Source organism: Streptomyces olivochromogenes (assembly GCF_021538895.1).
In the GTDB taxonomy this organism is placed as follows: Bacteria; Actinomycetota; Actinomycetes; order Streptomycetales; family Streptomycetaceae; genus Streptomyces; species Streptomyces olivochromogenes_A.
Map to the genome: position 1 here is coordinate 1 of NZ_JADDRL010000041.1, position 56,335 is coordinate 56,335.

Consider the following 56,335-nt stretch of genomic DNA (forward strand, 5'->3'; position numbering starts at 1 on the left):
GCGGAGCGCCCTTTACTCGGGGCGCGGAAGCACGACACTGGCCAAGAAGCGGGCGGCCCCCACGGCAACCACTCACCCACCTGTTGTCCAACCCCGGCCCCCAGCCCCTTGATACGCGGGGCCATGAAGGTGGAGCGCCGCAGCCGCTAGACCAGTTCATCCGTCGCGATGAACCCCGGCGGCGCGGTAGATGCCGCTGGCGGTGGTCAGATGCTCGTGGTGCGACCACGGCACAGGCGGCGCCCAGGGCGCCGGGGGTGCGGACCGTCGCCCGGTGTTTCAGGCACGAGCCCGACTCCAGTCGCCGCGCACCCGACCGTGGCGCGAGAAGCGTCAGGGCGCGTTCGTCGGGGCCGGGGCCTTTCCGCGGCCCACCTGGGTGCGTACCGCTCCCATGCTGGCCCCGATGACCAGGGCGATCGCGGCGGCCTGGGTGGCGGTCAGGGACTGGTCCAGGATGAGGAAGCCCGCCGTCGCGGCGATGGCCGGTTCCAGGCTCATGAGGATCGCGAACGTGGACGCGGGCAGGCGGCGCAGGGCGAGGAGTTCGAGGGTGTAGGGGAGCACCGAGGAGAGGACGGCCACCGCCGAACCCAGGGCCAGCGTGGTCGGGTTCAGCAGCTTGGTGCCCGATTCGACGATCCCCAGGGGGAGGAACAGCAGCGCCGCCACTGCCATGGCCAGCGCCAGACCGTCGGCCTGCGGGAAGCGTCGGCCCGTACGGGCGCTGAAGACGATGTACGCCGCCCACATCGCGCCCGCCCCGAGCGCGAAGGCGACGCCCACCGTGTCGAGGTCGCTGAAGCCTCCGCCGCCCAGCAGGAAGACGCCGCCGAGCGCCAGGCCCGCCCAGACGGCGTTGACGGCGCGGCGCGACGCGAGGACCGAGAGGGCCAGGGGGCCCAGGACTTCGAGGGTGACCGCGGGGCCCAGGGGGATGCGGGCGACCGCCTCGTAGAACAGGCCGTTCATCGCGGCCATCGTGATGCCGAAGACGACCACCGTGCTCCAGTCGGTGCGCGAGTGGCCGCGCAGGCGGGGGCGGCAGACCACGAGCAGGACCACCGCGGCGGCCAGCAGCCGCAGGGTCACCACGCCGAGCGCGCCGGCCGTGGGCATCAGCGTCACCGCGAGCGCCCCGCCGAACTGGACCGAGATCCCGCCGGCCAGCACCAGCCCCACCGGGCCGAGCGAGCCGAAACGACGCGGGGCACCCGCGGGGGTGGAGGCGGGGGCCACCGGGGTCGGTGTGGCGGTGCTGGAGGAGGTCACGGGCGGTCCAGGTGCTTGATCAAGAGTGTCCATCACGATGTACTACCGAGTCCAGGGTAATAGACCTCGACAGGTGTGTGAACCCTTTATGTAACTGTCCTGGATGGTGGGATCAGGAGCCGGGCCAGGGCGCCTCGTACATCCCGTAGGCCCCGTGCGTCTCGTGCATCTCGTACGTTCCGTGCGCTCCGTGCGTCTCGTACGCCGGGCGGGTCCAGACTTCCGCCGCGGCCGCGTAGCCCTCGTACCCCGCCAGCGGCATCCGCAGCTCCCCCGTGTCCATCACCGCGTTGTTCTGTGAGCGGTGCAGGCGGGAGTACGCACCTCCCCTCGCCAGCAGTTCCTCGTGGCGGCCCGTCTCCACGATGCGGCCGCGGTCGACGACCAGGATGCGGTCGGCGTCGGGGGCGAGGTTGAGATCGTGGGTGATCATGATGGTCGCGCGGCCCGCCGTCAGCCGGCGCAGTGGCTTGACCACCCGGCGCGCGGCCATCGCGTCCAGCCCGGTCGTCGGCTCGTCCAGGACCAGCACCGGGGCGTCGCGCAGGATCGCGCGGGCGATGGCCAGGCGCTGGAGCTGGCCGCCGGACAGGCGGGCCGAGTTGGGGTCGATCCTGGTGTCGTAGCCGTCGGGGAGCCGTTCGATGAAGTCGTGCGCGTCGGCCGCCCTCGCCGCCTCGACGATCGCCCGCTCGCTGGCGCCGGGGCGGCCGCAGGCGATGTTGGCGCGGACCGTGTCGTGCAGGACGAGGGTCTCCTGCGGGAGGAGCGTGACGTATTCGCGCAGGCGGGCGAGCGGGAAGTCCCGTAGCGGTATGCCGTCCAGGAGCAGCTCGCCGGAGTCCGGGTCGTAGAAGCGGAGCAGGAGCTTGGACACGGTGGACTTGCCCGCGCCGCTCGGGCCCGTGATGATCACGAGTTCGCCGAGGCTGACCGTGAAGGACAGGTCCTCCAGGGTGGTGGTGTCGGCGCCGGGGTAGCGGAAGGAGACGTCGCGCACCTCGACCGTGCCGTCCGGGCGGCCGGCCCGCGTGGGCCGGTGCGGGTCGGTGACCGAGGGCCGTACGTCGAGGATCTCGATGAGCCGCTCCGCGCCCGCGGTGGCCGCCGTGACCGTGAGGCCGAGCTGGGCGAGACCGCGGACGGGCGGGTAGAGGTAGCCGAGGAAGGCGGCGAAGGCGAGGAGCTGGCCGAGGGTCATCCGGCCGGTGGAGATTTCCCAGGCGCCGATGCCGATCACGGCGAGCACGCACACCGTCTCGATGACCTGGACGAGCTGTTCGTACGCCTCGTTGAGGCGGGTGGCGCGGACGGAGGCACGGAACCAGGCCTTCGCCTCCTCGCCGAGTCGCCGCTTCTCGGCGTCCCGGCGGTCGTAGGCCTGGGTGAGCACGATGTTGCCGAGGGACTCCTCGACGACGGAGGTGATCGCGCCGTCGGCGACCCGGCCCGCGCGGGAGACATCCTTGATGGCGCCGGAGAAGCGGCGGGCCGCGAGCCAGAAGAGGGGCGCGAGGACGAAGGTGGCGGCGGCCAGGTCCCAGCGCAGCCAGAACGCGGCGGCCGCGTAGAAGACCGCGCTGAAGGCGGCGGACGCGGCGCCCACGAGTCCCGACACGACCATCGTCTCGATCGCCTCGACGTCGCTGGTCAGGCGGGAGAGCAGGTCGCCCTGGCGGTGGCGCTGGAAGAAGTGCGGGGGCAGCCGCTGCACATGGTCGAAGACGTGCTCGCGCAGCCGCATCACGAAGCGCTCGGTCGCCCAGGCGGCGAGCGAGTTGCCGGCGTACGCGACGAGCGCGCCGGCCACGGCGATGCCCAGCCACCGCACGGCCGGGCTCCAGAACGCGCTCAGCGAGCCCTTCCGCAGGGCGTGGTCGGTGAGGTCGCCGAAGAGCAGGATGGCCTCGGTCTCGGCGAGCGCGGCCAGCACCGTGCACACCCAGACGATCAGCAGCCAGCGGCGCAGTCCTACGGTCAGCGGCCAGAAACGGAAGAACGCGGTGCGGGCGGGAATGGTGGGGGTGTCGTCGTCTTCGGGTTCCTCGTATTCGGGTTCATCGCATTCGGGTTCCCCGTATTCGAGTTTCCCGTATTCGAGTTCCCCGCGCCCGAGCCCCTTGCCCTCGGCTCTTTCCATTTCGCGTCGTCTCCGCTTTCCGTCACTCGGTCCTTTTGAAGTCGGGAATGGGCAAGGGGGGTCGACGGTGCACCATCGACCCCCTTTTGCTCAGCGTCGGGTCACTGGTCCCGGCCGGGCAGCGGCTTGGGCAGCGGCTTGTGCGCGTGCTTCTTCGGACGCGGGTTCGGCGGCGGCGGGAGCTGCTTCGACTTGGGCTTGGGGGGCAGCGGGGCAAGCTTCTTGAAGCTCATTTCCGACTCCTAGTGTTTCGCGGTTCAGTGGATCGGTAATTCCGCGTCCGGATCCCGATGTCGAAGAATTTACACGGCTCCCCCGCCGCGGAACGGCAAAAATGGCAAAGGGGCGCTGTGAAACCTTATGGAAAACCTGGGAGTTGGATGGAAAAGCTGAGAGCCGCCTCAGCGGCGGGCCAGATAGACGTCGAGCGCCTTGTGCAGCAGCCGGTTGAGCGGGAAGTCCCACTCGCCCACGTACTCGACGGCCTCGCCGCCCGCGCCCGCCTTGAAGCGCAGCAGGCCGAGCAGGTGGTTGGACTCCTCCAGGGTGTCGGTGATGCCCCGGAAGTCGTAGACGGCGGCGCCCAGTTCGTGCGCGTCGGCCATCATGCGCCACTGCATCGCGTTGTTGGGCTGGACCTCGCGCTTGCGGCTGGTGGAGGCGCCGTAGGAGTACCAGACGTGGCCGCCGACGACGATCATGGTGGCCGCAGCGAGCAGGTCGCCCTCGTGGTGGGCGAGGTAGAGGCGCATGCGGTCGGGGTGTTCGGCGGTGAGCGCGGTCCACATGCGCCGGAAGTAGGGCAGCGGGCGGGGGATGAAGCGGTCGCGCTCGGCGGTCTCGGCGTACAGCTCGTGGAAGGCGGGCAGGTCGTCGTATCCGCCCTGGACGACCTTGACCCCGGCCTTGTCCGCCTTCTTGATGTTGCGCCGCCACTGCTGGTTGAGCCCGCGCTGGATGTCGTCCAGGGAGCGGCCGGCGAACGGCACCTGGAAGACGTACCGGGGCTGTCCGGCGGCGAAGCCCTCCTCGTCGCCGGGCTCGGTCTGCCGCCAGCCCATGCGGCGCAGGCGGTCGGCCAGCTCGTCGGCGCCCGGTTCGTACGAGGTCGGCTCCACGTCCCCCAGGCGGTGGGCCCCCGGGTCGGCGATCGCCGCCTTCACCGTGTCGGCGCTCCAGCGCCGCGCCACGACGGGCGGCCCCATCTTCACCGAGAAGGCGCCCCGCCGCTTCAGGTACGCGAGCATCGGCCGCAGCCATCGCTCCAGCTCGGGTCCGTGCCAGTCGATGGCCGGCCCCTCCGGGAGATACGCCAGATACCGCTTCACCTTGGGCAGCGGGCGCAGCAGCACCAGCCCCGCGCCGACGATCCGCCCCTGTTCGTCGAACCAGCCCAGGCTCTCCGCCTCCCAGTCGGGCTTCACGTCCCCCCACGACGGAAGCTGCATATGGCTCACAAAGGCGCGGCTCGCCACGAAGGCGAGATGCTCCGCGCGGCTGATCGGCCGGAGGGTCGGATTCATGGGCGGCGCTCCTTGGTGAGAGGGCTGAGCCCGACAACCCTATGAAGCGGCCGCCCCGAACCCTGGCGCCACACGCCTGACCACCCGCCCCGACGGCCCACCGCCGGTTCCCGTCAACTCCCCTCCCGTTCCAGCGCCTCGGCCAGCACCTCCGCCAGATGGCGGCCCCGCACCCCGGCCAGCTGCTCCAGCTGCGTGCGGCACGAGAAGCCGTCCGCCAGGACCACCGTCCCCTCGGCCGCCTCCCGCACCGCGGGCAGCAGCTGTTCCTCCGCGCAGGCGGACGACACCTCGAAGTGGCCCTTCGTGAAGCCGAAGTCGCCGGCCAGGCCGCAGCAGCCGCCGCTCAGTTCGCCGGTGAGGCCGGCCGCCTCGCGCAGCCGGCGGTCGGGCGCGTCGCCCAGGACCGCGTGCTGGTGGCAGTGGGTCTGGCCGGCCACCGGGCGGGCCACCGACGGCGGCGTCCATGTGGGTGCGTACCGCTCCAGCGCCTCCGCGAAGGTGACGACCCGCTCCGCCAGCCGCGCCGCGCGCGGATCCTCGTGCAGCAGCTCGGGCAGGTCGGTGCGCAGGGCGGCGGCGCAGCTGGGCTCCAGGACGACGACGGGGGCCGCGGTGCGCAGGACCGGTTCCATCAGGTCGAGGGTGCGGCGCATCACCTCGCGGGCCCGGTCGAGCTGGCCCGTGGAGACGTACGTCAGCCCGCAGCAGACTCCGCCCCGCCCCCGGAGGTCGGGCAGCCGCGGGGTCGGGGGCAGCGCCACTCTGAGCCCGGCGGCCTCCAGTACCCCCACGGCCGCCCGCCCCACCGACGGCGAGAAGTGCTCGGTGAAGGTGTCCGGCCATACGACGACCAGGTCACCGCCGCCGGCTGGGCCGCGTCTGCGCCACCACCGGCTGAACGTCTGCGGCGCCACCCGGGGGATCTCCCGCTCCGGGGCGATCCCGGCGAGTCGCTTCGCCGCCCGCGCCAACGGCCGTACCGAGGCGAGCGTGTTGAGCGGCCGGGCCGTGCGGGTGCGGGCCACCCAGCGCAGCCAGAGCGGCAGCAGGCCCATCGCGTAGTGCGCGGCCGGCCGCCGCCGGCCCTGGTAGTGGTGGTGCAGGAACTCCGCCTTGTACGTGGCCATGTCGACCTCGACCGGGCAGTCGGAGCGGCAGCCCTTGCAGGACAGGCACAGGTCCAGCGCGTCCCGGACCTCGGTCGAGCGCCAGCCGTCGGTCACCAGGTCGCCCGCCAGCATCTCGTGCAGCAGCCGGGCCCGCCCGCGCGTGGAGTGCTCCTCCTCGCCGGTCGCCCGGAAGGACGGGCACATGACGGAGGAGCCGGCCCCCGTCGTCGTACGGCACTTGGCGACGCCGACGCAGCGGCGCACCGCGGCCGAGAAGTCGCCGCCGTCGGCCGGGTAGCCGAAGGCCACGTCGACCGGGCGGCGCGGCAGCACGGAGAAGCGCAGGTTGGCGTCCAGCGGGGCCGGGCGGACCAGCATGCCGGGGTTGAGCAGGTCGTCCGGGTCCCACACGCCCTTGGCCCGCTCGAAGAGGGCGACCGTCCGCGCGCCGTACATCCTCGGCAGCAGTTCGGCGCGGGCCTGCCCGTCCCCGTGCTCCCCGGACAGCGAACCCCCGTGCGCCACCACCAGGTCGGCCAGTTCCTCGGAGAAGCGCCGGAAACGGCCGACGCCGGCCTCGGTGAGGAGGTCGAAGTCGATCCGGACGTGGATGCAGCCGTCCCCGAAATGCCCGTACGGCGTGCCGCGCAGTCCGTGCGTGGTGAGCAGTTCCCGGAACTCCCGCAGATACGGGCCGAGCCGGGCGGGCGGCACCGCGCAGTCCTCCCAGCCGGGCCAGGCCTCCGTGCCGTCCGGCATGCGCGTCGCCGTGCCGCTCGCGTCCTCCCGGATGCGCCACAGGGAGCGCTGCTCGGCCGGATCGGTGACGACCGACGCGTCGACGACGTCGGCCGCGCGGACGATCGCCTCCGCACGCGCGCGTGCCTCCCCCGCCGACGCCCCGCCCGTCTCCACGAACAGCCAGGCCCCGCCCCGGGGCAGCCCGGCCGCCGACCGCACCAGGTCGGCGGCCATGCCCTCCACCGTCAGCGGCCCCAGCGGCAGCAGGCCCGCCGCCGCCTCCGCGGCCGCGCTCTCGTCCGCGTACGCCAGCACCGCCAGGGCACGCGCGCGGGGTGCCTCGACGAGCCGCACCACCGCTTCCGTCAGTACGCCCAGGGTGCCCTCGGAGCCGCAGAAGGAACGGGCGACGTCGGCGCCCTTCTCGGGCAGCAGCGCGTCCAGCGCGTACCCGGAGATGCGGCGGGGCAGGTCGGGGAAGCCGGTGCGCAGCCGGGCCAGTTCGCCCTCCACCAGCGCCCGCAGGCCCTCCGGCGCGCCGGCCCAGCCCGGCCCGAGCCGCAGCCGCTGTCCGCGCGCGGTGACCACGGACAGCTCCCGCACGCTGTCCGCCGTCGTCCCCCAGGCCACCGAGTGCGAGCCGCAGGCGTTGTTGCCGATCATCCCGCCGAGCGTGCACCGGCTGTGCGTCGAGGGGTCCGGGCCGAAGCGCAGCCCGTGCGGGGCGGCGGCCTCCTGGAGCCGGTCGAGGACCAGACCAGGCTGGACGACGGCCGTGCGCGCCTGCGGGTCCAGCGCGAGCAGCCGGTTCATGTGCCGGGTGAAGTCCAGGACCACGCCCGTGCCCGTCGCCTGGCCCGCGATCGAGGTGCCCCCACCGCGCGCCACCACCGGCACCCCGTGCGCCCGGCACACCTCCAGCGCCGCCGCCACGTCGTCAACATCGCGTGGCGCCACCACCCCCAGCGGGACGCGTCGGTAATTGGACGCGTCCATGGTGACCAGCGCCCGGGACGTGACGTCGAACCCCACCTCGCCCCGGACGGCTCCGCGCAGCTCCGCCGCCAGTTCCCTCATGCGTCCAGGATGCATCCGACCACTGACAGTGACGGACCCCGCCCCGACGTCGTAGCTCTTCACAAGTCCACGGGCCGACGGCGGTCGTCTCATCGAACGGACACGTTTCCGTCCGGTTTCTCCGAAGGGATACGCTCCGGCTCGTGGCTGAGATCCAGATTCCCTCTGACATCAAGCCCGCGGACGGACGTTTCGGCGCGGGTCCCTCCAAGGTGCGGACGGAGGCGCTGGACGCCCTGGCCGCCACCGGTACGTCCCTCCTCGGCACCTCCCACCGCCAGGCCCCGGTCAAGAACCTGGTCGGCAAGGTGCGCGAGGGCATCTCCGAGCTGTTCTCCCTGCCCGAGGGCTACGAGGTCGTCCTCGGCAACGGCGGCTCCACCGCCTTCTGGGACGTCGCGACCCACGGCCTGATCGAGAACAAGTCCCAGCACCTCAGCTTCGGCGAGTTCTCCTCCAAGTTCGCCAAGGCGGCCAAGCTCGCCCCCTGGCTGGCGGAGCCCACCGTCGTCGCCACCGACCCCGGCACGCACCCCGAGGCGCGGGCGGAGGCGGGCGTCGACGTCTACGCCTTCACCCACAACGAGACCTCCACCGGTGTCGCCATGCCGATCAAGCGCGTGGCCGGCGCCGACGAGGGCGCGCTCGTCCTCGTGGACGCCACCTCCGGCGCCGGCGGCCTCCCGGTCGACGTGGCCGAGACCGACGTCTACTACTTCGCCCCGCAGAAGTCCTTCGCCTCCGACGGCGGCCTGTGGATCGGCGTCTTCTCCCCCGCCGCGATCGAGCGCGCCGAGCGCATCCACGCGTCCGGCCGCCACGTCCCGGAGTTCTTCTCGCTCCCCACGGCGATCGACAACTCCCGCAAGAACCAGACGTACAACACCCCGGCCCTCGCCACCCTGTTCCTGCTCAACGAGCAGCTGGAGTGGCTCAACGGGCAGGGCGGCCTGGCCTTCTCCACCGGCCGCACCAAGGACTCCTCGACCCGCCTGTACACCTGGGCGGAGGAGTCCAAGTACGCCACCCCGTTCGTGTCCGACCCGGCCAAGCGCTCGCAGGTCATCGGCACGATCGACTTCGCCGACGAGATCGACGCGGCGGCCGTCGCCAAGGTGCTGCGCGCCAACGGCATCGTCGACACCGAGCCCTACCGCAAGCTCGGCCGCAACCAGCTGCGCATCGCGATGTTCCCGGCCGTCGACCCGGCCGACGTCGAGGCGCTGACGAAGTGCGTCGACTACGTGATCGAGAAGCTGTAACCGTACGGAGTACGGAGTACGGCTGACTGCGCACGACGAAGAGGGCGCCCGGCAAGTACCGGGCGCCCTCTTCTCGTACGACCGAACGGGGCCGGACCGGACGGGGGCTCAGGTCAGCGTGTCCGCCGTGGTGCCCTGCACCCTGGCGCTGATGTTCGAGATCTTGCCGTTCTCCTTGAGGATGACGGTGACCCGGACGGGCCGGACGGGGTTCGGCGGGACGACCGGACCGGGCGGGAACACCAGGAAGCGGGGGGAGACGACCACCGGTGAGACCGGTTCGGGAGGCCAGGAGACGGTGTCGGTACTGGCGCCGAAGAAGCGGTAGGTGCCGTGGGTGGTGCGGCCGACGCCGGTGGTGTCGCGCAGGCTGCTGATGATCTGGGCGGTTCCGCCGCCGCCCGCGTTCGCCCGGGTGACCACGGTGACCGTGATCCGGCCGGTGACGTCGACGTGCTCCTTGTCGAGGGTCAGCGGGCCGGACAGCGCCAGATCGGCGGTGGCGAAGTGGACGCCGACAGCGGCGGCGGCCGGGGCGAGGGCCGGCGCGACCTTGCGCGGGGTGGTCTGGGCCGAGGCGCCGGCCGCGGGAAGGGCCAGGCCCAGGGCGGCAACGAGCAGGCAGGTCTTCTTGGTGGCGCGCAGGGCATGACGACGCATCGAAGCTCCCATCGGCGAGGGCGGGACCACATCGATGTCCCCCCCGTCCCGCGAAGCACTCCCAGCCTGCCCGCCCCTGACCGCGGCTGCCCGTCGGCGCATCCGGTCGAGTGAGCGGCGCCGGTTCGGAGCCGGGCGCGTCAGTCGCGTCGCAGCAGCCGTCGCAGGCCGAACACGGCGGCCGCGACGACGGCGACGGCGAGGGCGCCGAGCTTGACGCTGTCGCTCGTGGTGGCATCGCCGCTTCCGGCCGCCGAGGTGGAACTCCCGTCCCCGGAAGGGGATTTGTCGTCCCCGCCCCCGCCGCCCGGCGCGTCCTGCGCCTCCACCGAGCTGTCCGCGCCCTCACTGCCGTACATGAGCTTGGTGCCGTCGGCGGAGTAGGTGATCGACTCCCCCTGGCCCTGGAGGGGGACGTTCAGCCGGCCCTTCCGCTCGATCCTGCCGCCGTTCCAGTCGTAGTAGATGCCGCCGAAGTAGCCGCGTACGGCGAGTTGCCTGCCGTTGGACGAGAAGGCGGCGTCCGTGGCCCACAGGTCGACGGTGGCGACGGGCTTGAAGATGTTGGCGCCGGAGGGCGACAGCCGGGCCGGGCCCTCGTACAGGTGCCCGCCGTTCTCCTTCTTGTCGATGATGTACACACGGCCGGTCTTCGGATGGACGACGAGCGACTCGGCGTTCCGCGCCCCGTTGGAGTACTTCACGACGTACTGCGTGGCCTTGATCGTCTGGTTCTTGAGGACCTTGGGCTCGGGCAGCCGGTAGATCCAGACGTACGGCCAGCTGCCGTCGAGGTTGTCGCCGATGTCGCCGACGTAGATCTGGTTGTCCGGGCCGATGGAGATGGCCTCCACGTCACGCGGGGTGCCGACGCCGCTCAGCGTGATCGTGGCGACGGTCTTTCCGGTGGCGCTGTCCACGGCGTAGATGTACGGCCCGTCGTCGCTGTCGTTGTGCGTCCAGTAGATGCCGGGGTGGAGGTGGGAGGCGGCGAGGCCACTGGACTCGGTGATCCGCGAGTCCTTGATCGTGAACCCATTGTCACCGTCACCGTCGGCGGCGGAGGCGGGCAGGGCGAGGGCGCCCGTGAGCAGGACCCCGGCGAGGAGGGCGAAGGAGCGACGCATGCCCCAAGCCTGCCATCCCAGCGGCGTGTTCACGGGGCGTGGCCGGGCGCCCGTCGACGACGTGGTGGGCCTCACACCCCACCCGCCCCCGTGATCCACCATCATGAGCGGATGCTCAGGTTCATGCCCGTCGGTGACTCCATGACGATCGGAAGCGCGGGCGAACACACGTGGCGCTACCGGCTGTGGCAGCACCTGTGCGCGACACACGACGGCCCCTTCTCGATCGTCGGCCCCCGCGAGACGCTGTTCGACAAGATGGCGGACGCCCCCACGTCGTACCTCTACGCCGACCCCGACTTCCCCCGCGCCCATCTGGCCGGCTGGGGCGAGGGCTGGCAGCACATGGCTCCGCTGATCGGCGACGCGGTGGAGAAGTGCCGGGCGGACGTCCTGCTGGTCTCCCTCGGCCTGATCGACCTGGGCTTCTACACGAACGCGGAGCAGACGGCGGACAACGTACGGGACTTCGTCGCGGCCGCCCGGGAGGCGAACCCGCGGGTCCGTATGGTCGTGCTCCCGGTGATCCCGAACATCCGTGCCGCGGCCGACGCACCCTTCGCCGAGCAGGTGGACCGGTTCAACGTCCTGCTCGCGAAGGCGGTCGCCGACCTGGACGAGCCCCGCTCGCCGATCCTGCTGGCGTCGCCGCCTAAGTCGTACGACATCCACGCCGACACGTACGACGGCACGCACCCCAACGAGAGCGGGGAGCACCGGATCGCGGGGGCGTTCGCGGGGGCGATGTGGGAGGCGTGGGGGGTCGGACAGGCGTACGTGGCTGGAACAGGTTGACTTGATCGCGGCGTCTCCTGGTCACTGTGCGTATCGTTGAGCAGCGCGGCCGCACTCATCGACGGAGCGGCCGGGGAGGAGCGCCACGATGACCGTCCTCGAAGACAGGATCGCGATGGCCGAGAGCGACAACGAGAGCACGCTGGACGAGATGTTCGAGCGGCTCGAGAAGATGCCCGTCCCCGAGGGATACAAGGTCGAGATCGTCGAGGGGACCGTCTACATGACGCCGCAGCGGGACACCCACTGGGAAATCATCCTGGACATCGTCGAGCAGTTGCGAACCAAGTACTCCCGGAAGCGAGTGAAGTCCGACGTCCGGATCGACTACCCGGGCCACCTCAACGGCTTCGCCACGGACGTGACGGTGATGGCTGAGGATGCCGCGAAGACGGAAGCCGGCCGTTGGCGCCACGAGGACGTCGAGTTCGTCGCCGAGGTCATCTCCAAGGGCACCGCCGCCAACGACTACGGCCCCAAGAAGACCGCCTACGGCACAGCCGAAGTCCCGGTCTACGTCATCGCCGACCCCTACCAGCGCAGGTGCCACATCTACACCCAGCCCAAGGAAGGCGACTACGAGATCGAGACCACGGTTCCCTTCGGCAGCGACGTGGACCTCACCAACACGGTCGTCGGCCTCACTCTCAAAACCGACGAGTTCCCGCGGGACTGATCACCGTCGGGGGCAAGATCGACATGGCCGACGAGACCGTCAAGTGCTTGGACGACTGGTTCGATCGGCTTGACCGACTGCCCGTCCCCGAGGGTTACAAGGTCGAGATCGTCGGGGGCACTGTCTACATGGCGCCGCAGCGAGACATCCACTGGGAAACCATTCGCCGGATCCTGCGGGCTCTTGAAGACCACTTCGGACGGCACGGCACGCAGCACTTCTCGGACGTCCGTATCGACTTCCCCGGTCACCAGAACGGCTTCTGCCCCGACGTGGTCAAGCTCCGCGACGGCGCCACGAAGGACGAGGAGGACCGCTGGCGGTACGAGGACGTGGAGTTCGTCGCAGAGATCTCGGCGGGGACCGCGCAGAACGACTACGGCCCCAAGAGGAAGGCCTACGCGCTCGCCGCGGTCCCGGTGTACCTCGTCGCCGACCCCTATCAGGGCAAGTGCCACATGTACACCGAGCCCAAGGACGGCGACTACACCTGCGAGCTGCGTGTCGATTGCGGCACCGCCATCGACCTGACCACCACGCCCCCGGGCCTCACCCTCAAGACCGACGCGTTCCCGCGTGGCTGATCGCCGTCGGGGTCGGCATGCGGAGGCTGTCGAGGAGTTGCCGGTACGTCCGGGTCATCGACGCCGCCTGCTTCTCGGTGCTGAGGCTCATCAGCTGGACGTAGTGGCTGCCGTCGTAGATGAAGCGTGTGGCGCCGACGGTTCCGTCCTTGGCGGACAGCCGCGCGTCCAGGGTGCGACGGCCGTTCACGTCGGTCTCCTTGGTGACCGTGCCGGTGAGCACGTCACGGGGGGACTGGGAGTACCGGTTGCAGCCGCCCAGGAAGGCACGAAGGGCGACCTTGAGGTCCTTCGCCCTGGGGACGTCGAAGACCGCGAAGCCGGTGGCCCGGTCGTCGTTGCCCGCCATGTAGACCCGGCCTTCTACACCGTCCTTGGCCTTGGTGTACTTCTCGACCTTGGGTTTTCCGGGCAGCTCGACCTTGATGCCGGTCGGGGCGTCGGTGACCTCCACCCAATGACCGGCGGCGACGGCGCCGGCGGGCGGCGGTGCCCCCGTGGCGGCGAGCGCACTGGTGGGCAGCAGCACGCCCGCGGTGACGGCGACCGAAGCGGTGAGCAGCGCGTGGCGGCGGATTCGCGTACGAAGAGTCGGAAGGGTCATGGGAACGCACGTCCTGAAGTGGTGGGGTCGGGGGGAGGAGAGGCCTCACGGCCTGGTGTCCATTAGGCCCGGGAACCGCCCGTCGGGTCATGCCACGGCATCGCGTGGCACGGGAACCCGGGACTTGACACCGAGGCGCTTGCATGGAGCGCACTCCAAGACGTTGGCTTGTGGACCATGAAGTACACGCAGCTAGGACGCACGGGACTCAAGGTCGGCCGACTTGTCCTCGGCACCATGAACTTCGGCCCGCAGACGGACGAAGCCGACAGTCACGCGATCATGGACGCGGCGCTGGACGCGGGTGTCAACCTCTTCGACACCGCCAACGTGTACGGCTGGGGTGAGAACAAGGGCCGTACCGAGGAGATCATCGGGAACTGGTTCGCGGGGGGCGGCGACCGGCGCGACAAGGTCGTGCTCGCCACCAAGGTGTACGGCAACATGGCCGCCGACGGCGAGCCCTGGCCCAACCACGACAAGCTCTCCGCGCTCAACATCCGGCGCGCGGTGGACGCCAGCCTCAAGCGGCTGCGGACCGACCACATCGACGTCTACCAGTTCCACCACGTCGACCGCCGCACCCCCTTCGAGGAGATCTGGCAGGCCATCGACGTCCTGGTCCGGCAGGGCAAGATCCTGTACGTCGGCTCCAGCAACTTCCCCGGCTACAAGATCGCCCAGGCCAACGAGATCGCCGCCCGGCGCGGCGGCACCATCGGCCTGGTCAGCGAGCAGTGCCTGTACAACCTCGCCGAGCGCCGCGCCGAGATGGAGGTCATCCCGGCCGCCGAGGAGTACGGCCTTGGCGTCATCCCGTGGTCGCCGCTGCACGGCGGCCTGCTCGGCGGGGTGATCAAGAAGGAGGTGGCGGGCGGCAGGCGTGCCTCCGGGCGGTCCGCCGACGCCCTCGCCAACACCTCCGTACGCGCCCAGATCCAGGCGTACGAGGACCTGCTCGACAAGCACGGCGTGGAGCCGGGCGAGGCGGCGCTGGCCTGGCTGCTGACCCGGCCCGGCGTGACCGGACCGATCGTCGGCCCGCGCACCACGGAGCAGCTGGAGTCGGCGCTCAGGGCCTTGGAGCTGGAGCTGTCGCGGGAGCTGCTGGACGCACTGGACGAGATCTTCCCGGGGCCGGGGCCGTCCCCCGAGGCCTTCGCCTGGTAGCGAGCAGCTGCCGACCGGTGCCTGATGGCTGGTGGTCGACGGTCCGGCGGCTACGCCGGACCGCCGCGGCGGCGGTCTACTTTCCGACCGCCGCCATCATCACCACCACGAACATCAGCACGAGCGCACCGGCCATGATCCGGTTCCGGGTTTTCGGGTCCACGTATCCGAGACTAACCGGCCCCGCCCAGTGCCCAGCGGGCGACCGCCTCGTACCGGGGCTGCTCCCCGGGCACCCCGGACCTGGGCAGATTGCTGCGCACGAGGGCCAGTTCGGCCACGGTCCAGGTGCGGCTCGTGAAGTCCGTGAGGCTCGCCACATACGGTCGTACGTCCACCGAGTCCCGACTGCGCGCCACCGTCAGGTGGGCCTTGTACCGCCGGTGCTCCCCCATCGGCACGCCCGCCTTCCGCGCCGCCGCCTCCGCCCGGTCGGCGAGCAGCCGCAGCGTCTCCAGGTCGCCCTCGGCCCCGGTCCACAGCGCCCGCCCGTGCCCGAACTGCCCGCCGCCCGAGAGCGCCAGCGGGAACGGGGGCGTGCGGTGAGCCGCGCGCTCCAGCCGGTCCGACAGCTCCGGTACGAGTTCGTCGTCGACCTCGCCGTAGAACGCGAGCGTGAAGTGCCAGCCGGGACGGCCGGTCCAGCGCAGCCCGTCCGCCCCGGGCAGCTTGCCCAACAGGGCGACCTCGGCGGCCAGTTCGCTGGTGACGTCCTCCGGGGGCAGCACGGCGGCGAAGAGTCTCATGGCCTCACCCTTCCAGGGAACGGACCTGGGCGCACCGGAGAAAAGGAGGGGCGTGCGCCGCCTCGGCCGCCATGATCGGGCCATGGAGATCAAGGAGAGCCGAGAACGCACCCGGCGCGGCACGGCACCCGAGGAGCCCATGGAATCCAGGGAACCCACGGGACACCACGAGATCCGCATCCGCGAAGGCGGAGCCGGCGACATCCCCGTCATCCTCGGCCTGCTCGACGGGGCGCTGGCGTGGCTCGTGGCGCAGGGGCGTACCCGGCAGTGGGGCACCACGCCGTGGTCGGCGAATCCGCGGGCCGTCGGCCTGGTCCACCGGTTCGTCGGCGAGGGCACGCCCTACATCGCCGAGATCGACGGTGTCCCGGCCGGCACCCTGACGCTCAGCGCGGGGCCCGGACCGGATGTGGCACCCGTCGACGAGCCCGAGCGCTACGTCCACCTCTTCGCCTCGGACCACCGTTTCCGGGGTCGGGGCGTGGGCAGCGCCCTGCTCGCGCATGCCGCCGAGGTGACGGGGCGGCTCGGGATCTCCCTGCTGCGCCTGGACTGCTACGCGGGCGACGACGGCAGGCTGGTCGCCTACTACGAGGACAACGGCTTCGCCCGGGCCGAGCCGTTCACGTCCGGCGAGGACGAGTGGCCGGGGCGGGTGATGACCCGGAGGGTCCCGCGGTGAACCCTCCGGGGCCGGGTGTTCACGCCGTCGTCACGAGCTGCTCCCGCTCGCGCGGGACGAAGCGGACGCTGGGGTGGCCGTGGTTCCAGGCCACCGTCAGGCGCAGACCGCCGGCTCGGGCGAGGATCAGGCCGATCGTGCCGGCGGCGGCCGCCGCGATGCCGCCGCCCAGGGCGAAGCCGACGCGGGGGCCGTAGGTGTCGGTGATCCAGCCGACGAGCGGGGCGCCCAGCGGCGTACCGCCCATGAAGACCATCATGAACAGGGACATCACCCGGCCGCGCATGGCGGGGTCGGTGCCCATCTGGACCGCGGTGTTCGCCGTGACGTTGACCGTCAGGCCGAAGGCGCCGATCGGGATCATGAGCAGCGCGAACAGCCAGTACGACGGTGCCAGCGCGGCCACCATCTCCAGCGCGCCGAAGACCACCGCGGCCGCGATCAGGACGCGGTGGCGGGCCGTGCCGCGGCGGGCCGCGAGCAGCGCGCCGACCAGGGAGCCGACCGCCATCAGCGTGTTGAAGAGGCTGTAGGCGCCGGCCCCGCCGTCGAAGATGTCGTCGGCGTAGGCCGACAGCCACACCGGGAAGTTGAAGCCGAAGGTGCCGATGAAGCCGACCAGGACGATCGGCCAGATCAGCTCGGGGCGGCCGGCGACGTGGCGCAGGCCCTCCCGCAGCTGGCCCTTGCCGCGCGGCGCGCGCTCGACCACGTGCAGCTCACGTCCGCGCATCAGCAGCAGGCCGACGAGCGGGGCGACGAAGGACAGGCCGTTGAACAGGAACGCCCAGCCGGTGCCCACGCCGGTGATCAGCAGTCCGGCGACGGCGGGGCCGACCAGCCGGGCCGACTGGAAGTTGGCGGAGTTGAGGCTGACCGCGTTCTGCAGCTGCTCGGGTCCGACCATCTCGGAGACGAAGGACTGGCGGGCCGGGTTGTCGACGACCGTGGCGAGGCCGACGGCGAAGGCGGCGAGGTAGACGTGCCAGACCTGGACGTGTCCGCTGAGGGTCAGGGCGGCGAGCGCGATGCCGGTGAGGGCCATCGCGGTCTGCGTGACGAGCAGCGTGGGGCGCTTGGGCCAGCGGTCGACGAGGACGCCGCCGTAGAGGCCGAAGAGCAGCATCGGCAGGAACTGCAGGGCCGTCGTGATGCCGACGGCCGCGGAGGAACCGGTGAGGCTGAGCACCAGCCAGTCCTGGGCTATGCGCTGCATCCAGGTACCGGTGTTGGAGACGACCTGGCCGATGAAGAAGAGCCGGTAGTTGCGGATGCTCAGCGAGCTGAACATCGTGGACCTGCCGGGGCCGGTGGTAGTAGGGGCGTTCGGTGCGGGGGCGGAAGGTGCTCCGGGTCCCGTACTCAAAGTGGGTTCGCCTCCTCGCGAAGTGGGTTACAGGTGGGCGAGCTTCTCCAGTACGGGGGCGGCGGCTCGAAGTTTCGCCCACTCGTCCTCGTCGAGGCCCTCGACCAGGCCGGCCAGGAACGCGTTGCGCTTGCGGCGGCTCTCTTCGAGCATCGCCTCGGCCTGTTCGGTCCTGGTGACGACCTTCTGGCGCCGGTCCTCGGGGTGCGGCTCCAGGCGGACCAGCCCCTTGGCCTCCAGCAGCGCGACGATGCGGGTCATCGAGGGCGGCTGTACGTGCTCCTTGCGGGCGAGTTCGCCCGGGGTGGCCTGGCCGCAGGTGGAGAGGGTGCCGAGCACCGACATTTCGGTGGGGCTCAGCGATTCGTCGACCCGCTGGTGCTTGAGCCGACGGGACAACCGCATCACGGCGGAGCGCAGGGAGTTCACGGCGGCCACATCGTCGCCATGCGTAAGGTCCGGCATGTTCTTTAGAGTAACTCATTACCCTCGCTAAGGACCACCGGCGACACGCCGGGTTGCCCGTGACGAAGACCACTGAAACAGCACATCACTCATACGGGTGATCCGCACGCGGAACGTGACACACCCCGCCGAAGGGTGCCGCGACCCTCGTAGACATGGGGACCAGCGTGCTCAGCCTGCGGATGGATCACGATCTGCTGGAACGGCTCCGGCTTCACGCCGCCAAAAGAGGAATGAGCGTCCAGGACTATGTCGTCCGGACGCTCATTCGGGATGACTTCGACGAGCGGTTCCAGGCCGCCGTCGAGGAGACGGAGAAGTTCTACGGCGTCACGTGAGCGCGGCTCACGCGGTCGGCCGAGCGCGGCTCAGGTGAGGCCGAGGGCCGGCATCAGGTAGTAGAAGGCGAACACCGCGGAGACGACGTACATCGGCACCGGCACCTCCCGGCCGCGCCCGGCCGCCAGGCGCAGCAGCACGAAGGTGATGAAGCCCATGCCGATGCCGTTGGTGATCGAGTAGGTGAAGGGCATCATCACCATCGTGACGAAGGCCGGCATCGCGAGGGTGTAGTCGGCCCAGTCGATCTCCTTCACCGAGCCGGCCAGGATCAGGAAACCGACCGCGATCAGCGCCGGGGTGGCGGCCTGGGACGGGACCATCGTGGCGACGGGGGTCAGGAACAGGGCCACGGCGAACAGCCCGCCGGTGATCACGTTGGCGAAGCCGGTGCGCGCGCCCTCGCCGACGCCCGCCGTGGACTCCACGAAGGCGGTCGTGGCCGAGGAGGAGCTGGCGCCGCCCGCCGCCACGGCGAGACCGTCGACGAAGAGCACCCGGTTGATGCCGGGCATCTCGCCCTTGGCGTTGGTCAGCTTGGCCTCGTCGCTGACGCCCATGATCGTGCCCATGGCGTCGAAGAAGCAGGACAGCAGGACGGTGAAGACGAAGAGGATGCCCGTCAGGACGCCGACCTTGCCGAAGCCGCCGAAGAGGCTGACCTGGCCGAGGAGCCCGAAGTCCGGGGCCGAGACGGGGTTGCCGGGCCACTTCGGGGTGGTCAGGCCCCAGGAGGGGACCTTGGCGACGGCCTCGATGATCAGCGCGAGCACGGTCATCGTGACGATCGAGATGAGGATCGCGCCGGAGACCTTGCGCACGATGAGCGCGAGCGTGAGCAGCACACCGAGGATGAAGACGAGGACCGGCCAGCCGTTGAGGTGACCGTCCGCGCCCAGCTGAAGCGGGACGGTGGTGTGGGCGGCGTCCGGGATACGGGTGACGAAGCCGGAGTCGACGAGCCCGATCAGCATGATGAACAGGCCGATACCGATGGAGATCGCCTTGCGCAGGCTGTAGGGCACGGCGTTCATGACGCGCTCGCGCAGACCGGTCGCCACCAGCAGCATGACGACGAAGCCGGCGAGGACGACCATGCCCATCGCGTCCGGCCAGGACATGCGCGGCGCGAGCTGGAGCGCGACGACCGAGTTCACGCCGAGACCGGCGGCGAGGGCGATCGGGACGTTGCCGATGACACCCATGAGCAGGGTCGTGAAGGCGGCGGTCACCACGGTGGCCGTGACCAGCTGGCCGTTGTTCAGCTGGTGCCCGTACATGTCCTTCGCGCTGCCGAGGATGATCGGGTTCAGCACGATGATGTAGGCCATCGCGAAGAACGTGGCGAAGCCGCCACGGATCTCGCGCGCCGGCGTGCTGCCCCGCTCGGAAATCTTGAAGTAGCGGTCGAGGGCGCCGTAGGCAGGCGCTGCGCCCGGCTGCTCGGGGGCGGGGACCTTGGCAGGAGCCGAGGTGGACATGCGGGACCTCATCACCCATGGGACTCCCCCGAGACCCATTGGACTTTCATACGAACAGAAGCGGCCAGAGACAAACGGTTTCAGTATGAACGTATGAGTCGGAGTTCGCTATCTCCGCGCGTAGACCGCGGCACCCGCACCCCACCCGACGGCGCCTCGTAAGCTGTGCGCATGACGAAGTGGACCCCCAAGCACGAGGCGCCGGAGCCCCTGGAAGGCCCCGTGGTCGCCACCATCACCGGCGGCACGATCGTGTGGTTCGTCCTCTTCCTCGTCCAGCTGCCCTTCTACGGCTGGTTCGACGACCACGGGCACACCTGGTGGCTGTGGACCTGCCTGGCCGGCGGCGGCCTCGGCCTGATCGGCATCTGGTACGTCCGCAAGCGGGACGCGGCCATCAAGCGCGCGGCGGCCATGGAGACGGCACAGGTCGACTAGAGCCGTCGCCAAGGGCCCTACAACCCACGCACGACCCTTCTCCTCCCCAGGTCGGATCTTCCGGCCACTCGGCAGGTGAAGCCGCAAATCCGCACGTACCGTCGAATGCATGACGCACATCGATGCGGGCGCGGAGCTCGACCCTGTGCACCCGATACCCGTTCCGGTGACCCCGTCGACCGGCCTGACGGCCGCCGAGGTCGCGGAACGGGTCGCACGCGGCCAGGTCAACGACGTCCCGGTGCGCAGCAGCCGCACGATCGCCGAGATCGTCCGGGCGAACGTCTTCACCCGCTTCAACGCGATCATCGGCGTCCTGTGGGTGATCACGCTGTTCGTCGCGCCGATCCAGGACAGCCTGTTCGGCTTCGTGATCATCGCGAACACCGGCATCGGCATCGTCCAGGAGTGGCGGGCGAAGCAGACCCTCGACTCGCTCGCGGTGATCGGCGAGGCCCGGCCCACCGTCCGCCGGGACGGCATCGCCACCGAGGTCGCCACCCACGAGATCGTCCTCGACGACCTGATGGAGATCGGTCCGGGGGACAAGATCGTCGTCGACGGCGTCTGTGCCGAGGCCGACGGGCTGGAAATCGACGAGTCCCTCCTGACCGGCGAGGCCGATCCCGTCGTCAAACACCCCGGTGACCGGGTGATGTCAGGCAGCTTCGTCGTCGCGGGCGGCGGCGCCTTCGTCGCCACCAAGGTCGGCCACGAGGCCTACGCCGCCCAGCTCGCCGAGGAGGCCTCCCGCTTCACGCTGGTCCACTCCGAGCTGCGCAGCGGCATCTCGACGATCCTGAAGTACGTCACCTGGATGATGGTCCCGGCCGCCACCGGCCTCGTCATCACCCAGCTCGTCGTCAAGAACAACGACTTCAAGGACGCCGTCGCCCGCACGATCGGCGGCATCGTCCCGATGGTCCCGGAGGGGCTGGTCCTGCTCACCTCGGTCGCCTTCGCGATCGGCGTCATCCGCCTGGGCCGCAAGCAGTGCCTCGTCCAGGAACTCCCGGCCATCGAGGGCCTCGCCCGCGTGGACACCGTCTGCCTCGACAAGACGGGCACGCTCACCGAGGGCGGCATGGACGTCACCGAGCTCAGACCGCTGGGCGACAGTGACGAGACGTACGTACGACGGGTCCTCGGGGCCCTCGGCGAGTCCGACCCCCGGCCCAACGCCTCCCTCCAGGCCGTCATCGACGCCTACCCGGACAGCGAGGAGTGGCGCTGTGTCGAGTCGCTGCCCTTCTCCTCCGCCCGCAAGTACAGCGGCGCGACCTTCAGCGAGGGCGACGGCGAGACCAGTACCTGGCTCCTGGGGGCGCCCGACGTGCTCCTCTCCGACGGCGACCCGGCCCTCGCCGAGACCGAGCGGCTCAACGAGGCGGGGCTACGGGTGCTGCTGCTGGCCCGCGCCGCCCGCGAACTCGACGACCCCGACGTCGCCAAGGGGGCCACGGCCACCGCCCTCGTCGTCCTGGAGCAGCGGCTGCGGGCCGACGCCGCCGACACCCTGAGCTACTTCGCCGACCAGAGCGTGCACGCCAAGGTGATCTCCGGCGACAACGCGGTGTCGGTGAGCGCGGTCGCGGCCAAGCTCGGGCTGGGCGGCCGGGCGGTGGACGCGCGCCGGATCCCGAAGGACCCCGAGGGGATGGCGGACGCCCTCCACGAGGGCACCGTCTTCGGCCGCGTCACCCCGCAGCAGAAGCGGGAGATGGTCGGGGCGCTCCAGTCCCGCGGGCACACGGTCGCCATGACCGGTGACGGGGTGAACGACGTCCTGGCGCTCAAGGACGCCGACATCGGCGTCTCCATGGGCTCGGGTTCGGAGGCGACCCGGGCCGTGGCGCAGATCGTGCTGCTCAACAACAGCTTCGCCACGCTGCCGTCGGTGGTCGCGGAGGGCCGGCGGGTCATCGGGAACATCACCCGGGTGGCCACGCTGTTCCTGGTGAAGACCGTCTACTCGGTGCTGCTGGCCGTGCTGGTGGTGTGCTGGCAGGTCGAGTACCCGTTCCTGCCCCGGCACCTGACCCTGCTGTCCACCCTCACCATCGGCATCCCGGCCTTCTTCCTCGCCCTCGCGCCCAACAAGGAACGCGCGCGGCCGCACTTCGTACGGCGGGTGATGCGCTACTCGGTTCCGGGCGGCGTGGTGGCCGGGGTGGCGACCTTCGTGACGTACTTGCTCGCCCGCCACTACTACACCGGCGAGGGCGCGCTGGACGCGGAGACCAGCGCGGCCACGCTCACGCTCTTCCTGATCTCGATGTGGGTCCTGGCGATCATCGCCCGCCCCTACACGTGGTGGCGGGTGGCGCTGGTGGCCTCGATGGGCGTGGCGTTCGTGTTCGTACTGATCGTCCCCGCGCTGCAGAGCTTCTTCGCGCTGAAGCTGGTGGGGATCGCGATGCCGTGGACGGCGGTCGCGGTGGCCGCGGTGGCGGCGGTCGCCCTGGAGTTCCTGTGGAAATGGGTCGACCGCCGCTTTCCCGCGTAGCGCTCGGCTTCAGCGGGGTGGGTGGGCCGGTGTCGCGTTTCGGCTGCGGGACCGTTGTGGCTGGTCGCGTAGTTCCCCGCGCCCCTGCGGGGCGCGGCCCTACTTGCCTACTGCACGTCTACGTAGTCCGCCGTGGCGTTGACCGACGGGGTCGTCGCGGTGCCCGCGAAGCTGTAGCGGTAGTAGCCGTCGACCGTCGCCGTGGTCGTGGTCTTCAGGTTGCCGTACGAGTCCGTCTTGACGGTCTTCAGCGTGGTGTAGGTGCTGGAGCCCTTCTTGCGGAACTGGAGCTTGACCGGCTGGGTGGCGTAGCCGGAGTACTTGTTGGTGTCCCAGTTGGCCCGGGTGAGCCGGCCGGTGACCGTGAGGGTCTTGCCCTTCTTGACCGGCTCCGGCGCGGCGTTGACCGTCAGCTTGGACGCACGCTGGACCTTCAGGCCGCCGAGGCCGCCCTGGGTCTTGGTGTCGCCGCCCTTGGTGATCGCGAGGCCGCCCGCCGTCCAGGCGCCGGCGTCGGCGTTCGCCAGGTCGCCGTCGGCCGGGCGGACGTGGATGGTGGCGGTGCAGTTCAGGACGGTCGTCGAGGCGGCGGTGCAGGTGCCCGGGTCGTCGCTGATGATCATGTTGCTGGGGCTCGTCACCGAGGTGCCCTTGTAGATGAGCGGCCCGCTGGCGAAGTTGGCCGCGCTGGTGTCGAGGCTCGCCTCGTGGGTCACCGAGTAGGTGACCGGGACCGCGACGACAGCCGAGGTGCCGACGACGACGGCCTTGCCCTTGTTGACCTTCATGTTGGAGAAGGTGACGTTGAGCGTCGCGGCGGCACCGGCGGAGGCGTCGGCGGAGGTGGCGCTGAACTCCGACCGGGCGGAGGGGGCGTCGGCGGCCTGTGCGGCCGGCGCGACGAAGGCGGAGAGGGCCAGGGCGCCGGTGACGGCGGCCACGGTGGCACGTATGCGCATGTACGTTCCCCTGAGTGGAGAAAGGTGGGCACGGGGCCCAATTGATTGTGGAGTCTGTTGACTCACGCGATCAGATCCGTGACGGCAGCAACTGGTTGTACGGATGTTGCGCTGTCACGAGAGATTTTGTGCGCGGATTGCCAGTCGATGATCATTCCCTGACCGAACGGAACGGTCCCGTGTTCCGGAGCTCCGGAACACGGGACCGTTGGCGTCCTGCCGGCCGCTCGTGCCTATCGCACGCGCTTATCGCACGTCGACGAAGTCACCCGTGGCGTTGACGGCCGGGGTCGTCGTGGTGCCCGCGAAGGCGTAGCGGAAGTAGCCGTCCACGGAGGCGGTGACCGTGCTCTTCAGGTTGCCGTACGAGTCCGTCTTGACGGTCTTCAGCGTGGTGTAGGTGCTGGAGCCCTTCTTGCGGAACTGGAGCTTCACGGGCTGGGTGACGTAACCCGTGTACTTGTGCGACTCCCAGTTGGCCCGGGTCAGCCGGCCGGTGACCGTGATGGTCCTGCCCTTCGTCACCGGCTCCGGCGAGGCGTTGACCGTCAGCTTGGACAGGCGCTGGACCTTGGTGGTGCCCAGGTCGGCCTGCACCGTGCCGTCCTCGGTGGTGTACTGCAGGGCCAGCCCGCCGCCCGACCAGGTGCCGGCGTCGGAGTTGAAGAGCTCGTCGTCACCGGGGTAGATGTCGATGAGGCCCGCGCAGTCGGCGGTCGTCTCCGAGGTGGCGGTGCAGCTGGCCGGGGCGTCGCCGAACAGCACGTTGTCCGCGGTCTCCGGCGACGAACCCTTGTAGAGGAAGGGGCCGTTGGCGAAGTCGTCGGAGTTGATGTCGTAGTTGGCGCCGTGGGTCAGCGTGTAGGTGACCTTGGTGGAGACGTGGTTGGTGGTCCCGACCTTGACCGCACCGGCGATCTTGAAGTTCGAGAACGACACGCCCAGGTCGGCGGCGGTGGTGGCGGTGAAGGCGGACTTGCCGGAGGCGGAGAGCGCCTTCACGGCCTGTGCGCGGTAGGACGGGCCGGCGTCGGCGGCCTGCGCGGCCGGCACGACGACGGCGGAGAGGGCCAGGGCGCCGGTGACGGCGGCCACGGTGGCACGAATGCGCATGCGTTCCCTCGAATGCAGAAAGGTGGACACGAGGTCCAAGTGATCGGTGGAGTCCGTTGACTCCACCGATCAGACCCGCGAGGGCGGCGAGAGGTTGTACAGGTGTTCGGTGTGCGTCAGCGGACGTCGACGAGGTCACCCGCGGCGTTGACCGCCGGGGTGGTCGAGGTGCCGGCGAAGGAGAAGCGGTAGTAGCCGTCGGCGGAAGCGGTGGTCGTGGCCTTCAGGTTGCCCCGGGAGTCCGACTTGACGGTCTTCAGCGTGGTGTAGCTGCTGGCGCCCTTCTTGCGGAACTGGAGCTTGACCGGCTGGGTGGCGTAGCCGGAGTACTTGGCCGCGTCCCAGTTGGCCCGGGTCAGCGCGCCCGTGACGGTGATGGTCCTGCCCTTCTTCACCGGCTCCGGCGCGGCATTGGCCGTCAGCTTGGACGCGCGCTGGATCGGGAAGCTCTTGACGTTGTCCTTCTGGACGAAGTTGCTGTCCTTGCCCCGGGCGACAGCCCAGACCTTCCAGCTGCCGGCGACCTTGTTGATGAGGTTGGACCGGGCCGTCACGGTGTAGCCGGCCTTGCAGGTCGACTTGGTGGCGTCGACCTTGGTGCAGCTGGAGCGGCCGTCACTGCTGTTGGCGACGGCACCGCTGTCGGCCTCGTCGATGCTCGGGCCGTGGTACAGGATCGCCTGGGCCCAGTCGACGCCCGAGTCGTCCGTCACGGTGAAGGACACCGTGAAGGTCTTGCTCCCGGTCGCGCCGACGACGACGGCCTTCCCACCGTTCACCACGACGTTCGAGATCTTGGTGTCACCACGGCTGTCGTCGGCCTGAGCGGCCGGGACGGCGAAGGCGGACAGGGCCAGGGCGCCGGTGACGGCGGCTCCCAGTACTCGAATGCGCATGGATTCCCCAATGATCAGGAGCCTGTTGACTCGCATGATCAGATCCACGAAGGATGGGAACGGTTGTACGGGAACCGAAGCCTTTTTGACGTTGTGTCAGAGATCACAGCGGCGCTCCGCGACAGGCCGGAGGGCCGCCTCGCCGGACATCGTCGGCGAGGCGGCCCCTACCGCCGTGTCGGGCTCAGTCGAACCAGCGGTCCCGGGCCAGTTCTTCCGTGCGGGAGGGGTCTTCCAGTAGGGCCGCGACCTCGAAGCGGCGTGGCCACTGGCCGGACGCCCAGGCGAGGCCTGCGGCCACGCCCTCCAGGGTGGCGGCGTGCAGGACGGCGTCGTTCGTCAGGCGCCAGTCGATCTCCACGCCGTCGACGACGAGTTCCTCGTGCTCGACGTAGGTGTCCGGGGTGCGCGGGCCGAGCAGCACCCGTACCGACTCCGGTACGTCGTGCTCGGTGCCCTCGGAGTCCACCGAGCCGGTGACGGACTCGCTCAGCCGCCGCACCTGGAACAGGTCGGCGAGTTCGGCGGCCCGCGACGGCCGTACCGGCAGCAGCGGGACGCCCTCCGTGAAGGGCAGCAGGTCGGGCGAGTCGACGACCACGGCGTCGGCCGCGTCCACGACCTCCACCCGCCCGTCGACCACGGCCCGCAGCTCCTCCGGCAGGGTCACCTGCTCGGGGTCCAGCTCCGCCAGCGCGCTGTACAGCGCGTGCAGCTGGGCGGAGGTGACCGGGCGCTCCGGGTCGGCGAGCCGGTCGAGGAGCTCGGCGGCGCCGCCGGGCTCGTCGAGCAGCGCGGCGACCGAGGTGCGCACCCCGAGAGCCCGCAGCACCTGCTCGTCCTCGAACCCGGTGGCGTCCGCCTCGTCGTACAGGCCGCGCAGCAGCGGGTCGCCGCCGGCCGCCAGCAGACCGGCGGGCCTGCGCCCGTCCAGCACCGGGTGCCCGCGCAGCCACCATGCCGTGTACGGCCGTACGACCTCGTGCGTGCCGTCCGGCAGCAGGATCCGCATCGGCTGGGTGAGCGCGTCGCGCAGCGGCGGGCGGGCGAGCAGGGCGAGCGCCTGCGGCCAGTGGTCGTCGTCGACGAGGTCGAGGTCGCGGACGGCGACGAGTTCGGTGGCGACCGGAGGCACGGGGCTGTCCGGGAAGCGGTCGAGGATGTCCTCGCACCACACGTCCACGGCGTCGAGCAGACCGGCATCGTCGGGCTCGGCGAAGTCGCCCTCGCGGGGCTCCAGTTCGTCCGGGTCGAGGACGACGTCCGTGGCGCGTACGAGGGCGAAGTCGGCCAGCACGCCACAGGCGGCCAGCGGCTGTTCGCCCCACTTCTCGGCCAACGCGGCGTCCACGCCGGCCAGTTCGTCCTCACGGATGACCTGCGCGAACGGGCTGCCCGGATAGACCAGTTCGCCCGCGGGGGCGAGTTCGCCGTCCTCGTCCGGCAGGGCCAGGGCGCCGAGCCAGGGTTCGTCGCCCGGTTCCAGGCCCGCGTCGCGGACCAGGGCGAGGACGGTGTCGGCCAGTTCCTCGGGGTCCGGGGCGTCGTCCTCCCAGGACACCGCGCCCTCGTCGTCGAGGGAGGCGGCCACGGCGGCGCGCACCTGCGGTGTGGTGAGGACGGCGCGCGGGGTCGCGGGCAGGGCGCCGAGCTTCTCCAGGATCGGGTGCGCGGCGTCCGGGTGCGCGACCTTCAGGCCGAGCCGGGCCAGGACCTCCGGGTCGATGCGGGCGGCGTCCGGGGTGGGCAGCAGGACCTGGCGGGGGCCGATGGTGGTCCTGCCGTCGGCGAGCGGCACGGGCAGGCCGGACAGCCGGTCGGGGTCGACTCCGGCGAGGCTGTCGTAGAGCCGGTGCCACCACTGCGGGTCCTTCTCCAGCCCGGCCAGCCGGTCGATCGCGTCGGCGAGCGGGAGGCGGGCGACGCCCAGCGTGCGCAGCTCGACGCGGCGTTCGAGGCCGGCGGGCAGCAGGGTGGGCAGTACCTCGGCCAGGACCCGGACGGTGTCGGCGCCCGCGCCCTCGACGACCTCGGCGTCGCGCGGCCGCAGGGCCTCGGGCAGGTCGTCGGCGTCGTGGCCGGCGGGCGCGACGGCCGGGGGCAGGAACGCGGTGCGCGGGAGCAGGTCCAGGATCGCCTGCCGCAGCGCCCCGTCGAGCTCGCCCTTGCCCAGCGGGCCGGGGACCAGGCCGATGACGCCCTCGGTCACCGGACGCCATTGGGCGAGGAGTTCGGTGTACGCGTCCGCCGCGCGCCGCACCAGGAAGTCGGTCAGCGGGCCGGGGGCGGCGTGCCGGCGGGTGGTGTCCAGCGGGAAGGAGGCGATGAGCAGGGCGGGTACGCCGAGGGGCTCGTCGCTGGGGGTGGGCGCGTGGACGACCGGGGTGGTGCGGGGGTGGACGGGGGCGCCGTAGCTGTCGACGGGGACGGCCCAGGTGACGGACCAGTGGGGGCGCAGGCGCTCCTCCACCGGGCGGTCGGCGAGCAGGTCGGGGGTGAGCGGGCCGTGCGCGACGGAGGTACGCCAGTGGGTGAGGCCGTCCCGGGAGTCCTCGACGATGGTGAAGGGTCCGTCGGTGCGGCGGCTGAGCGTGCGGGGGGCGTCGCCGTTGATCTCTACGACCACTTCCTCCAGGCCCGGCAGGGCGAGCAGGAGGGCGTCGTCCACGGCGTGCAGGAGGCGCTCGGCCAGGTCGGTGGCGGCCGCGTCGCGCAGCGGGAGGATGACGACCGTGTCGTACGGGTCGGGGGCGGTGCCCTCGGCGGCGAAGGGCAGGCGCAGCAGCGGGACGTGCCCGTCGCGGCGACGGATCTCGTCGCCCAGGCCGGGGCTGTGCCGGGCGGTGTCCGCGGCGAGTTCGCGGGCCTCGGCCAGGGACCAGCGCACGCCGCCGTGCCGGCCCACGACCGCGGGCTCGTCGGTGACGGAGAGGACGGCGGCGAAGCCGACGCCGAAGCGGCCGACGGCGCCCTGGCCCTCCTGCGGGTCGCGTTTGGCGGAGGCGCGCAGGGTGGAGAGGGACTCGACTCCGGCCGCGTCCAGCGGGGCGCCGGTGTTGGCGGCGAACAGGACGCCGTCGCGGAGCGTGAGGCGGAGCCGGCCGGGGGTCTTCGCCCGGGCGGCGGCGTCGGCGGCGTTCTGGGCGAGCTCGACGACGAGCCGGTCCCGGTAGCCGCCGAGGACCAGGTCCTCCTCGGCGTTGGCGTCCTCGCGGAAGCGGGCGGGGCTGGTGGCCCAGGCGTCGAGAACACCGCGGCGCAGTCGGGCCGTGCCGAAGGGGTCGGCGCCCTCGGCCGCGGGCCGCACGAACTTGCTCACGTTCACCTCTCCATCGTCGGCTGACGACGAAGGTACCGCGCCACCGCCCCCACCTCCGCCGCCCTTCCCACCTATCCCCACCGTCCCGGCCCGGGGCCGGACACCACCCGGGAAGCCTCGGGAGCCGACGGGGCGGGCAGCGCTCGGGAGCCTCAGGAATCGACGGGGCGGGCACCCCACCCCCAGGGGGCTCGGGAATCGGCGCGCCTACGCCGTCCACAAGCCCCGGGAATCGGCCGGCGTGGCCAACATCCGGGAGGCTCGGGAACGGCGGGCCCGCGCCGTCCCGAAGCCCAGGAGTGGCCGACATCCGCCCCCGGGGATGCCCGGCAATACCCCCGTCCGCTTCTAGGAGTGGCCGAGTTCCGCCGTCTCCTCGTCGCCGACCGGGGGGACCGAGCCGGAGTCCGCCGCGGGGCGGAGCGGGAAGACGTCGACCTTGGTCTCGTCGATCACCGGCGGGGCCGGCTGGGGCGGCTTGGGCATGACCGCGGCCTCGGAGTGGCCGCCGCAGCCGTACGAGAGGGAGACGACCCGGCCGTCCGCCGGGGCGAACTCGTTCGCGCAGACGCCGAAGGCCTGGCCGAGGGAGCCGCCCATGGGGACCAGGAAGCCACAGGTGGCGCAGGACGCGGGGGCCGCCTGGGCCATGGGCGTCTTCGGCCCGAAGCCATCCTCCCAGCGGTCGGCGGCGACATGCAGGCCGTAGCGGGACAGGACCCGGGCGCGGCGCATGCCCAGTTCCTCCGCCAACGCGGCGATGGAGCCGCGGGAGGGTGACGTGGGCTGCTCGGCGGGGGCGCCGGGAGTGACGTCCGCGTCCTCCGCGTCCGCCAGTTCCTCCATCTCCCGGGAGACCGCCGAGTTCGGCGGGGGCACGTCGTCGCCGGAGTAGCCCGGCTCCAGACGCAGGTCCTCCGCGTCGGTGGGCAGCAGGTCGCCCGGTCCCATGTCGCCCGGGCGCAGCCGCTCGCTCCAGGGGACCCACTCGGGCGCGAGCAGCGCGTCCGAGCCGGGCAGCAGGACGACCTCGTCCAGCGTCACGATCTTGGCGCGGGACGCCCGGGCCACGGTCGCCGCCCAGCGCCAGCCGCGGTACCCGAACTCCTTGCACTCGAAGAAGTGCGTGACAACGCGGTCCCCCTCCGACACCAGGCCGACGTGCTCGCCGACCACACCGGGTGCGGCCGCCTCCTCGGCGGCGGCGCGGGCGAGGTCGACGGCCTCGGCGCACAGGCGGTCGGGGGTGCGGCTTCGCGTTGTCGCTGCGCTCACAGGTATCGCTTCTCTCCTACGCCGTCTCACGGGTGCGGCTGCCTCCGGCGGGTGGGACGGACGGAGCGGACCTGTGGACCGCATCGACGTCCGCCTCGATCGCGCTCGGGCGCACCTCTTCCATCCATTCTGCGGGATGGCTGAGATACGCACGCTACCCGGTCACCGGCGCTGGGCCTAGTTCCCGACCGCCCGCCCGACTCGCTCGGCTGCAAAGTGCTCTACGGACCGCGTTCTCAGGGCACTATGAACGTCGTGGCAGCCGCGAGGTCGTCCCAGGGCGCCGCCGGGGTCGGTGGGGTCGGGGGAACAGGTCGAGGTGGCGGTGCGGGCCGGGTGCACGGCGCCGTCCGCGCCGTCGGCCGCGCCCTGCACTTTCCCGTCACCGGCACCGCCCGCGGCATCCGGAAGGCCACGCACGCGCACGGCGCCGGGGAGTCCGGTCTCGGCAAACTGATCGAACTGCACGCGGTGAACGGCGCCGGTGACGTCATGATCACCATCGCGCTCGCCTCCACCGTGTTCTTCTCGGTGCCCACGGACGAGGCGCGCGGCCGGGTCGCGCTCTACCTCGCCATCACCATGGCTCCCTTCACGGTCCTCGCCCCCGTGATCGGCCCGCTCCTCGACCGGCTGCCGCACGGCCGCCGCGCCGCGATGGCCGCCGCGATGCTCGCCCGCGCCCTGCTCGCGCTGATCATCTCGGGCGCGGCGGCCAGCGGCAGCCTGGAGCTGTATCCGGCGGCACTCGGCGTGCTCGTGGCCTCCAAGGCGTACGGCGTCGTCCGCAGCGCCGTGGTGCCCCGGCTGCTGCCGCCCCGCTTCTCCCTGGTCAAGGCCAACTCGCGGGTCACCCTGGGCGGGCTCCTGGCCACCGGTATCGCCGCGCCCGTCGGCGCGGGCCTGCAGGCCCTCGGGCCCCGCTGGCCGCTCTACGGCGCCTTCGTGATCTTCGTCGCGGGTACGGTCCTGTCCTTCTCCCTGCCGCCGAAGGTGGACTCGGCCAAGGGCGAGGACGTCGCGCTGCTCGCGGCCGACGAGAGACACCTGCACGGCCCGCACCTCAAGCCGGTCAAACGCCCGGGACTGCGCACGGTGGGCCCGGCCGTCACCCACGCCCTCGGCGCCAACGCCGCCCTGCGCTGTCTGTCCGGATTCCTGATCTTCTTCCTCGCCTTCCTGCTGCGTGAGCACCCGCTGGCCGGCGAGAGCGCGGCGGTGTCGCTGGGGATAGTGGTCGTCGCGGCGGGCGTGGGCAATGCGCTCGGCACGGCGGTGGGCGCCTGGCTCAGGTCCCGGGCCCCGGAGATCATCATCGTGACCGTGGTCGCGGTGGCGCTGGGCACGGCGATCGTCGCGGCGGTCTTCTTCGGCACGTTCCTGGTGGCGTGTCTGGCCGCGGTCGCCGGGTTCGCGCAGGCGCTCGCCAAGCTGTCCCTGGACGCCCTGATCCAGCGGGACGTACCGGAACTGGTCCGTACGTCGGCGTTCGCGCGGTCCGAGACGATGCTCCAGATGGCGTGGGTGTTCGGCGGCGCGGTCGGCATCGTGATGCCGCTCAACGGCACGCTGGGCCTTTCGGTGGCCGCCGCCATGGTGGCGGTCGGCTGGCTGAGCACCGTACGCGGGCTGCTCGGTTCGGCGCGGCACGGCGGCCGGACACGACCGCGAGTGGCGTAACGAAGCGGGCACGCCGCACCCCGCGTGGCCGGTACGGCCTGGCTGCCCGATAGCCTTCGGCCATGACCATGCAATCCGTTGTGCGACGCCGCCGCGCCGTCGCCGCCGCCGGCGCCGTTTCCGCCGGACTGCTCGTTCTCACGGCCTGTGAGAAGCCGTCCCCGATCGCGACGGTCACCGTCGGCACGAGTTCGGTCAGCTCCGAGGCCACCTGCTACAACGGCGGTGACCCGCTGAACACCGCCTCCCTGGCCAAGTGCCTCAAGAACACGGACATCAAGTCGATCAAGGTGGACCCGGACGCGACCGTGCGCTTCGGTGTCGACCCGGACATCGCGGACAATGGCTGGACGATCCTGATGAACGGTCAGCCGCTCACCGACTCCAGCAAGAAGACCTACCGCACCATCCCGGGCAGCGTGTTCTTCAACGTCCAGTACGGCGCCCAGGGCAACTCCACCCTGGTGTCGATCAAGGAGGGCGAGAAGGACGTCACGGGCCTGTGGTCCTTCAAGCTCAAGAAGGACACCGACTCCTGACCACGTCGTCCGCACGTGTCCTCGTAGCCACCGCCGTCCCCGCCGAACGGGACGCGGTGGCTCGGGCGTTCTCCACGGCCGCGAGCGAGGTGCGGCTCCCGGGAGCGGTGCTCCACCGGATCTCCGGTGCGTTCGCATGCGACCTTCTCGCCGCCGGCGTCGGCCCCGCGCTCGCCGCCGCCTCCACCGCCACCGCCCTCACCGCCGCCGCCCTCCAGGGCACCCCTTACGACCTCGTCGTCAGCGCCGGGATCGCCGGCGGCTTCCAGCCCGGGGCGCCGGTCGGTTCGCTCGTGGTGGCCGACGAGATCACCGCGGCCGATCTGGGCGCCGAGACGGCCGACGGATTCCTCCCGGTCACCGAACTGGGTTTCGGGACCGTCAGCCACCGTCCGCCGAAATCACTCGTACGAACCGTCGCCGCCGCGACCGGGGCGCTCCCCGGCGAGGTACTGACCGTCTCGACCGTGACCGGGACGGCCGCCCGCGCCGCACAGCTCCGCGCCCGTCACCCCCGTGCCCTCGCCGAGGCCATGGAGGGTTTCGGGGTGGCCGAGGCCGCCGCCGCGCACCGGGTGCCCGTCCTCGAGCTACGCGCCGTCTCCAACCCCGTCGGCCCGCGCGACCGCGCCGCCTGGCGCATCGGCGACGCCCTCGCGGCCCTCACCGGGGCCTTCGGGAAGCTCACGTCCGCCTGGGAGAGTTGGAACCCACATGAGTCCTGAGAGCCGACAGCTGCAGATCGCGTACTCGCCCTGCCCCAACGACACGTTCGTCTTCGACGCCCTCGCCCACGGCCGCGTCCCCGGCGCGCCCGCGCTGGACGTCACCTTCGCGGACATCGACATCACGAACGGCATGGCCGAGCGCGGCGAGTTCGACGTGCTGAAGGTGTCGTACGCGGTGCTGCCGTACGTCCTCGACGAGTACGCGCTGCTGCCCTGCGGGGGCGCGCTGGGCCGGGGCTGCGGGCCGCTGGTGCTCACGCGGGAGGCGGGGCATGGGGGTACCTCCCTGCTCGAGCGAAGCCGAGAGCTTGGGGGACTTACGGGTCGTACGGTCGCCGTGCCGAGCGAGAAGTCGACGGCCTATCTGCTGTTCCGGCTGTGGGCGGCGGACACGCTGCCGGGCGGGGTCGGCGAGATCGTCGTCATGCCGTTCCACGAGATCATGCCGGCGGTGCGGGACGGGAAGGTCGACGCGGGGCTCGTCATCCACGAGGCGCGCTTCACCTACCAGAACTACGGGCTGCACAAGCTCGCCGACATGGGCGAGCACTGGGAGAACACCACCGGGCTGCCGATCCCGCTGGGCGCGATCATCGCCAAGCGGTCGCTGGGCGCGGACACGCTGCGGCGGCTCGCGGAGGCCATCCACACGTCCGTGCACGCGGCCTGGGACGACCCCGAGGCCTCCCGGCCGTACGTGATGGAGCACGCCCAGGAGATGGACCCGGCCGTCGCCGACCAGCACATCGGGCTGTACGTCAACGAGTTCACGTCGGATCTCGGCGAGGACGGCTACGCGGCCGTCCGGGGCCTGCTCACACGCGCGGCGGCCGAGGGGCTTCTTCCGCCCCTCGGCCCTACGGCACTCGATTTCCCCTGAGAAGGGGTACGGATCCCGGAAGTCGACAAACCCCGCGGACTCAGACGTCCAACTGGTCGGCGACCGCCCGCAGCAGGCCCGCGATCTGCTTGCCGGAGGCCTTGTCCGGATAGCGGCCCTTCTCCAGCATCGGCGTGATGTTTTCGAGGAGGGTCGTCAGATCCTGCACGATCGAGGCCAGTTCGTCCGGCTTCTTGCGTTGTGCGGCCGCGACCGAGGGCGTCGGGTCGAGGATGACGACCGAGAGCGCCTGGTCGCCGCGCTGACCGGCGACCACTCCGAACTCCACGCGCTGTCCCGGCTTGAGTACGTCGACTCCGTCGGGGAGAACAGAGGAATGGACGAAGACGTCACCGCCGTCGTCGCGGGAGAGAAAGCCGAAGCCCTTCTCGCTGTTGAACCACTTGACCTTGCCGGTAGGCACGTCTGTCCTCGTCCTCGTACTCGTCGGAAAACTGCTTCGGAAACGGCTCTTGATAGCACTACAGCGGGCCCTCGATGACCCGCCGCTACCAAGGCTAATGGTCTTCGGGCGGGTGACAAGACGTCGCCCGATTGTTCCTACGCGCAGGGAACTACCCTGGTCCGGTGCGTGACAAAACCCAAACGAATTCCGCCGGACCCGGTGACGGACTGATCCGTGCCGGTGCCGTTGTCTTCTTCATCGGTGCCGTGGCCACTCTCGTCACCGTGGCCCCGCTGTTCCTCGGCACGAAGCCTTTTCCGACGTACATGTTCGGTTTGAGCATGCTGATGGGCGTCGGCTTCCTCGTGGCGGGCGCCGGTGTGCTGCGCTCGGTCGCGGCGGGCCGCCGTCAGGCGCGCGGCGCCTCACGGTAGGCGGCCAGCCACGCGGGGAGCTCGGTAAGGTCCGTCAGGACCACATCGGCCCCGGCCGCGCGCAGCTCCGCCGCGTCGCACGGCCCGGTGGCCACGGCCACGGACAGGGCCCCGGCGCCGCGGGCACCGCGCACGTCCCCGACGTGGTCGCCGACGTACACGGTCGCGCCGTGCTCACGCAGGGCCGCCGCCTTCTGCTCGGCCCACAGGTCGCCGATCACCGCGTCGGGCTCCAGGCCGAGGTGGGTCAGGTGCAGCTTGGCGTTCGGCTCGTACTTCGCGGTGACCACGACCGCCCGTCCGCCGGCCGACCGCACGGCCGTGATCGCCTCACGGGCGCCGGGCATCGCGGGCGTCGCGGCGATCGCGATGGCGGGGTACATCTCGCGGTAGAGGTCGCCCATCGGCCCGACCTGCTCCGGCGGGAACCAGTGGACGAGTTCCTCCGCGAGCGGCGGCCCGAGCCGGGTGATCGCCAGGTCGGCGTCGATGTACGTCCCGGTCCGCTCGGACAGCGCCGTGTAGCAGGCGTGGATGCCGGGCCGGGAGTCGATCAACGTCATGTCGAGGTCGAACCCGACGGTCAGCGCGGAAGAAGTCACGGGGGTCATTGTGCCCAGCGGCCGGGAGGGGCAGCCGGGCCGGGGCTGTGAGCTCGACGACGGCCTGCCGGCCAGTGCCTGTCGGGGCACTGGGCAGGTGCGAAGTGCGCTGCGGTTCGGCAGCACCCTGAAGGGGCGCGGGGAACTGCGCGACCAGCCACGACGGCGCCGCAGACGACCGACGACACATCACGGCACTTCCAGCGGAGCGCTCAGCGTCGGCGCTGGGAGCGCCACACCAGATACAGCGCCGAGGCGATGGCCGCGCCGCGCACCACCCAGGGCCAGGTCTCGGCGACGGCGTCCTTCATGTGGCCCTGGGCGACGGGGTCGCCCCAGCGGCCGTCGCTGCGGCCCCAGAGCCAGGTCACGCCGGCCGCGAGGGCCAGGCCGGGCATCCCCATCACCGCCCACTTGGTCTCCGTCGGGGTCAGGCGGCGGGAGCCGTAGGCGATGAGCCAGCCGAGGGCGAGCGCGAACCAGTTGCCGAGGACGGCACCGGCGACGAGGAGCCCGGCGGCGAGCAGCAGCAGGGGGTTGGTCCAGCCGGTGGCGGGGCGGGGCAGCCCGAGTCGGCGACGGGCGGCCGGGGCGGGCTCCGGGTCCGCCTCCCGGGCGTCCTCGGCGGCGGGCTCGGCCTCCTCGGTCCGCTCCTTCTCCTTCTCCCTCGCCTTCGGAGGCGGTTTGAGCAGGTCGGGGATCTCCACGCCGCCGACGAAACCCGGCACGGTGTCGGTCTCCGCGAGCGGTCCGCCCTCCACGCGCCACCAGTCCGGCTGCACGGCACTGCCGCCGAGCTCGTGCTCCGCGGCGAGGTGGGGCGGCGACGGCGCGTCCGAGGGCGCGGGGGTGTCCGGCTCCGCGGGGCGCGGCCGCGGCACGATCCGGCGCAGCCCCTTCGGCGCGCGCTCCGGCCCCGACGCCTCCACCGGCTGTACGGGTACGGAGGCGGCCGGCGTCTGCGGCACCCCGGCGGTGCCGCCCGCGGCCGCGACGACCTCGTCCGGGGTGCCCAGCCGGGCGAGGATGCGGCGCACGGCGGCGGGACTGTCGACGGGGGTCTTCGCCCGGTGCCGGTCGATCTCGTTGCGCAGCTCCGACACCAGCCGCATCCGCGTGGCCGACGGCAGCTGGCGCTGGTGCGCCACGTCACCGACGCGGCTCAGATACTCGTAGACGACCTGGTCGCTTTCGATACCCACGAAGTCCCCTCCGGGGCGGGCGTGTTGGATACCCCGTGGTGAGAGACGTTACCGCTGTCGGCGCGGGCCGGGCATCCCGCCTCGGCGGGCATACCCGGGGCGGTGCACTTCGGGCCCGGTGGGGGCCCGCGGCGGCAGACCCCGGCGGCACCCGCCCCGACGCCGGTAACGTAGGCGAGATGAGCACCGAGGACCGCCCGGCGCCCCGCTCCCTCGCGGAGGCGCTCCGCGTCAGGGACGACGACTCCCTGGCCGCGCTCCTGCGCAGCCGCCCCGACCTCATCACGCCCGTGCCGACCGACCTCACGCAGCTCGCCACCCGTGCGGGGACGCGCGCCTCGGTCCTGCGCGCGCTGGAGCGTCTGGACCGCTTCGCGCTGCAGACCGCGGAGGCGCTGGCGGTGGCGGCGGACCCGGCGACGTACGACGACCTGCTCGCCCTGATGGCGGGCGACGCGCGGGATCCGGCCGTCGCCGCCGCCCTGCCGCGCGCCCTGGCCACCCTGCGCGAGCAGGCCCTGGTCTGGGGCGGCGAGGACCGGCTGCGGCTGGTGCGCACGGCCCGCGAGCTGCTCGCGCCGTCGCCGCAGCACCCGTCGCCGACGGGGCTCGGCCCGACCGTGCAGGAGGCCACCGCGGGGATGTCCCCGGGGCGGATCCAGGAGATCGTCACCACCGCCGGGCTGCCCACGACCCACGACTCGGTCTCCGCCGTCACCGCGCTCGCCGCCCTCTTCTCGGACCGCGAGCGGATGGCCGCGCTGCTCGACGAGGCGCCCGAGGAATCGCGCGCGGTCCTCGCCCGGCTCGTGTGGGGACCCCCGTACGGCCAGGTCACCCCCGACCCGGCCGCCCATCTGCGCTGGCTGCTCGACCGCGGCCTGCTGCTGCCGACGGCGCCCGGCACGGTCGTCCTGCCCCGGGAAGTGGCACTGCACCTGCGCGGCGGCCACGCCCACCGCGAACCGGAGGCCGTGCCGCCCGTCGTCGAGGCGACCGCGACCCACCGGCCCGCGATGGTGGACGCGACGGCGGCCGGGCAGGCGTACACGGCCCTCGCGACCATCGAGGATCTGCTGAAGGACTGGGACGAGGGCGGACCGACGGTGCTGCGCGCCGGCGGGCTGAGCGTGCGGGACCTGAAGCGGACCGCCGTCGCGCTCGACGTGCCCGAACCGGTGGCCGCCTTCTGGGTCGAGCTCGCCTACGCGGCCGGCCTGCTGGCCTCGGACGGCGACGCCGACGAGCGGTACGCCGCCACCCCGGCCTACGACGAGTGGCTGGAGCGGCCCGCCGCCGAGCGCTGGGCGCGGCTCGCGGAGACCTGGCTGACGGCCACCCGGACATCGGGGCTGATCGGCGGGCGGGACGCGAAGGACCGCGCGCTGTCCGCGCTGGGCCCGGGCCTCGACCGCTCGGCCGCGCCCGAGGTACGGCACCGCGTACTGACCCTGCTGGCCGGGCTGCCGGAGGGCGCCGCCCCGGCCGCCGAGTCGGTCCTGGCCCGGCTCCGCTGGGAGCGGCCGCTGCGCGTCCCGCAGCGCGAGGACGACCTGCGCTCCCGCCTCGCCCGGTGGACGCTGTCCGAGGCCGAGCTGCTGGGTGTGACCGGACGCGGGGCGCTGTCCGCGCAAGGACGCGCCCTGCTCGGGACGCCCGTGGTGAAGGCGCCGAAGGAGTCGGAGCCGTCCGGCCCCGGCGACAAGCTCCCCGTGCACCACCACCGCCCGTCCCTGCCCCGCGAACCCCTCTCCCCGCCCGAGCAGGCGGTGGCCTCCACCGCGGCCGCCCGGCTGCTCGCGCCGCTGCTGCCCGAGCCCCTGGACCATGTGCTGCTCCAGGCGGACCTGACGGCGGTGGCCCCGGGCCCGCTCCAGCGGCCGCTGGCCGACATGCTGAGCGTCCTCGCGGACGTGGAGTCCAAGGGTGGCGCGACGGTCTACCGCTTCACCCCGGCCTCCGTACGGCGCGCCCTGGACGCCGGCCGCGCCGCCTCCGACCTGCACGACTTCCTCGGCGCCCACTCCCGCACCCCGGTCCCGCAGCCGCTGGCGTACCTGATCGACGACGTGGCCCGTAAGCACGGCCATCTGCGGGTGGGCGCGGCCTCGGCCTACGTCCGCTGCGACGACGACACCCTCCTGAACGAGATCCTGGCCGACAAACGGGGATCGGCCCTGGGCCTGCGACGCCTGGCACCGACCGTGCTGGCCGCCCAGGCCGACCCGACGGCGCTCCTCGACGGCCTGCGCGCCATGGGTTACGCACCGGCCGCCGAATCGGCGGAGGGCGACGTCCTGATCACCCGCGCCCTCGCCCACCGCACCCCGCCCCGCACGGCTCCCGAACCGGTGCCGGACGGCCCGCCGACCCCCGACGCCACCCTCCTGTCGGCCGCGATCCGCGCGATCCGCGCGGGCGACCTGGCCGCGACGGCCCCGCGCAAACCCGCAGCCGCGGCCTCCGGCGAGCCGGCCGGCACCAGCGGCGACCTGCCCCGCACCAGCTCGGCCGAGACCCTGGCCACCGTGCAGGCCGCCGTCCTGACCGGCGAGGCCCTGTGGATCGGGTACGTCAACGCCGAGGGCGCCGCCAGCCAGCGCGTGATCGCCCCGATCCGCGTCGAGGGCGGTTTCGTCACGGCGTACGACCACACGGCGGACGAGGTGCGGACGTATCCGCTGCACCGGATCACCGGGGTGGCGGAGCTGGCGGACGACTGACCGTGATCGGCGGCCGGTAGGGCACACTGGACGTTTGGCCGTACAGAGCCATCTGGGAAAGGCAGCCGCGCGTGAATGGTCCGCTGATCGTCCAGTCCGACAAGACCCTGCTCCTCGAAGTCGACCACGAGCAGGCCGACGACTGCCGTCGTGCCATCGCGCCGTTCGCCGAGCTGGAGCGGGCGCCGGAGCACATCCACACCTACCGGGTCACCCCGCTGGGCCTGTGGAACGCGCGGGCCGCGGGGCACGACGCCGAGCAGGTCGTGGACGCGCTCGTGCAGTACAGCCGCTACCCCGTGCCGCACGCGCTGCTCGTCGACATCGCCGAGACCATGGACCGGTACGGGCGGCTGACCCTCACCAAGCACCCGGCCCACGGGCTGGTCCTGACCACCACCGACCGGCCGGTCCTCGAAGAGATCCTGCGCTCCAAGCGGGTCATCCCGCTCGTCGGCGCCCGGATCGACCCGGACAGCGTGGCCGTGCACCCCTCCGAGCGCGGACAGATCAAGCAGACGCTGCTCAAGCTGGGCTGGCCCGCCGAGGACCTCGCGGGATACGTGGACGGCGAGGCCCATCCCATCGAGCTGCGCGAGGACGGATGGGCGCTGCGCGCCTACCAGAAGCAGGCCGTGGAGAACTTCTGGCACGGCGGGAGCGGTGTCGTCGTGCTGCCCTGCGGCGCCGGCAAGACGCTGGTCGGCGCCGGGTCCATGGCCCAGGCCAAGTCCACCACCCTGATCCTCGTCACCAACACCGTCTCCGCCCGGCAGTGGAAGCACGAGCTGGTGAAGCGGACCTCGCTGACCGAGGACGAGATCGGCGAGTACAGCGGAACGCGGAAGGAGATCCGGCCGGTCACCATCGCCACCTACCAGGTGCTGACGACCAAGCGGAAGGGGATCTATCCCCACCTGGAGCTGTTCGACTCGCGTGACTGGGGGCTCATCGTCTACGACGAGGTGCACCTGCTGCCCGCCCCCGTCTTCAAGTTCACCGCCGACCTCCAGGCGCGCCGCCGCCTCGGTCTGACGGCGACGCTGGTGCGCGAGGACGGCCGGGAGTCGGACGTGTTCTCCCTCATCGGCCCCAAGCGGTTCGACGCGCCCTGGAAGGAGATCGAGGCGCAGGGGTACATCGCGCCCGCGGACTGTGTGGAGGTGCGGGTCAATCTCACCGACTCCGAGCGGCTCGCCTACGCGACCGCCGAAACGGAGGAGAAGTACCGCTTCTGCGCGACCACCGCGACCAAGCGCAAGGTCACCGAGGCCCTGGTCCGGCGCTTCGCCGGGCAGCAGATCCTCGTCATCGGCCAGTACATCGACCAGCTCGACGAACTGGGCGAGCACCTGAACGCGCCCGTCATCAAGGGCGAGACCTCCAACGCGCAGCGCGAGAAGCTCTTCGACGCCTTCCGGGAGGGCGAGATCAGCGTCCTCGTCGTCTCCAAGGTCGCCAACTTCTCCATCGACCTGCCGGAGGCCACCGTGGCCATCCAGGTGTCGGGCACCTTCGGCTCCCGCCAGGAGGAGGCCCAGCGCCTCGGCCGGGTGCTGCGCCCCAAGGCCGACGGTCACCAGGCGCACTTCTACTCCGTCGTCGCCCGCGACACGATCGACCAGGACTTCGCCGCCCACCGCCAGCGCTTCCTGGCGGAGCAGGGGTACGCGTACCGGATCGTGGACGCGGACGAGATGCTGGCGGAGGGCGCCTGACCGGCCCGGGCCAGCACGGCCAGCAGGACCAGCCCCAGGAGCGGATACGGCGATGCCAGGGGCTGGGCCCACCAGGGCAGGCGCAGATCCAGGTCCCCCTGGTGCGGCACCAGCCACAGCGTGCGGGCGGTGAACACCGCCGCCGTCAGCGCCGCGAGACGGACGCGGTGCTCGGCGAGGAGGACGGCGAGCAGCGGGACGCACCACACCCAGTGGTGGGACCAGCTGATCGGGCAGACGAGCAGGGCCGTCACCGCCGTCAGCAGGATGCCGTGCCGCTCCTCACCGGCCCGTGCCGCCAGCCACAGCCCAGTGACCGCGACGGCCGCCGCCGGGACGAGCCAGAGCGGCCCCGGCGCCGGGTCGCCCGACAGCCGCGCCACCAGGCCCTGCAAGGACTGGTTGTCGACGATCCAGGCCTTGCCCACCCGCCCGGTCTCGTAGAGGCGGCGCGTCCAGAAGTCCACGCTGGCCGCGGGCAGCAGCAGCGCGCCGAGCAGGACCGTGCCGCCGAACGCCGCCGTCGCCGTCGCCGCCTCCCGCCCGCGTCCGGTCAGGAGCAGATACACGACGAAGACGGCCGGGGTGAGTTTGACGCCGGCCGCGATCCCGAGGGCCGTGCCCTTGCCCCGGGCGCCCGGGGGTCGGGTGAGGTCCCACAGGATCAGGCAGATGACCGCCAGGTTGATCTGACCGAACAGCAGCGTCTGGAAGACCGGTTCGAGCCACAGGGACAGGGCGGTGGCCGCACACAGCAGCGGGAGCCGGGGCGTTCGGCCCGCGAGGCGGGCGGACAGGGTGACGAGACCGGCGAGCAGGAGCGCGTTGCCCGCGAGGAACGCCGCCTTCAGGACGGGGACGGGGATCCAGACTGTCGGCACGAACAGGGCCGCCGCGAAGGGCGGGTACGTCGCCGGCAGCCGCCACTCGGTGACCGTGAAGCCGTAGAGATCGCCGCCGTGGACCACGGCCTCGCCCTCGGCCCGGTAGACCAGCACGTCGGCCATCGGGGCGCGCTGCACGACGCAGAGGACGGCGAGACAGAGCAGGGACAGCAGAGGAAGCAGGCAGAGCAGAGCAGGCAGGGAGAGCAGGGAAGGCCGAGACGGCTGAGGAGGCCGAGCGGGCAGGGATGCCGCGGGGCGAGAGGGTGCGGGAGGAGAGAGTGCGGAGAGGGGGGAAGGCGTCACCGTCCGTTTTGCCACGGAGGTGAACCTATGCGGTTACCTGCGGTGGACGCCCGCTTCCTCGCCGTACTCGCCGAGTATGACCACGCCGAACGCCGCCTCCGCGAACACTTTGACGGCGCGCAGGGCGTCGCCCATGCGGTGGCGGCGGTGCGGGATGCCCTCGACGGCTGTGGCACCGGACGGTCGGGCCGGGACTGGGTGGATGGTTGCTGCGCTCATGTCTCCATGGTTGCTCCATCGGGGTGTAACCGACATCGGTCTGTGGAGCCAATCCCGGCCGCCCGCGCGTACCCCTGCGGATGGACACCCTCCCCCTAGGGCGGAGGGGCCGGTCCCCTAGGGGATGAAAATCCATTGGCCCTCACCCGCCGCTCTCACTAAAATCTCCGCTCTTGCCCGCCTCCGCACCGGAGCGCCGCCGTCCGGCCGGAAACCGGACGGCACCCAGAGTCACGGACCACGGACACCCGACCGTCCGCGCGTCGCTCGCCCAGCAGGCCCACACGGAGGCACCCCCTTGTCCACGCCCACCGACGACCCCCTGGCACGGGAACGCTCCCACCTCGCCGAGTCCCGCTCCGCGCTCCGCGCCATGCGCGAGGACGTCGAGTCGCTGGACATCAGCGACGTCACCGCGAACTGGGTGAACGCCGAGGTCCTCGCCCGCCAGATCAACGAGCGCATCAAGGCGCTGGCCGACCTCAGCGACACCCCGCTGTTCTTCGGCCGCCTCGACTATCTGCACCCGCCCGGCGCCGACCGGGCCGAGGGCGCGGAGGGCGAGCGGTTCTACATCGGGCGGCGGCATGTGCACGACGCCGAGGGCGACCCGATGGTCATCGACTGGCGCGCGCCGGTCTCGCAGCCGTTCTACCGGGCCTCCAAGAAGGACCCGATGGACGTCGCGCTGCGCCGCCGCTTCGGTTACACGGGCGGCGACCTCACGGCGTACGAGGACGAGCACCTCTCCGACCCCGCCGAGGCGGCGACCACCAGCAAGCTGCTCCAGCAGGAGATCGAGCGTCCGCGTGTCGGCCCGATGCGGGACATCGTGGCCACGATCCAGCCCGAGCAGGACGAGATCGTGCGGTCCGGGCTGTCGGGGACCGTGTGCGTGCAGGGAGGTCCGGGCACCGGGAAGACCGCCGTCGGCCTGCACCGGGTCGCCTATCTGCTGTACGCCCACCGCGAGCGGCTGGCCCGCACCGGCACCCTCGTCATCGGGCCGAACCGGTCCTTCCTGCACTACATCGAGCAGGTGCTGCCGGCCCTGGGCGAGCTGGCGGTGCGGCAGGCCACGGTCGACGACCTGGTCGCCCATGTGGAGGTACGCGGCACGGACGACGCGGCCGCCGCGATGATCAAGGGCGACGCCCGGCTGGCCCAGGTGCTGAGGCGGGCCGTCGACTCGCACGTGACCATGCCCACCGAGTCGGTCGTGGTCGTGCGCGGCTCTCGCCGGTGGCGCGTCGCGGCGTACGAACTCGAAGAGATCGTGCGGGAGTTGCTCGCCCGCGACATCCGCTACGGCGCCGCCCGCGAGGCCCTGCCGCAGCGCATCGCGCATGCCGTGCTGGTCCAGATGGAGCGGTCCGGCGAGGCCCCGGACGACCGGGTGCAGGACGCCGTGGCCCGCAACAGCGCGGTCAAGGCGGCGGTCAAGGCGATCTGGCCGGCCGTCGACCCCGCGAAGCTCGTGCTGCGGCTGCTGACCGACGCGGACTTCCTCGCCCTGCACGCCGAGGGGATCCTCGACGAGGACGAGCAGAAGACGATCCTGTGGGCCAAGCCGGTGCGCAGCGTCAAGTCCGCCCCGTGGTCCGCCGCGGACGCCGTGCTGATCGACGAGGTCGGCGACCTGGTCGAACGCACGCACTCGCTCGGGCACGTGGTGCTCGACGAGGCGCAGGACCTCTCGCCGATGCAGTACCGGGCGGTCGGCCGCCGCTGCACCACCGGCAGCGCGACCGTCCTCGGCGACCTGGCGCAGGGCACCACGCCGTGGGCGACCCGCAGCTGGGACGAGGCGCTGGCCCACCTCGGGAAGACGGACGGCGTGATCGAGGAGCTGACCGCCGGCTTCCGTGTGCCGACGGACGTCATCACGTACGCCTCCCGGCTCCTCCCGCACATCGCGCCCGGTCTCACCCCGGTCGCCTCGGTCCGTGAGAACCCCGGCTTCTTCGAGGTCCGTACGATCGCGGACACCGCCGACGTCGTCGCCGCCTGCCGGGAGTTGCTGCGCAACGAGGGCTCGATCGGCCTGATCGCCGCCGACGCCCGCGTCCCGGCCCTCGCCGAGGCGCTCGCCGCCGCCGGGATCGGCTGCCTGGCCCCAGGTGAGGAGACGACTCGGGAGACCCGGCTCACCCTGGTTCCGGCCTCGCTCGCCAAGGGTCTGGAGTACGACTACGTGGTCCTCGACGAGCCGCGGGCGGTCGTCGACGGCGAACCCGACGAGCGGACCGGCCTGCGCCGCCTGTACGTCGCCCTCACCCGAGCGGTCTCCGGCCTGATCGTCACCCACGCGGCCCCGCTGCCGGACCAGCTCGCCTAGGGCCTGTCGTCAAATTCCCGTCTGCCCCGCGACGCCCGGCACGCACTCTCGCCGCACCGGGCGAAAGCCCAAGTACGTCCAGTACGAGGACTTCCGCCCGGCACACCGAGAGCACGCACCAGACGCCGCAGGGCCGCCCTTCGGGCGACGACGGGAATTTGACGACAGACCCTAGGGCCTGTCGCCCTGGACGGCGTCGAGCTCCTGGCGCCATCGCGTCACGGCCGTGGCCGACACCGGGCCCGTCCAGCCGTCCGGGCGGGCGGCGCCGCCGATGTGGAGGGCGTCGATGCCGGCGGCGCGGAGCGCGGGCACGTGGTCGAGGCGCAGTCCGCCGCCGACGAGCAGGGTCTGTTCGTAGCCCGGCTCGCCGCGCCGGCGCGCCTCGGCGAGCAGCGTGGGCAGGCCGTCGTCCACGCCGGACGCCGAGCCCGCGGTGAGGTAGGTGTCGAGTCCGGGCAGGTCGGCCAGCTGCTTGCGCAGGGCGTCGCGGTCGGCGGCGCGGTCGATGGCCCGGTGGAAGGTCCAGCGGCAGCCGTCCAGCTCGGCGACGACCCGTTCCACAGCCGCCAGGTCCACCGCGCCGTCCGTGCCGAGGAAGCCGAGCACGAACTGGTCGGCCCCGGCGCCGCGCAGCTCCGCGGCCGCCCGCACCAGGCCCTCGACGTCACCGGCGGCGAATCCGTCGGCCAGCCGCAGCATCACGCGCAGGTCGATGTCGACGGCGGCCCGGATCGCGCCGAAGGTCCGGACCGACGGGGTCAGTCCGTCCGCCGCCATGTCGGTGACCAGTTCGAGGCGGTCCGCGCCTCCGGCCTGGGCGGCGACCGCGTCCTCGGGGCCGAGGGCGATCACCTCCAGGACTGCACGCGTGCTCATAGGACCCCTTCCGTCGGTGTTCCCCTGGAGCGGCTACAGGTCTAGTCCAATCTCAGGGTACGTCGGGAAGGTGCGGGCCCGCGAGATCGCCCCCGGTCAACACGGAGTCATCGGAAGATGTTCATCTGCCCCGCCTCCGCCCCCACCAGTTCGTACGACACCCCCGCGACCGCTCGCCCCGAGTACAGCCGGACGAGCGTGGCGGTGTCCCCGATGAAACGCGCCGGAGTCCGCGTGCCGCTCAGCTCCCCCAGCCGCAGCGACTCGTCCCGGTCGTCCAGGTCGGCGTGCAGCGGCAGATGGCCCTTCTCGCGGGTCACCCGGGCGAGCAGGGTGAGCGCGTCCGGCACCCCGTCCCCGGCATGGGCTCCGGGCGCGCCGAAGGTGTCGCGCACGTCCCCGGCATGCACCCTCCCCCAACGACTTCGCTCGAACAGGGGGGACCCCCTTCCCGGCACGATCATGTCCAGCCCCCCGCCCGGGCGATCACCGGCCCGGCCTCGGTCATCCCGCGCTCCAGCTCGTCCACGACCCGCACGTTCGTCCACTCGGACCGCTCGGCGATGTCGCGCTCGTTCGACTCGGGCGAGAACACCCCCTTCTCGAAACGGCTCTCCACCACCCGCAGCAGCGCGGCGGAACAGTGCGCGAGCACGTCCCGCACCGTCCACCCCGGACACGCGGCGGCCGCCGGCGCGAAGTCCGCGTCGGGCCGGGCCCGCAGCAGGGGAATCAGGGCGTCCCGCTCGACGGCCGGCAGCCGTCCGGGCAGTTCGGGGTCGCGCGGCCCGTGTGCGTCCACAGTCAGCTCAGTCATACCGACCGAGCCAGGTCCTGCCGGCGAAGTCCCGTCTGCCTCGCGACGCCATTCCCACTCGCCGCACCGGGCTCCGACCCGAGTACCTCCAGCACGAGGCCGATGTCCGGCACTCCCCCAGTTCGACGACAGGACCTGGGCGGCCGACGGCACGGGCGCGGGAGAATGACCCCATGGCCGATCTCGACGCCCTCCGCACCCGTTGGACCCGAGCCCTGGAAGGAGCCCGCGGTCCCGGCGGCGGGCCCGACCCCGTGCCGTACGCCGACAACCTGCTCGCCCGCTGGCAGGAGCCGCAGCGCCACTACCACACGCTCACCCATCTCACCGCGGTCCTCGACCACGTCGACGTGCTGGAGAAGCACGCGGACGACCCGGACGTCGTACGCCTGGCCGCCTGGTTCCACGACGCCGTCTACCTTCCCGACCGCTCCGAGAACGAGGAGCGCTCGGCCCGGCTCGCCGAGCGCGCCCTGGCCGAGGCCGGCGTCCCGGAGGCCAAGGCGGCCGAGGTGGCGCGGCTGGTCCGGCTCACGGTCACCCACGACCCGGCCGAGGACGACCGCGACGGGCAGGTCCTGTGCGACGCCGACCTGGCGATCCTGGCCGCGCCGCCGTCCGCGTACGCCGTCTACACCGCGGCCGTCCGCGAGGAGTACCACTTCGTCCCCAGCGACGCCTTCCGCACCGGCCGCGCCGCGATCCTCGGTCAACTTCTCGATCTGCCCCGGCTGTTCCGCACCGCGCACGGCCGGGCGGAATGGGAGGCGACCGCCCGCTACAACCTCGCCGCCGAGCTGGAAATGCTGTCGACCGCGGCGGATCCGGCGTCCTAGGGTGCGGCCCATGCGTGCATTGGGCGGGGAACAGGTGGAAGAGGCCGTCGCGGGCTGCGTGGCGACGCTGCGGACGGTCGTGGACCGGGACTGGGAAGGGGTCGACGCCGCCGGGCTGGAGTGGAGTTGCCGGCATACGGCGTTCCATGTCGCGGAGGATCTCATCGCGTACGCCGGCCAGTTGGCGGGCCGCGCCCAGGACGGCTACGTCCCCTTCGAGATCACCCTCGAAGAGGGCACCGACAACGCGGGCCTGCTGCACGTCATCGAGACGACGGGCGCCCTGTTCGCGGCCACCCTCCGTACGACGCCGCGCGACGTCCGCGCCTTCCACCCGTACCCCTTCCGCAGCGCGGACCGCGAGGGGTTCGCCGCGATGGGGATCGCCGAGGTGCTGCTGCACACCCACGACATCGCCAAGTCCCTGGGGATCACCTACGAGCCGTCCGAGGAACTCGCCGAGTCCGTGCTGACCTGGCTCTTCCCGCACGTGCAGCCCGGCCCCGCGCCCTGGCCCACCCTGCTGTGGGCGACCGGGCGCGGCGAGCTGCCCGGCCGCGCCCCGGTCACCGAGTGGCGCTGGCGCAACAACCTGGTCATCCCCACCGAACGCCTCGTGCTGACCGGCCTGCGCCCCGCCGCCGCCCGCGATCTGCGGCTGGGCGGTGACGGCGGCTTCGAGTGGATCGACGGCGGCCCGTACCAGGGCACCCGGGACGCCGCGGAGTTCATGATGAAGGCCTACGAAGCGGGCGTGCACCGGCCCGAGTTCGGCGTCTTCGCGCTGGTCCGGCGCCAGGACGGCCGCTCGGTCGGGGGCATGGGCTTCCACAGCGCCCCGGACGAGGACGGCCGGGTGGAGATCGGCTACGACCTCGTCGAGAGCGCCCGCGGCCAGGGCTACGCGACCGAGGCCCTGCGCGCCCTGGCCCACTGGGCGCTGGCACGGGACGACGTGCAGGCGCTGTTCGCGACCGTCGAGCGGGACAACACGGCCTCCCAGGCGGTCGTCACCCGGGCCGGGTTCAAGAAGGTGAGCGAGGAGGAGGAGTTCGCCTACGAACTGCGGCGCCCGTAGCGTCCGGTCACCGGATCCGCCCGACGTCCGGTCACCGCACCCGTCTCTTGCGCCTGCGCAACCCGGAGCCGTGCAGCAGCCGCACCACCTCGCGGCTGCTGACCTCCACCGCCCCGGCGGCCACCGCGTCCGCGTACCGGTGCGAGGGAATGTCGTAGTGATCGCGCTCGAAGGCCCGCCGCGGCAGGCCCAGCCCGGCGGCGAACAGATGCAGTTCCTCGTACGACTTGTCGCTCACCAGGTGCGACCACATGCGCCCGTGCCCAGGCCAGGCCGGCGGGTCGATGTACACCGTCACGAGGGCGACGCCCCGCCCGCGGCCCGCCCCAGCGCCCCGACGGCCGCGACCTTCACGCCCGCCTTGTGGCACACCCAGTGCGGGTCGGGCCCGAGCTCCGGCTCGACGTCCAGGGCGTGCGGGTCCCCCGAGCCGCACACCGGGCACAGCGGCCAGCGCCCGTACCGCTCCAGCAGCGCGTCCTGCACGTCCTGAGCGATCAGCCCGGCGACGAAGCCGGCGCCCTCCGGCCACTGCTCGACCCACCAGCGCCGCTGGACGACGGAGTCCTCGACCAGGGAGACCACGTCCGCCTCGGCGACATCACCCGCGACCAGATCGGCCAGCACGAGGGCGCGCGCGGCATGCAACGCCTGTTCCAGGGGACTTATGGGCTCCATGGTCCCATTGTGCGCGGTCTTGACCAATGCGCCGATCCGAAAATATCTTTCATATGTGACCCAGGATGTGAAGGAAATTTTCGGCAGCCCGGGCAACCCCGGCAGCGCACCACCCGCCCCCGCCGCCCTCGCCGCCAAAGTGCGTACGCTCGGCCCTTCCATGACCCGCTCCATGCAGCGGGTCGCCGAAGCGGTCGCGAGCGACCCGGCCGGCTGCGCCGCCCTGACCGTCACCGGACTGGCCGAACTCACCGGCACCAGCGAGGCGACGGTCGTCCGCACCGCCCGCCTCCTGGGCTACCCCGGCTACCGCGACCTGCGCCTCGCCCTGGCCGGACTGGCCGCGCAGCAGCAGTCGGGCCGCGCGCCCGCCATCACCACCGACATCGCGGTGGACGACCCCATCGCGGACGTGGTCGCGAAGCTCGCCTACGACGAGCAGCAGACCCTCGCCGACACGGCCGCCGGCCTCGACACCGTGCAGCTGGGCGCGGCCGTCACCGCGCTCGCCACGGCCCGGCGCACCGACGTGTACGGGATAGGGGCGTCCGGGCTGGTCGCCCAGGACCTCACCCAGAAGCTGCTGCGCATAGGGCTGATAGCCCACGCGCACAGCGATCCGCATCTCGCCGTCACCAACGCCGTGCAGCTGCGGGCGGGGGACGTGGCGATCGCGATCACGCACTCCGGCTCGACGGGGGACGTCATAGAGCCGCTGCGGGTCGCGTTCGAGCACGGGGCCACCACGGTGGCCGTCACCGGGCGACCGAACTCGCCCGTGACGCAGTACGCCGACCACGTGCTCACCACGTCCACGTCCCGGGAGAGCGAGCTGCGGCCCGCCGCGATGTCCTCCCGGACCAGTCAGCTGCTCGTCGTGGACTGCCTGTTCGTGGGAGTCGCGCAGCGCACCTACGAGTCGGCGGCGCCGGCCCTGGCCGCCTCGTACGAGGCGCTGGCCCACCGCCACCGCAGCGCACCGCGCCCCTAGGGAACGAACCGCACCGAACTGCACCGAAAAGAGCCGCCCCCGATGCCTTCGCCATCCGATCCCCGCTCGCTGCGCACCGAGCTGGAGACCCTGACCACCGAAGCCTTCCGTCCCGAACTCGCCGGTATCGACCGGCTGCCCACCCTCGACATCGCGCGGCTCATGAACGGCGAGGACTCGGGCGTACCGGCCGCCGTGGCCGAGCGGCTCCCGCAGATCGCCGCCGCCGTGGACGCCGTCGCCGAGCGCATGGCACGCGGCGGCCGTCTCGTCTACGCCGGCGCGGGCACCGCCGGCCGGCTCGGCGTGCTGGACGCGTCCGAGTGCCCGCCCACCTTCAACACCGACCCCGCCCAGGTCGTCGGCCTGATCGCGGGCGGCCCGGAGGCGATGGTGACGTCCGTCGAGGGGGCGGAGGACTCCAAGGAGCTGGCCCGCGCGGACCTGGACGCGCTGAAGCTCGTCCCCGACGACACGGTGGTCGGCGTCTCGGCCTCCGGCCGCACCCCGTACGCCGTCGGGGCGGTCGAGCACGCCCGTGCCCTGGGCGCGTTGACGGTCGGCCTGGCCTGCAACAGGGACAGCGCGCTCGCGACCGCCGCCGAGCACGGCATCGAGGTCGTCGTCGGCCCCGAGCTGCTCACCGGTTCGACGCGGCTGAAGGCGGGCACGGCGCAGAAGCTCGTCCTGAACATGCTGTCGACGATCACGATGATCCGCCTGGGCAAGACGTACGGGAACCTGATGGTCGACGTGCGCGCCTCGAACGACAAGCTCCGGGCCCGCTCCCGCCGGATCGTCGCCCTGGCCACCGGCGCCACGGACGAGGAGATCGAGACGGCCCTCACCGAGGCCGGCGGTGAGGTGAAGAACGCGATCCTGACCATCGTGGCCGGCGTCGACGGCCCGACGGCCACCCGCCTTCTGGAGGAGTCCGGCGGTCATCTGCGTGCCGCGCTGGCCGTCGCGGGCGGCTGACGCGCACGCTCGGGGGGTGCGCAACGATCCCGCCTCCGCCGCAGCCGCCGTCCTCGCCCAGGTCGGCGGCCCCGCGAACGTCACCTCCGTGGCCCACTGCATGACCCGCCTGAGGCTGGGCATCGCCGATCCGTCGGCGGTGGACGAGCAGGGGCTGCGGGGGTTGCCCGGGGTGCTCGGGGTGGTGGTGGACGGGGAGTCGTCCCTCCAGGTGGTGCTGGGGCCGGGGGTGGTCGCGGAGGTCACGGCGGCCGTGTGGGCGCGGGTCGGCGAGCTGCCGGTGCCGGCTGCCGACCGGTCGGGCGAGCGGCCGGCCGACACCGCGGCCCGGCCCGTCGACACCGCCGCCCACTCGGGCGAGCGACCGACCGACACCGCCGCCCAGGTGAAGGAGCGGCTCCAACGGCGCAACGCCACCCCCTTCAAGACCGCCCTGCGCCGCGTCGCCGCCGTCTTCGTGCCGCTCATCCCCGCCCTGATCGGCTGCGGCATCCTCGCCGGGGTCAACGGGCTGCTGGTGAACGCCGGCTGGCTGCCGGGGCTGACCCCCGCCCTGGCCGCCGTCGCCTCCGCGTTCATGGCGCTGATCCCGGTGTTCGTCGGCTACAACACGGCGAAGGAGTTCGGCGGCACGCCGGTGCTGGGCGGGGCGGTGGCGGCCGTGGTCGTGTACCCGGGCGTGGCGAAGGTGACGGCGTTCGGGGTGCAGCTGACCCCGGGCCAGGGCGGGGTGCTGGGCGCGCTCGCGGCGGCGCTGCTGGCGACGCGGGTGGAGAAGTGGTGCCGGGGCCGGGTGCCGGGCGCGCTGGACGTGCTGCTCACCCCGACCGTCACCGTCCTGGTCTCCGGCCTGGTCACGCTGTACGGCCTGATGTACGCGGCCGGCGTGGTCGCCACGGCGATCGGCACGGCCGCGAACTGGCTGCTGGCCACCACCGGAGCCGTCGCCGGACTGGTCCTCGGCGGCCTGTTCCTCCCCCTCGTCATGCTGGGCCTGCACCAGGCCCTGATCCCCATCCACACCACCCTCATCGAACAGCAGGGCTACACGGTCCTGCTCCCGCTGCTGGCCATGGCGGGCGCGGGCCAGGTGGGCGCGGCGCTGGCGGTGTACGTCCGCCTGCGCCACGACGTCTCCCTGCGCACGACGATCAGGTCCGCGCTCCCGGCCGGCCTGCTGGGCGTGGGCGAGCCGCTGATCTACGGGGTGTCCCTGCCACTGGGCCGCCCGTTCGTGACGGCCTGCGCGGGCGGCGCGGCCGGCGGAGCCTTCGTCGGCTTCTTCGCGATGCTCGGCGACAAGGTCGGAGCGACGGCCATCGGCCCCTCGGGCTGGGCCCTGTTCCCCCTGCTGGCGGGAAACCGAAGCCCCGGGACGACGGCGGCCATCTACGGGGGCGGCCTGCTCACCGGTTACGTGGTGGGGTTCGTGGTGACATACCTCTTCGGCTTCACCCACCGCCCGACCCCGCCCGACCCGTCGGCCGCCCGTTAGGGTGCCGGCATGACGGGGCGCAGTGCTCATGAGACGCATGGGCAACGTCCGGCGCTGCCGTGACTGGCGGACCGTGACGGGCCAGACCAGTGCCCCCACCGTGGCCGCCCCGGTCCTCGTACGGCTCGGCACGCTCGTGCTCGTCCTGGGGCCCGTGGCGCTCGGCCTGAGCGACCTCGTCGACCAGGCCTCCTTCGACAGCTGGCTGTACGGCGACTGAGCCACGGGGCGGGAGTGGGAAGCTGGTGGGCATGAACCACGCCCAGCTCACCGCCCTCGGCCGGGCGCTCCGGCTGCTCGGGGAGCACGGGGAGGCCCTCACGGCCGACACCCCGGACGCCCGGCTGTACGAGATCAAGGCCGACCTGCGGCGCGCCCTCGACCTGCTGGACGAGAGCGTCGCGGCCGGCGCGCCCGCGACCCGCTGCCCCGAGCATCCGCACGGCCCCGTCGACGAGGACGCCCCCGATCTGTGTCTGCTCTGCGAGACCCGGCGCCGGGCCGCCCGGCGCTCGGAGTTCCAGGGCAGCAGGCCGACCGCCACCGAACCGGTCGCCACCGGCCCCTCCCGTTACGGCGTCCGGGCCGACCGCCCCCAGCCCCAGCAGCGCTGGCTGCCCGAGGCCTGGAACGGGCGCGAATGGCAGCTGTGCGGAACGCCCCGGCGGGACCGGCGCGAGGCCGAGGCGTATCTGGCCGCCCAGCGGCGCGGATCCCGGCCCGCCATGGCCTACCGGCTCGTGCACGAGTTCAGCGACTACGAGGTACTGCGGATCTGGGGCACCCCCGTGCAGGTCGACATCGAGCCCATGGGCAACCTCTGACCGAGCAACGGCAGGGCCGGGAAGTCGTACCCCTCCCACAGGAGTCTGCGGCGCTCGTGAGGGTAGGCCGTGACCGTCGGGGCCGTGTCGAGTATCCGCACGAGGCGGGCCTCGGTGTCGTACACCGGCCAGCCCGGGTCTCCCGTTCGGGCGAACGACGTCCAGGAGCGGCGGAAGAGGGCCGACAGCTCCTGCGTCTCGGCCGATACCTCCGCCCCCGCGAAGAGCAGACCGCCCACGACCGCGTGGTACGTGCCGAAGAGCAGGGCGATGTCCAGGGCATGGCAGGCGCCCAGTACGCCGCCGTTGCCCGGGGCCGGCAGGGTCAATTCGTAGACGTGGGCGCTGCCGCCGCCCGTCAGCTGGGCCTCGGCGAGATGCAGGGTCGGCATGGCGAACAGCCAGTCCGTCTGGACCCGTTCGAACAGGTCGGACGGGGAGGCGTCCGGGAGGGCCGCGCGGTAGGCCCGTTCGCCCGCCTCGCCTCCCGGGGCCAGCAGGCGCAGGGTCTGCGTGAGCCGGTCGTCGGTGATCCTGCCGAGCATGCCGCCCATGGCCATGAAGAGCCGGAACTCGTCGCGGTTGTGGCCGACCAGGAGGTCCACGTCCCGGGCCGCGCCCGCCGTAAGGGCCTGCCAGGGGGTGGTGGGCAGGACGTCACCGTCGACGATCGGGGCGAAGGGCGTGACCGTCGGCGCGGCCTGCCCCCAGCTGTCGATGCGGCCGGGCATCTTGGCGCTCAACGCCTGCCCGGCGGAGATCAGTTGCCGCGGATCGACGGTGGCCAGGTCCGCCGCCGTGGGCTTGAGGCCCGCCTCCGCCGCCAGCGCCGCCGCCATGTCCCGCGCCAGCTCGTCGGAGAAGAACGTGCCCGGCAGGCTCTGCGCCACCGCCCGCCGGAACAGTCCGCGGGCCCTCGGCATCGCCAGCAGCGAGGCCACCGAGCCCGCTCCGGCCGATTCGCCGAAGACGGTGACCTGCTCGGGGTCGCCGCCGAACCCCGCGATGTTCTCCCGCACCCACTCCAGGGCGGCCACCTGGTCGAGCAGGCCGCGGTTGGCCGGAGCGCCGTCCAGGTGGGTGAATCCCTCCACACCCACGCGGTAGTTGAAGGTGACCACGACGACGTCGCCGTCCCGGGCGATGCGCCGGGCGTCGTAGGACGGCTGGCCCGCGTGGCCCATCTTGTAGGAGCCGCCGTAGATCCACACCATGACCGGGCGGCCGGCGGACCGGTCCGCCTCGGGCGTCCACACGTTCACAGTCAGCCAGTCGTCGTCCGCGGGATCGCCGGCCGCCGCGACCGCATTGCCCTGGACGCCCAGGTCCTGCGGAGGCGGCGGCCCGAACGCGTACGCCTCCCGGGTGCCGGACCAGGGCCGGGCCGGGCGCGGGGCCTGGAACCGGGCCTCGCCGACGGGGGGTTCGGCGAAGGGGATGCCCCGGAACACCGCCAGGGAGTCCTCGTGGCGGCCGCGCACCGCGCCGGTGGCGGTGCGCACCACGGGTCCGGCGGTCTCCGCCCGGTGCTGTGACTCGCTCGTCGTCATGCTCGCTCCTCACTGGTCGTCAGGAGAACGGACGGGAACGATCACGAGTGCCCGGCGGTCCGACGCCGGTTCAGCTGAGGGTCTGCAGCGCGGCCGCGTCGTACGGCTTCAGCTCGTCGAAGCGGTCGGTGAGCACCTTCGCCGCCCACTCGGGGTCCTGGAGCAGCGCGCGGCCGACGGCGACCATGTCGAACTCCTCGGCCTCCAGCCGGTCCAGCAGGTTGTCGATGCCCTTGACCGCGGAGCCCTCGCCCTGGAAGGCACCCAGGAACTCACTGTCGAGGCCGACCGAGCCGACGGAGATGACCGGCTTCCCGGTGAGCTTCTTCGTCCAGCCGGCGAGGTTCAGGTCGGCGCCGTCGAACTCGGGCAGCCAGTAGCGGCGGGTGGAGGCGTGGAAGGCGTCGACGCCGGCGGCGGCCAGCGGCGCGAGGATCGCCTCCAGCTCCTCGGGGGTCTCGGCGAGGCGGGCCGCGTAGTCCTGCTGCTTCCACTGCGAGTAGCGGAAGAGGACCGGGAAGTCCGGGGACACCCGCTCGCGGACCGCCGCGACGATCTCCGCCGCGAACTTGGTGCGGGCCACCGGGTCGCCGCCGTAGGCGTCGGTACGGCGGTTGGTGCCCGCCCACAGGAACTGGTCGAGGAGGTAGCCGTGGGCGCCGTGCAGCTCGACGCCGTCGAAGCCGATGCGCTCGGCGTCGGCCGCGGCCTGGGCGAACGCGGCGACGACGTCGTCCAGGTCCTGCTGGGTCATGGCCTTGCCGGTGGTCTCGGCACCCTCGGTGACCAGGCCGGACGGGCCGACGGCGGGGGCGTCCGCGAACGGCGGCTGGCCCTGCTTGCGGACCATGCCGATGTGCCACAGCTGGGGCACGATCGTGCCGCCCGCCGCGTGCACGGCGTCGGCGACCTTCGCCCAGCCGGCCAGCTGCTCCTCGCCGTGGAACCGGGGCACCCGGTCGCTCTGCCCGGCCGAGTCGTGCCCGACGTACGTCCCCTCGGTGACGATGAGCCCGACACCGGCGGCGGCGCGGCGCGCGTAGTACGACAGCACGTCCTCGCCGGGGATGCCGCCCGGGGAGAACATCCGCGTCATCGGGGCCATCGCGATCCGGTTGGGCACCGTGAGCCCGTTGATCGAGAGGGGCCGCGAGAGGATCCGGGCCGCGCGGGAGGCGGGGGGCGTCGTGAGGGTCACGTGGGGGCTCCTGAGGGGGAC

50 protein-coding genes and 2 pseudogenes are annotated in these 56,335 nt (G+C 72.2%); 24 read left to right on the forward strand and 28 right to left on the reverse strand.

Going from position 1 to position 56,335, the window contains the following annotated elements; genetic code table 11:
• Positions 1-333 precede the first annotated feature (333 nt).
• From IPZ69_RS21525 to IPZ69_RS21540, 5 genes are all read right to left on the reverse strand, one after another.
• Positions 334-1,305, reverse strand: a complete 972-nt coding sequence (locus IPZ69_RS21525; RefSeq protein WP_235455850.1) for an EamA family transporter — start codon at positions 1,303-1,305, stop codon at positions 334-336.
• Positions 1,306-1,384: 79 nt separating this feature from the next.
• A complete protein-coding gene (locus IPZ69_RS21530) occupies positions 1,385-3,412 on the reverse strand; it encodes an ABC transporter ATP-binding protein (RefSeq protein ID WP_235455851.1) in 2,028 nt (675 codons plus the stop codon).
• A 101-nt stretch (positions 3,413-3,513) separates the two neighbouring features.
• Positions 3,514-3,645 (reverse strand): hypothetical protein, encoded by a 132-nt coding sequence (locus IPZ69_RS47040; RefSeq protein ID WP_268834862.1) that lies wholly within the window; start codon positions 3,643-3,645, stop codon positions 3,514-3,516.
• A 168-nt stretch (positions 3,646-3,813) separates the two neighbouring features.
• Positions 3,814-4,935: a lipid II:glycine glycyltransferase FemX gene (locus tag IPZ69_RS21535; protein WP_235455852.1), complete on the reverse strand. Its 1,122-nt coding sequence runs from the start codon at positions 4,933-4,935 to the stop codon at positions 3,814-3,816.
• Positions 4,936-5,048: 113 nt separating this feature from the next.
• Positions 5,049-7,865, reverse strand: coding sequence for an FAD-binding and (Fe-S)-binding domain-containing protein (locus IPZ69_RS21540; protein ID WP_235455853.1), 2,817 nt, complete (start codon positions 7,863-7,865; stop codon positions 5,049-5,051).
• A 143-nt stretch (positions 7,866-8,008) separates the two neighbouring features.
• On the opposite strand from IPZ69_RS21540, the gene serC reads away from it, so the two are divergent.
• Positions 8,009-9,127 (forward strand): phosphoserine transaminase, encoded by a 1,119-nt coding sequence (gene serC / locus IPZ69_RS21545; protein WP_235455854.1) that lies wholly within the window; start codon positions 8,009-8,011, stop codon positions 9,125-9,127.
• A 108-nt stretch (positions 9,128-9,235) separates the two neighbouring features.
• Here serC and IPZ69_RS21550 read toward each other — a convergent pair whose 3' ends face one another.
• Both IPZ69_RS21550 and IPZ69_RS21555 read right to left on the reverse strand, forming a co-directional pair.
• Positions 9,236-9,787 carry a hypothetical protein gene (locus IPZ69_RS21550; RefSeq protein ID WP_235455855.1) on the reverse strand — a complete coding sequence of 184 codons (552 nt, stop codon included), beginning with the start codon at positions 9,785-9,787 and terminating at the stop codon, positions 9,236-9,238.
• 140 nt (positions 9,788-9,927) lie between these two features.
• Complete coding sequence (locus tag IPZ69_RS21555) at positions 9,928-10,914, reverse strand: WD40 repeat domain-containing protein (protein WP_235455856.1); 987 nt, start codon at positions 10,912-10,914, stop codon at positions 9,928-9,930.
• Positions 10,915-11,025: 111 nt separating this feature from the next.
• On the opposite strand from IPZ69_RS21555, the gene IPZ69_RS21560 reads away from it, so the two are divergent.
• From IPZ69_RS21560 to IPZ69_RS21570, 3 genes are all read left to right on the forward strand, one after another.
• On the forward strand, positions 11,026-11,709 hold the full coding sequence (locus tag IPZ69_RS21560; protein ID WP_235455857.1) for an SGNH/GDSL hydrolase family protein: 684 nt from the start codon (positions 11,026-11,028) through the stop codon (positions 11,707-11,709).
• A gap of 88 nt (positions 11,710-11,797) precedes the next feature.
• Positions 11,798-12,385, forward strand: coding sequence for a Uma2 family endonuclease (locus IPZ69_RS21565; protein WP_235455858.1), 588 nt, complete (start codon positions 11,798-11,800; stop codon positions 12,383-12,385).
• 23 nt (positions 12,386-12,408) lie between these two features.
• On the forward strand, positions 12,409-12,969 hold the full coding sequence (locus IPZ69_RS21570; RefSeq protein ID WP_235455859.1) for a Uma2 family endonuclease: 561 nt from the start codon (positions 12,409-12,411) through the stop codon (positions 12,967-12,969).
• Here the strand turns inward: IPZ69_RS21570 and IPZ69_RS21575 are convergent.
• Positions 12,941-13,573 (reverse strand): hypothetical protein, encoded by a 633-nt coding sequence (locus IPZ69_RS21575; RefSeq protein WP_235455860.1) that lies wholly within the window; start codon positions 13,571-13,573, stop codon positions 12,941-12,943. The genes IPZ69_RS21570 and IPZ69_RS21575 overlap by 29 nt on opposite strands.
• 177 nt (positions 13,574-13,750) lie before the next feature.
• Between IPZ69_RS21575 and IPZ69_RS21580 the strand changes: the two genes are divergently transcribed.
• Positions 13,751-14,743 (forward strand): aldo/keto reductase, encoded by a 993-nt coding sequence (locus IPZ69_RS21580; protein ID WP_235455861.1) that lies wholly within the window; start codon positions 13,751-13,753, stop codon positions 14,741-14,743.
• Between the two features lie 173 nt (positions 14,744-14,916).
• On the opposite strand, the gene thpR is transcribed toward IPZ69_RS21580, so the two are convergent.
• Positions 14,917-15,489: an RNA 2',3'-cyclic phosphodiesterase gene (thpR, locus tag IPZ69_RS21585; protein ID WP_235455862.1), complete on the reverse strand. Its 573-nt coding sequence runs from the start codon at positions 15,487-15,489 to the stop codon at positions 14,917-14,919.
• 139 nt (positions 15,490-15,628) lie between these two features.
• Between thpR and IPZ69_RS21590 the strand changes: the two genes are divergently transcribed.
• Positions 15,629-16,174, forward strand: coding sequence for a GNAT family N-acetyltransferase (locus tag IPZ69_RS21590; RefSeq protein WP_235455921.1), 546 nt, complete (start codon positions 15,629-15,631; stop codon positions 16,172-16,174).
• Positions 16,175-16,193: 19 nt separating this feature from the next.
• Here the strand turns inward: IPZ69_RS21590 and IPZ69_RS21595 are convergent, their stop codons facing one another.
• The gene (locus IPZ69_RS21595) at positions 16,194-17,465 is read right to left on the reverse strand and encodes an MFS transporter (RefSeq protein WP_235455863.1); all 1,272 of its coding nucleotides are present in this window, start codon (positions 17,463-17,465) and stop codon (positions 16,194-16,196) included.
• A 102-nt stretch (positions 17,466-17,567) separates the two neighbouring features.
• Positions 17,568-18,005, reverse strand: a complete 438-nt coding sequence (locus tag IPZ69_RS21600) for a MarR family winged helix-turn-helix transcriptional regulator (protein ID WP_235455864.1) — start codon at positions 18,003-18,005, stop codon at positions 17,568-17,570.
• 155 nt (positions 18,006-18,160) lie between these two features.
• Here IPZ69_RS21600 and IPZ69_RS21605 point away from each other — a divergent pair, with 155 nt between their 5' ends.
• Positions 18,161-18,343, forward strand: coding sequence for a BrnA antitoxin family protein (locus tag IPZ69_RS21605; RefSeq protein WP_235455865.1), 183 nt, complete (start codon positions 18,161-18,163; stop codon positions 18,341-18,343).
• A 30-nt stretch (positions 18,344-18,373) separates the two neighbouring features.
• Here IPZ69_RS21605 and IPZ69_RS21610 read toward each other — a convergent pair whose 3' ends face one another.
• Entirely contained in the window at positions 18,374-19,825 is a 1,452-nt protein-coding gene (locus IPZ69_RS21610) for an NCS2 family permease (protein ID WP_235455866.1), read from the reverse strand.
• 171 nt (positions 19,826-19,996) lie between these two features.
• Here IPZ69_RS21610 and IPZ69_RS21615 point away from each other — a divergent pair, with 171 nt between their 5' ends.
• Positions 19,997-20,263 (forward strand): DUF2530 domain-containing protein, encoded by a 267-nt coding sequence (locus tag IPZ69_RS21615; protein ID WP_235455867.1) that lies wholly within the window; start codon positions 19,997-19,999, stop codon positions 20,261-20,263.
• Positions 20,264-20,372: 109 nt separating this feature from the next.
• A complete protein-coding gene (locus tag IPZ69_RS21620; RefSeq protein WP_235455868.1) occupies positions 20,373-22,769 on the forward strand; it encodes an HAD-IC family P-type ATPase in 2,397 nt (798 codons plus the stop codon).
• A 107-nt stretch (positions 22,770-22,876) separates the two neighbouring features.
• Here the strand turns inward: IPZ69_RS21620 and IPZ69_RS21625 are convergent, their stop codons facing one another.
• From IPZ69_RS21625 to IPZ69_RS21645, 5 genes are all read right to left on the reverse strand, one after another.
• Positions 22,877-23,728: a hypothetical protein gene (locus IPZ69_RS21625; protein ID WP_235455869.1), complete on the reverse strand. Its 852-nt coding sequence runs from the start codon at positions 23,726-23,728 to the stop codon at positions 22,877-22,879.
• A 246-nt stretch (positions 23,729-23,974) separates the two neighbouring features.
• On the reverse strand, positions 23,975-24,841 hold the full coding sequence (locus tag IPZ69_RS21630) for a hypothetical protein (protein WP_235455871.1): 867 nt from the start codon (positions 24,839-24,841) through the stop codon (positions 23,975-23,977).
• Positions 24,842-24,957: 116 nt separating this feature from the next.
• Complete coding sequence (locus IPZ69_RS21635; RefSeq protein WP_235455872.1) at positions 24,958-25,737, reverse strand: calcium-binding protein; 780 nt, start codon at positions 25,735-25,737, stop codon at positions 24,958-24,960.
• A 184-nt stretch (positions 25,738-25,921) separates the two neighbouring features.
• Positions 25,922-29,056 carry a sacsin N-terminal ATP-binding-like domain-containing protein gene (locus IPZ69_RS21640; protein WP_235455873.1) on the reverse strand — a complete coding sequence of 1,045 codons (3,135 nt, stop codon included), beginning with the start codon at positions 29,054-29,056 and terminating at the stop codon, positions 25,922-25,924.
• A 348-nt stretch (positions 29,057-29,404) separates the two neighbouring features.
• The gene (locus tag IPZ69_RS21645; protein WP_235455874.1) at positions 29,405-30,331 is read right to left on the reverse strand and encodes a DUF3027 domain-containing protein; all 927 of its coding nucleotides are present in this window, start codon (positions 30,329-30,331) and stop codon (positions 29,405-29,407) included.
• A gap of 255 nt (positions 30,332-30,586) precedes the next feature.
• Here IPZ69_RS21645 and IPZ69_RS21650 point away from each other — a divergent pair, with 255 nt between their 5' ends.
• From IPZ69_RS21650 to IPZ69_RS21665, 4 genes are all read left to right on the forward strand, one after another.
• On the forward strand, positions 30,587-32,011 hold the full coding sequence (locus IPZ69_RS21650) for an MFS transporter (protein ID WP_235455875.1): 1,425 nt from the start codon (positions 30,587-30,589) through the stop codon (positions 32,009-32,011).
• A gap of 62 nt (positions 32,012-32,073) precedes the next feature.
• Positions 32,074-32,550, forward strand: a complete 477-nt coding sequence (locus IPZ69_RS21655; protein WP_235455876.1) for a DUF2771 domain-containing protein — start codon at positions 32,074-32,076, stop codon at positions 32,548-32,550.
• The gene (locus IPZ69_RS21660; protein WP_235455877.1) at positions 32,514-33,275 is read left to right on the forward strand and encodes a futalosine hydrolase; all 762 of its coding nucleotides are present in this window, start codon (positions 32,514-32,516) and stop codon (positions 33,273-33,275) included. The genes IPZ69_RS21655 and IPZ69_RS21660 overlap by 37 nt, the downstream gene beginning before the upstream one ends.
• Positions 33,265-34,158, forward strand: coding sequence for a 1,4-dihydroxy-6-naphthoate synthase (locus tag IPZ69_RS21665; RefSeq protein WP_235455878.1), 894 nt, complete (start codon positions 33,265-33,267; stop codon positions 34,156-34,158). The genes IPZ69_RS21660 and IPZ69_RS21665 overlap by 11 nt, the downstream gene beginning before the upstream one ends.
• Before the next feature lie 40 nt (positions 34,159-34,198).
• On the opposite strand, the gene IPZ69_RS47480 is transcribed toward IPZ69_RS21665, so the two are convergent.
• The gene (locus IPZ69_RS47480) at positions 34,199-34,582 is read right to left on the reverse strand and encodes a cold-shock protein (protein ID WP_308407528.1); all 384 of its coding nucleotides are present in this window, start codon (positions 34,580-34,582) and stop codon (positions 34,199-34,201) included.
• Between the two features lie 164 nt (positions 34,583-34,746).
• Between IPZ69_RS47480 and IPZ69_RS21675 the strand changes: the two genes are divergently transcribed.
• A complete protein-coding gene (locus tag IPZ69_RS21675; RefSeq protein WP_235455879.1) occupies positions 34,747-34,998 on the forward strand; it encodes a hypothetical protein in 252 nt (83 codons plus the stop codon).
• Here IPZ69_RS21675 and IPZ69_RS21680 read toward each other — a convergent pair.
• Both IPZ69_RS21680 and IPZ69_RS21685 read right to left on the reverse strand, forming a co-directional pair.
• Entirely contained in the window at positions 34,974-35,609 is a 636-nt protein-coding gene (locus IPZ69_RS21680) for an HAD family hydrolase (protein WP_235455880.1), read from the reverse strand. The genes IPZ69_RS21675 and IPZ69_RS21680 overlap by 25 nt on opposite strands.
• Before the next feature lie 203 nt (positions 35,610-35,812).
• Positions 35,813-36,802: a hypothetical protein gene (locus tag IPZ69_RS21685; RefSeq protein ID WP_235455881.1), complete on the reverse strand. Its 990-nt coding sequence runs from the start codon at positions 36,800-36,802 to the stop codon at positions 35,813-35,815.
• A 179-nt stretch (positions 36,803-36,981) separates the two neighbouring features.
• On the opposite strand from IPZ69_RS21685, the gene IPZ69_RS21690 reads away from it, so the two are divergent.
• Positions 36,982-39,525 (forward strand): helicase C-terminal domain-containing protein, encoded by a 2,544-nt coding sequence (locus IPZ69_RS21690; protein WP_235455882.1) that lies wholly within the window; start codon positions 36,982-36,984, stop codon positions 39,523-39,525.
• Positions 39,526-39,596: 71 nt separating this feature from the next.
• Entirely contained in the window at positions 39,597-41,243 is a 1,647-nt protein-coding gene (locus tag IPZ69_RS21695; RefSeq protein ID WP_308407529.1) for a DNA repair helicase XPB, read from the forward strand.
• A gap of 2 nt (positions 41,244-41,245) precedes the next feature.
• Here IPZ69_RS21695 and IPZ69_RS21700 read toward each other — a convergent pair.
• Positions 41,246-42,265, reverse strand: a pseudogene (locus tag IPZ69_RS21700) (glycosyltransferase 87 family protein); the annotation flags it as partial.
• A 201-nt stretch (positions 42,266-42,466) separates the two neighbouring features.
• Positions 42,467-42,652 (reverse strand): hypothetical protein, encoded by a 186-nt coding sequence (locus IPZ69_RS21705; RefSeq protein ID WP_235455883.1) that lies wholly within the window; start codon positions 42,650-42,652, stop codon positions 42,467-42,469.
• A gap of 298 nt (positions 42,653-42,950) precedes the next feature.
• Between IPZ69_RS21705 and IPZ69_RS21710 the strand changes: the two genes are divergently transcribed.
• A complete protein-coding gene (locus IPZ69_RS21710) occupies positions 42,951-44,990 on the forward strand; it encodes a HelD family protein (RefSeq protein WP_235455884.1) in 2,040 nt (679 codons plus the stop codon).
• A gap of 171 nt (positions 44,991-45,161) precedes the next feature.
• Here IPZ69_RS21710 and IPZ69_RS21715 read toward each other — a convergent pair whose 3' ends face one another.
• Positions 45,162-45,869: a copper homeostasis protein CutC gene (locus tag IPZ69_RS21715; RefSeq protein ID WP_235455885.1), complete on the reverse strand. Its 708-nt coding sequence runs from the start codon at positions 45,867-45,869 to the stop codon at positions 45,162-45,164.
• A gap of 107 nt (positions 45,870-45,976) precedes the next feature.
• Positions 45,977-46,686, reverse strand: a pseudogene (locus IPZ69_RS21720) (maleylpyruvate isomerase family mycothiol-dependent enzyme).
• A gap of 173 nt (positions 46,687-46,859) precedes the next feature.
• Between IPZ69_RS21720 and IPZ69_RS21725 the strand changes: the two are divergent.
• Both IPZ69_RS21725 and IPZ69_RS21730 read left to right on the forward strand, forming a co-directional pair.
• Entirely contained in the window at positions 46,860-47,522 is a 663-nt protein-coding gene (locus IPZ69_RS21725; protein WP_235455886.1) for an HD domain-containing protein, read from the forward strand.
• Positions 47,523-47,532: 10 nt separating this feature from the next.
• Positions 47,533-48,600, forward strand: a complete 1,068-nt coding sequence (locus IPZ69_RS21730; protein WP_235455887.1) for a GNAT family N-acetyltransferase — start codon at positions 47,533-47,535, stop codon at positions 48,598-48,600.
• Between the two features lie 31 nt (positions 48,601-48,631).
• Here IPZ69_RS21730 and IPZ69_RS21735 read toward each other — a convergent pair whose 3' ends face one another.
• Both IPZ69_RS21735 and IPZ69_RS21740 read right to left on the reverse strand, forming a co-directional pair.
• The gene (locus tag IPZ69_RS21735) at positions 48,632-48,898 is read right to left on the reverse strand and encodes a DUF4031 domain-containing protein (protein WP_235455888.1); all 267 of its coding nucleotides are present in this window, start codon (positions 48,896-48,898) and stop codon (positions 48,632-48,634) included.
• A complete protein-coding gene (locus IPZ69_RS21740; protein ID WP_235455889.1) occupies positions 48,895-49,278 on the reverse strand; it encodes a hypothetical protein in 384 nt (127 codons plus the stop codon). Before IPZ69_RS21740 ends, IPZ69_RS21735 begins: the two co-directional genes overlap by 4 nt.
• A 55-nt stretch (positions 49,279-49,333) precedes the next feature.
• Between IPZ69_RS21740 and IPZ69_RS21745 the strand changes: the two genes are divergently transcribed.
• From IPZ69_RS21745 to IPZ69_RS21765, 5 genes are read left to right on the forward strand one after another with little or no spacing between them, the layout of a single operon-like run.
• The gene (locus IPZ69_RS21745) at positions 49,334-50,269 is read left to right on the forward strand and encodes a MurR/RpiR family transcriptional regulator (RefSeq protein WP_235455890.1); all 936 of its coding nucleotides are present in this window, start codon (positions 49,334-49,336) and stop codon (positions 50,267-50,269) included.
• Positions 50,270-50,311: 42 nt separating this feature from the next.
• Positions 50,312-51,247, forward strand: coding sequence for an N-acetylmuramic acid 6-phosphate etherase (murQ, locus tag IPZ69_RS21750; protein ID WP_235455891.1), 936 nt, complete (start codon positions 50,312-50,314; stop codon positions 51,245-51,247).
• Between the two features lie 16 nt (positions 51,248-51,263).
• Positions 51,264-52,742 (forward strand): PTS transporter subunit EIIC, encoded by a 1,479-nt coding sequence (locus IPZ69_RS21755; protein WP_235455892.1) that lies wholly within the window; start codon positions 51,264-51,266, stop codon positions 52,740-52,742.
• A gap of 28 nt (positions 52,743-52,770) precedes the next feature.
• A complete protein-coding gene (locus IPZ69_RS21760) occupies positions 52,771-52,962 on the forward strand; it encodes a DUF6336 family protein (RefSeq protein ID WP_235455893.1) in 192 nt (63 codons plus the stop codon).
• 31 nt (positions 52,963-52,993) lie between these two features.
• Complete coding sequence (locus IPZ69_RS21765) at positions 52,994-53,566, forward strand: hypothetical protein (protein WP_235455894.1); 573 nt, start codon at positions 52,994-52,996, stop codon at positions 53,564-53,566.
• Here the strand turns inward: IPZ69_RS21765 and IPZ69_RS21770 are convergent.
• Both IPZ69_RS21770 and IPZ69_RS21775 read right to left on the reverse strand, forming a co-directional pair.
• A complete protein-coding gene (locus IPZ69_RS21770) occupies positions 53,500-55,116 on the reverse strand; it encodes a carboxylesterase/lipase family protein (RefSeq protein WP_235455895.1) in 1,617 nt (538 codons plus the stop codon). The two genes, IPZ69_RS21765 and IPZ69_RS21770, sit on opposite strands and share 67 nt — an antisense overlap.
• Before the next feature lie 70 nt (positions 55,117-55,186).
• Positions 55,187-56,314, reverse strand: a complete 1,128-nt coding sequence (locus tag IPZ69_RS21775) for an NADH:flavin oxidoreductase (RefSeq protein ID WP_235455896.1) — start codon at positions 56,312-56,314, stop codon at positions 55,187-55,189.
• Between the last annotated feature and the right edge of the window lie 21 nt (positions 56,315-56,335).

Coding starts and splice junctions, on each gene's coding strand:
- IPZ69_RS21525 (WP_235455850.1), bottom strand. CDS start 1,305: ATGGACACTCTTGATCAAGCACCTGGACCGCCCGTGACCTCCTCCAGC.
- IPZ69_RS21530 (WP_235455851.1), bottom strand. CDS start 3,412: ATGGAAAGAGCCGAGGGCAAGGGGCTCGGGCGCGGGGAACTCGAATAC.
- IPZ69_RS47040 (WP_268834862.1), bottom strand. CDS start 3,645: ATGAGCTTCAAGAAGCTTGCCCCGCTGCCCCCCAAGCCCAAGTCGAAG.
- IPZ69_RS21535 (WP_235455852.1), bottom strand. CDS start 4,935: ATGAATCCGACCCTCCGGCCGATCAGCCGCGCGGAGCATCTCGCCTTC.
- IPZ69_RS21540 (WP_235455853.1), bottom strand. CDS start 7,865: ATGAGGGAACTGGCGGCGGAGCTGCGCGGAGCCGTCCGGGGCGAGGTG.
- IPZ69_RS21550 (WP_235455855.1), bottom strand. CDS start 9,787: ATGCGTCGTCATGCCCTGCGCGCCACCAAGAAGACCTGCCTGCTCGTT.
- IPZ69_RS21555 (WP_235455856.1), bottom strand. CDS start 10,914: ATGCGTCGCTCCTTCGCCCTCCTCGCCGGGGTCCTGCTCACGGGCGCC.
- IPZ69_RS21560 (WP_235455857.1), top strand. CDS start 11,026: ATGCTCAGGTTCATGCCCGTCGGTGACTCCATGACGATCGGAAGCGCG.
- IPZ69_RS21565 (WP_235455858.1), top strand. CDS start 11,798: ATGACCGTCCTCGAAGACAGGATCGCGATGGCCGAGAGCGACAACGAG.
- IPZ69_RS21570 (WP_235455859.1), top strand. CDS start 12,409: ATGGCCGACGAGACCGTCAAGTGCTTGGACGACTGGTTCGATCGGCTT.
- IPZ69_RS21575 (WP_235455860.1), bottom strand. CDS start 13,573: ATGACCCTTCCGACTCTTCGTACGCGAATCCGCCGCCACGCGCTGCTC.
- IPZ69_RS21580 (WP_235455861.1), top strand. CDS start 13,751: ATGAAGTACACGCAGCTAGGACGCACGGGACTCAAGGTCGGCCGACTT.
- thpR (WP_235455862.1), bottom strand. CDS start 15,489: ATGAGACTCTTCGCCGCCGTGCTGCCCCCGGAGGACGTCACCAGCGAA.
- IPZ69_RS21590 (WP_235455921.1), top strand. CDS start 15,629: ATGGAATCCAGGGAACCCACGGGACACCACGAGATCCGCATCCGCGAA.
- IPZ69_RS21595 (WP_235455863.1), bottom strand. CDS start 17,465: ATGTTCAGCTCGCTGAGCATCCGCAACTACCGGCTCTTCTTCATCGGC.
- IPZ69_RS21600 (WP_235455864.1), bottom strand. CDS start 18,005: ATGCCGGACCTTACGCATGGCGACGATGTGGCCGCCGTGAACTCCCTG.
- IPZ69_RS21605 (WP_235455865.1), top strand. CDS start 18,161: ATGGGGACCAGCGTGCTCAGCCTGCGGATGGATCACGATCTGCTGGAA.
- IPZ69_RS21610 (WP_235455866.1), bottom strand. CDS start 19,825: ATGTCCACCTCGGCTCCTGCCAAGGTCCCCGCCCCCGAGCAGCCGGGC.
- IPZ69_RS21615 (WP_235455867.1), top strand. CDS start 19,997: ATGACGAAGTGGACCCCCAAGCACGAGGCGCCGGAGCCCCTGGAAGGC.
- IPZ69_RS21620 (WP_235455868.1), top strand. CDS start 20,373: ATGACGCACATCGATGCGGGCGCGGAGCTCGACCCTGTGCACCCGATA.
- IPZ69_RS21625 (WP_235455869.1), bottom strand. CDS start 23,728: ATGCGCATACGTGCCACCGTGGCCGCCGTCACCGGCGCCCTGGCCCTC.
- IPZ69_RS21630 (WP_235455871.1), bottom strand. CDS start 24,841: ATGCGCATTCGTGCCACCGTGGCCGCCGTCACCGGCGCCCTGGCCCTC.
- IPZ69_RS21635 (WP_235455872.1), bottom strand. CDS start 25,737: ATGCGCATTCGAGTACTGGGAGCCGCCGTCACCGGCGCCCTGGCCCTG.
- IPZ69_RS21655 (WP_235455876.1), top strand. CDS start 32,074: ATGACCATGCAATCCGTTGTGCGACGCCGCCGCGCCGTCGCCGCCGCC.
- IPZ69_RS21665 (WP_235455878.1), top strand. CDS start 33,265: ATGAGTCCTGAGAGCCGACAGCTGCAGATCGCGTACTCGCCCTGCCCC.
- IPZ69_RS21680 (WP_235455880.1), bottom strand. CDS start 35,609: ATGACCCCCGTGACTTCTTCCGCGCTGACCGTCGGGTTCGACCTCGAC.
- IPZ69_RS21690 (WP_235455882.1), top strand. CDS start 36,982: ATGAGCACCGAGGACCGCCCGGCGCCCCGCTCCCTCGCGGAGGCGCTC.
- IPZ69_RS21705 (WP_235455883.1), bottom strand. CDS start 42,652: ATGAGCGCAGCAACCATCCACCCAGTCCCGGCCCGACCGTCCGGTGCC.
- IPZ69_RS21715 (WP_235455885.1), bottom strand. CDS start 45,869: ATGAGCACGCGTGCAGTCCTGGAGGTGATCGCCCTCGGCCCCGAGGAC.
- IPZ69_RS21725 (WP_235455886.1), top strand. CDS start 46,860: ATGGCCGATCTCGACGCCCTCCGCACCCGTTGGACCCGAGCCCTGGAA.
- IPZ69_RS21730 (WP_235455887.1), top strand. CDS start 47,533: ATGCGTGCATTGGGCGGGGAACAGGTGGAAGAGGCCGTCGCGGGCTGC.
- IPZ69_RS21740 (WP_235455889.1), bottom strand. CDS start 49,278: ATGGAGCCCATAAGTCCCCTGGAACAGGCGTTGCATGCCGCGCGCGCC.
- murQ (WP_235455891.1), top strand. CDS start 50,312: ATGCCTTCGCCATCCGATCCCCGCTCGCTGCGCACCGAGCTGGAGACC.
- IPZ69_RS21760 (WP_235455893.1), top strand. CDS start 52,771: ATGAGACGCATGGGCAACGTCCGGCGCTGCCGTGACTGGCGGACCGTG.
- IPZ69_RS21765 (WP_235455894.1), top strand. CDS start 52,994: ATGAACCACGCCCAGCTCACCGCCCTCGGCCGGGCGCTCCGGCTGCTC.
- IPZ69_RS21770 (WP_235455895.1), bottom strand. CDS start 55,116: ATGACGACGAGCGAGTCACAGCACCGGGCGGAGACCGCCGGACCCGTG.